Source organism: Streptomyces sp. NPDC006326 (genome assembly GCF_040612915.1).
In the GTDB taxonomy this organism is placed as follows: domain Bacteria; phylum Actinomycetota; class Actinomycetes; order Streptomycetales; family Streptomycetaceae; genus Streptomyces.
The window spans coordinates 56,918-111,480 of record NZ_JBEXRC010000010.1 but is presented as its reverse complement, the minus strand read 5'-3'; the positions used below and the strand labels follow the sequence as shown (position 1 = coordinate 111,480).

Annotated in this window: 54 protein-coding genes and 7 pseudogenes (2 of these 61 running past the window's edge); 31 read left to right on the top strand and 30 right to left on the bottom strand. The window is 69.8% G+C overall.

Going from position 1 to position 54,563, the window contains the following annotated elements; genetic code table 11:
- The 5 genes from ABZ128_RS11090 to ABZ128_RS11070 form a co-directional block, all read right to left on the bottom strand.
- Positions 1–926, bottom strand: partial view of a sulfite exporter TauE/SafE family protein gene (locus ABZ128_RS11090; RefSeq protein WP_356847585.1) — the 5' portion only. It extends 115 nt beyond the left edge of the window; 926 of the gene's 1,041 nt are visible here — the first part of the coding sequence; its start codon is at positions 924–926; its stop codon lies off the left edge, out of view.
- Positions 927–1,013: 87 nt separating this feature from the next.
- On the bottom strand, positions 1,014–1,397 hold the full coding sequence (locus ABZ128_RS11085; RefSeq protein ID WP_356847583.1) for a hypothetical protein: 384 nt from the start codon (positions 1,395–1,397) through the stop codon (positions 1,014–1,016).
- Between the two features lie 97 nt (positions 1,398–1,494).
- Complete coding sequence (locus ABZ128_RS11080; protein ID WP_356847581.1) at positions 1,495–2,550, bottom strand: ArsO family NAD(P)H-dependent flavin-containing monooxygenase; 1,056 nt, start codon at positions 2,548–2,550, stop codon at positions 1,495–1,497.
- Positions 2,547–3,329: an aquaporin gene (locus ABZ128_RS11075; protein WP_356847580.1), complete on the bottom strand. Its 783-nt coding sequence runs from the start codon at positions 3,327–3,329 to the stop codon at positions 2,547–2,549. Before ABZ128_RS11075 ends, ABZ128_RS11080 begins: the two co-directional genes overlap by 4 nt.
- A gap of 35 nt (positions 3,330–3,364) precedes the next feature.
- The gene (locus tag ABZ128_RS11070) at positions 3,365–3,679 is read right to left on the bottom strand and encodes a metalloregulator ArsR/SmtB family transcription factor (RefSeq protein WP_356847578.1); all 315 of its coding nucleotides are present in this window, start codon (positions 3,677–3,679) and stop codon (positions 3,365–3,367) included.
- A gap of 104 nt (positions 3,680–3,783) precedes the next feature.
- Here ABZ128_RS11070 and ABZ128_RS11065 point away from each other — a divergent pair, with 104 nt between their 5' ends.
- From ABZ128_RS11065 to ABZ128_RS11050, 4 genes and pseudogenes are all read left to right on the top strand, one after another.
- Positions 3,784–4,203 carry an arsenate reductase ArsC gene (locus ABZ128_RS11065; RefSeq protein ID WP_356847577.1) on the top strand — a complete coding sequence of 140 codons (420 nt, stop codon included), beginning with the start codon at positions 3,784–3,786 and terminating at the stop codon, positions 4,201–4,203.
- A gap of 17 nt (positions 4,204–4,220) precedes the next feature.
- Positions 4,221–4,506, top strand: a pseudogene (locus ABZ128_RS11060) (NAD(P)/FAD-dependent oxidoreductase); the annotation flags it as partial.
- 11 nt (positions 4,507–4,517) lie between these two features.
- Positions 4,518–4,953 (top strand): annotated as a pseudogene (locus ABZ128_RS11055) (Tn3 family transposase).
- Positions 4,954–4,955: 2 nt separating this feature from the next.
- Positions 4,956–5,870 (top strand): ASCH domain-containing protein, encoded by a 915-nt coding sequence (locus tag ABZ128_RS11050; protein ID WP_356847576.1) that lies wholly within the window; start codon positions 4,956–4,958, stop codon positions 5,868–5,870.
- A 348-nt stretch (positions 5,871–6,218) separates the two neighbouring features.
- On the opposite strand, the gene ABZ128_RS11045 is transcribed toward ABZ128_RS11050, so the two are convergent.
- Together ABZ128_RS11045 and ABZ128_RS11040 are read right to left on the bottom strand one after the other, a co-directional pair.
- Positions 6,219–6,860 (bottom strand): hypothetical protein, encoded by a 642-nt coding sequence (locus ABZ128_RS11045; protein WP_356847575.1) that lies wholly within the window; start codon positions 6,858–6,860, stop codon positions 6,219–6,221.
- Between the two features lie 290 nt (positions 6,861–7,150).
- Entirely contained in the window at positions 7,151–7,417 is a 267-nt protein-coding gene (locus ABZ128_RS11040; RefSeq protein WP_356847573.1) for a hypothetical protein, read from the bottom strand.
- Between the two features lie 477 nt (positions 7,418–7,894).
- Here ABZ128_RS11040 and ABZ128_RS11035 point away from each other — a divergent pair, with 477 nt between their 5' ends.
- Positions 7,895–8,686, top strand: a complete 792-nt coding sequence (locus tag ABZ128_RS11035; protein ID WP_356847571.1) for a dienelactone hydrolase family protein — start codon at positions 7,895–7,897, stop codon at positions 8,684–8,686.
- Positions 8,687–8,732: 46 nt separating this feature from the next.
- Here ABZ128_RS11035 and ABZ128_RS11030 read toward each other — a convergent pair whose 3' ends face one another.
- On the bottom strand, positions 8,733–9,029 hold the full coding sequence (locus ABZ128_RS11030; RefSeq protein WP_356847569.1) for a hypothetical protein: 297 nt from the start codon (positions 9,027–9,029) through the stop codon (positions 8,733–8,735).
- A 331-nt stretch (positions 9,030–9,360) separates the two neighbouring features.
- Positions 9,361–9,762 carry a hypothetical protein gene (locus ABZ128_RS11025; RefSeq protein WP_356847567.1) on the bottom strand — a complete coding sequence of 134 codons (402 nt, stop codon included), beginning with the start codon at positions 9,760–9,762 and terminating at the stop codon, positions 9,361–9,363.
- A 297-nt stretch (positions 9,763–10,059) separates the two neighbouring features.
- Here ABZ128_RS11025 and ABZ128_RS11020 point away from each other — a divergent pair, with 297 nt between their 5' ends.
- On the top strand, positions 10,060–10,212 hold the full coding sequence (locus ABZ128_RS11020; protein ID WP_356847566.1) for a hypothetical protein: 153 nt from the start codon (positions 10,060–10,062) through the stop codon (positions 10,210–10,212).
- 39 nt (positions 10,213–10,251) lie between these two features.
- On the opposite strand, the gene ABZ128_RS11015 is transcribed toward ABZ128_RS11020, so the two are convergent.
- The 4 genes from ABZ128_RS11015 to ABZ128_RS11000 all read right to left on the bottom strand — a co-directional run bounded on the left by ABZ128_RS11015 (position 10,252) and on the right by ABZ128_RS11000 (position 13,232).
- Complete coding sequence (locus ABZ128_RS11015) at positions 10,252–10,545, bottom strand: DUF1330 domain-containing protein (protein ID WP_356847564.1); 294 nt, start codon at positions 10,543–10,545, stop codon at positions 10,252–10,254.
- Positions 10,546–10,577: 32 nt separating this feature from the next.
- On the bottom strand, positions 10,578–11,966 hold the full coding sequence (locus tag ABZ128_RS11010) for an MFS transporter (RefSeq protein WP_356847562.1): 1,389 nt from the start codon (positions 11,964–11,966) through the stop codon (positions 10,578–10,580).
- A gap of 40 nt (positions 11,967–12,006) precedes the next feature.
- A complete protein-coding gene (locus ABZ128_RS11005; protein ID WP_356847664.1) occupies positions 12,007–12,369 on the bottom strand; it encodes a MarR family transcriptional regulator in 363 nt (120 codons plus the stop codon).
- Between the two features lie 578 nt (positions 12,370–12,947).
- On the bottom strand, positions 12,948–13,232 hold the full coding sequence (locus tag ABZ128_RS11000) for a hypothetical protein (RefSeq protein ID WP_356847560.1): 285 nt from the start codon (positions 13,230–13,232) through the stop codon (positions 12,948–12,950).
- A gap of 390 nt (positions 13,233–13,622) precedes the next feature.
- Here ABZ128_RS11000 and ABZ128_RS10995 point away from each other — a divergent pair, with 390 nt between their 5' ends.
- The 3 genes from ABZ128_RS10995 to fabV all read left to right on the top strand — a co-directional run bounded on the left by ABZ128_RS10995 (position 13,623) and on the right by fabV (position 16,053).
- On the top strand, positions 13,623–14,351 hold the full coding sequence (locus tag ABZ128_RS10995) for a winged helix-turn-helix domain-containing protein (protein ID WP_356847559.1): 729 nt from the start codon (positions 13,623–13,625) through the stop codon (positions 14,349–14,351).
- Positions 14,352–14,358: 7 nt separating this feature from the next.
- Positions 14,359–14,640, top strand: a complete 282-nt coding sequence (locus ABZ128_RS10990; RefSeq protein ID WP_356847557.1) for a transposase — start codon at positions 14,359–14,361, stop codon at positions 14,638–14,640.
- A 189-nt stretch (positions 14,641–14,829) separates the two neighbouring features.
- Positions 14,830–16,053 carry an enoyl-[acyl-carrier-protein] reductase FabV gene (fabV, locus tag ABZ128_RS10985; protein WP_356847555.1) on the top strand — a complete coding sequence of 408 codons (1,224 nt, stop codon included), beginning with the start codon at positions 14,830–14,832 and terminating at the stop codon, positions 16,051–16,053.
- A 76-nt stretch (positions 16,054–16,129) separates the two neighbouring features.
- Here fabV and ABZ128_RS10980 read toward each other — a convergent pair.
- The 3 genes and pseudogenes from ABZ128_RS10980 to ABZ128_RS10970 all read right to left on the bottom strand — a co-directional run.
- A pseudogene (locus ABZ128_RS10980) lies at positions 16,130–16,568 on the bottom strand (IS5 family transposase); the annotation flags it as partial.
- Positions 16,569–16,682: 114 nt separating this feature from the next.
- Positions 16,683–17,594, bottom strand: coding sequence for a hypothetical protein (locus tag ABZ128_RS10975; protein WP_356847553.1), 912 nt, complete (start codon positions 17,592–17,594; stop codon positions 16,683–16,685).
- A gap of 817 nt (positions 17,595–18,411) precedes the next feature.
- Positions 18,412–19,164 carry an SDR family oxidoreductase gene (locus tag ABZ128_RS10970; protein WP_356847551.1) on the bottom strand — a complete coding sequence of 251 codons (753 nt, stop codon included), beginning with the start codon at positions 19,162–19,164 and terminating at the stop codon, positions 18,412–18,414.
- A 70-nt stretch (positions 19,165–19,234) separates the two neighbouring features.
- On the opposite strand from ABZ128_RS10970, the gene ABZ128_RS10965 reads away from it, so the two are divergent.
- Entirely contained in the window at positions 19,235–20,149 is a 915-nt protein-coding gene (locus tag ABZ128_RS10965) for a LysR substrate-binding domain-containing protein (RefSeq protein WP_356847550.1), read from the top strand.
- A gap of 56 nt (positions 20,150–20,205) precedes the next feature.
- A pseudogene (locus ABZ128_RS10960) lies at positions 20,206–20,370 on the top strand (IS5/IS1182 family transposase); the annotation flags it as partial.
- Positions 20,371–20,455: 85 nt separating this feature from the next.
- Here the strand turns inward: ABZ128_RS10960 and ABZ128_RS10955 are convergent.
- From ABZ128_RS10955 to ABZ128_RS10945, 3 genes and pseudogenes are all read right to left on the bottom strand, one after another.
- The gene (locus ABZ128_RS10955; RefSeq protein ID WP_356847549.1) at positions 20,456–20,608 is read right to left on the bottom strand and encodes a hypothetical protein; all 153 of its coding nucleotides are present in this window, start codon (positions 20,606–20,608) and stop codon (positions 20,456–20,458) included.
- A 24-nt stretch (positions 20,609–20,632) separates the two neighbouring features.
- Positions 20,633–20,914, bottom strand: a pseudogene (locus ABZ128_RS10950) (hypothetical protein); the annotation flags it as partial.
- 266 nt (positions 20,915–21,180) lie between these two features.
- Positions 21,181–22,146 (bottom strand): L-histidine N(alpha)-methyltransferase, encoded by a 966-nt coding sequence (locus ABZ128_RS10945; protein ID WP_356847548.1) that lies wholly within the window; start codon positions 22,144–22,146, stop codon positions 21,181–21,183.
- A 61-nt stretch (positions 22,147–22,207) separates the two neighbouring features.
- Between ABZ128_RS10945 and ABZ128_RS10940 the strand changes: the two genes are divergently transcribed.
- Positions 22,208–23,005: a methyltransferase domain-containing protein gene (locus ABZ128_RS10940; RefSeq protein WP_356847546.1), complete on the top strand. Its 798-nt coding sequence runs from the start codon at positions 22,208–22,210 to the stop codon at positions 23,003–23,005.
- Positions 23,006–23,155: 150 nt separating this feature from the next.
- On the opposite strand, the pseudogene ABZ128_RS10935 reads toward ABZ128_RS10940, so the two are convergent.
- A pseudogene (locus ABZ128_RS10935) lies at positions 23,156–23,314 on the bottom strand (site-specific integrase); the annotation flags it as partial.
- A gap of 159 nt (positions 23,315–23,473) precedes the next feature.
- Between ABZ128_RS10935 and ABZ128_RS10930 the strand changes: the two are divergent.
- The 3 genes from ABZ128_RS10930 to ABZ128_RS10920 all read left to right on the top strand — a co-directional run bounded on the left by ABZ128_RS10930 (position 23,474) and on the right by ABZ128_RS10920 (position 25,862).
- Positions 23,474–23,785, top strand: a complete 312-nt coding sequence (locus tag ABZ128_RS10930; RefSeq protein ID WP_356847545.1) for a hypothetical protein — start codon at positions 23,474–23,476, stop codon at positions 23,783–23,785.
- A 254-nt stretch (positions 23,786–24,039) separates the two neighbouring features.
- Positions 24,040–24,579, top strand: a complete 540-nt coding sequence (locus ABZ128_RS10925) for a helix-turn-helix domain-containing protein (protein ID WP_356847544.1) — start codon at positions 24,040–24,042, stop codon at positions 24,577–24,579.
- A complete protein-coding gene (locus ABZ128_RS10920) occupies positions 24,576–25,862 on the top strand; it encodes an MFS transporter (RefSeq protein ID WP_356847543.1) in 1,287 nt (428 codons plus the stop codon). The genes ABZ128_RS10925 and ABZ128_RS10920 overlap by 4 nt, the downstream gene beginning before the upstream one ends.
- Before the next feature lie 367 nt (positions 25,863–26,229).
- Here ABZ128_RS10920 and ABZ128_RS10915 read toward each other — a convergent pair whose 3' ends face one another.
- On the bottom strand, positions 26,230–26,463 hold the full coding sequence (locus tag ABZ128_RS10915) for a hypothetical protein (protein ID WP_356847542.1): 234 nt from the start codon (positions 26,461–26,463) through the stop codon (positions 26,230–26,232).
- 1,275 nt (positions 26,464–27,738) lie between these two features.
- Between ABZ128_RS10915 and ABZ128_RS10910 the strand changes: the two genes are divergently transcribed.
- Genes ABZ128_RS10910 through ABZ128_RS10895 form a run of 4 tightly spaced genes read left to right on the top strand, consistent with a single transcriptional unit; the run spans position 27,739 to position 33,648 of the window.
- Positions 27,739–28,161 carry a hypothetical protein gene (locus ABZ128_RS10910; protein ID WP_356847541.1) on the top strand — a complete coding sequence of 141 codons (423 nt, stop codon included), beginning with the start codon at positions 27,739–27,741 and terminating at the stop codon, positions 28,159–28,161.
- Entirely contained in the window at positions 28,161–28,724 is a 564-nt protein-coding gene (locus ABZ128_RS10905; protein WP_356847540.1) for a hypothetical protein, read from the top strand. The genes ABZ128_RS10910 and ABZ128_RS10905 overlap by 1 nt, the downstream gene beginning before the upstream one ends.
- Positions 28,724–33,382 (top strand): putative T7SS-secreted protein, encoded by a 4,659-nt coding sequence (locus ABZ128_RS10900; RefSeq protein WP_356847539.1) that lies wholly within the window; start codon positions 28,724–28,726, stop codon positions 33,380–33,382. The genes ABZ128_RS10905 and ABZ128_RS10900 overlap by 1 nt, the downstream gene beginning before the upstream one ends.
- Positions 33,383–33,408: 26 nt before the next feature.
- Positions 33,409–33,648, top strand: coding sequence for a hypothetical protein (locus tag ABZ128_RS10895; protein ID WP_356847538.1), 240 nt, complete (start codon positions 33,409–33,411; stop codon positions 33,646–33,648).
- Positions 33,649–35,194: 1,546 nt separating this feature from the next.
- Here the strand turns inward: ABZ128_RS10895 and ABZ128_RS10890 are convergent.
- Positions 35,195–35,464 (bottom strand): zinc-ribbon domain-containing protein, encoded by a 270-nt coding sequence (locus ABZ128_RS10890; protein WP_356847536.1) that lies wholly within the window; start codon positions 35,462–35,464, stop codon positions 35,195–35,197.
- Positions 35,465–36,822: 1,358 nt separating this feature from the next.
- On the opposite strand from ABZ128_RS10890, the gene ABZ128_RS10885 reads away from it, so the two are divergent.
- Positions 36,823–37,581 (top strand): hypothetical protein, encoded by a 759-nt coding sequence (locus ABZ128_RS10885; RefSeq protein WP_356847534.1) that lies wholly within the window; start codon positions 36,823–36,825, stop codon positions 37,579–37,581.
- A gap of 160 nt (positions 37,582–37,741) precedes the next feature.
- Here ABZ128_RS10885 and ABZ128_RS10880 read toward each other — a convergent pair whose 3' ends face one another.
- On the bottom strand, positions 37,742–38,194 hold the full coding sequence (locus ABZ128_RS10880) for an SRPBCC family protein (protein ID WP_356847533.1): 453 nt from the start codon (positions 38,192–38,194) through the stop codon (positions 37,742–37,744).
- Between the two features lie 553 nt (positions 38,195–38,747).
- A complete protein-coding gene (locus ABZ128_RS10875; protein ID WP_356847532.1) occupies positions 38,748–39,227 on the bottom strand; it encodes a hypothetical protein in 480 nt (159 codons plus the stop codon).
- Positions 39,228–39,685: 458 nt separating this feature from the next.
- On the opposite strand from ABZ128_RS10875, the gene ABZ128_RS10870 reads away from it, so the two are divergent.
- On the top strand, positions 39,686–40,147 hold the full coding sequence (locus tag ABZ128_RS10870) for a DinB family protein (RefSeq protein ID WP_356847530.1): 462 nt from the start codon (positions 39,686–39,688) through the stop codon (positions 40,145–40,147).
- A 43-nt stretch (positions 40,148–40,190) separates the two neighbouring features.
- On the opposite strand, the gene ABZ128_RS10865 is transcribed toward ABZ128_RS10870, so the two are convergent.
- The gene (locus ABZ128_RS10865) at positions 40,191–40,562 is read right to left on the bottom strand and encodes a hypothetical protein (protein ID WP_356847528.1); all 372 of its coding nucleotides are present in this window, start codon (positions 40,560–40,562) and stop codon (positions 40,191–40,193) included.
- Between the two features lie 24 nt (positions 40,563–40,586).
- On the opposite strand from ABZ128_RS10865, the gene ABZ128_RS10860 reads away from it, so the two are divergent.
- Positions 40,587–40,973: a transposase gene (locus ABZ128_RS10860; protein ID WP_356847527.1), complete on the top strand. Its 387-nt coding sequence runs from the start codon at positions 40,587–40,589 to the stop codon at positions 40,971–40,973.
- Here ABZ128_RS10860 and ABZ128_RS10855 read toward each other — a convergent pair.
- Positions 40,927–41,487 (bottom strand): TetR family transcriptional regulator, encoded by a 561-nt coding sequence (locus tag ABZ128_RS10855; protein WP_356847525.1) that lies wholly within the window; start codon positions 41,485–41,487, stop codon positions 40,927–40,929. The two genes, ABZ128_RS10860 and ABZ128_RS10855, sit on opposite strands and share 47 nt — an antisense overlap.
- A 112-nt stretch (positions 41,488–41,599) precedes the next feature.
- Here ABZ128_RS10855 and ABZ128_RS10850 point away from each other — a divergent pair, with 112 nt between their 5' ends.
- Together ABZ128_RS10850 and ABZ128_RS10845 are read left to right on the top strand one after the other, a co-directional pair.
- Positions 41,600–42,253, top strand: a complete 654-nt coding sequence (locus tag ABZ128_RS10850) for an NAD(P)H-dependent oxidoreductase (protein WP_356847524.1) — start codon at positions 41,600–41,602, stop codon at positions 42,251–42,253.
- Entirely contained in the window at positions 42,250–42,405 is a 156-nt protein-coding gene (locus tag ABZ128_RS10845) for an SMR family transporter (protein WP_356847522.1), read from the top strand. The genes ABZ128_RS10850 and ABZ128_RS10845 overlap by 4 nt, the downstream gene beginning before the upstream one ends.
- Before the next feature lie 348 nt (positions 42,406–42,753).
- Here ABZ128_RS10845 and ABZ128_RS10840 read toward each other — a convergent pair whose 3' ends face one another.
- Positions 42,754–43,032, bottom strand: a complete 279-nt coding sequence (locus ABZ128_RS10840) for a GlsB/YeaQ/YmgE family stress response membrane protein (RefSeq protein WP_356847521.1) — start codon at positions 43,030–43,032, stop codon at positions 42,754–42,756.
- Positions 43,033–43,426: 394 nt separating this feature from the next.
- The gene (locus ABZ128_RS10835) at positions 43,427–43,816 is read right to left on the bottom strand and encodes a VOC family protein (protein WP_356847519.1); all 390 of its coding nucleotides are present in this window, start codon (positions 43,814–43,816) and stop codon (positions 43,427–43,429) included.
- 87 nt (positions 43,817–43,903) lie between these two features.
- On the opposite strand from ABZ128_RS10835, the gene ABZ128_RS10830 reads away from it, so the two are divergent.
- The gene (locus ABZ128_RS10830; RefSeq protein ID WP_356847518.1) at positions 43,904–44,707 is read left to right on the top strand and encodes a TetR/AcrR family transcriptional regulator; all 804 of its coding nucleotides are present in this window, start codon (positions 43,904–43,906) and stop codon (positions 44,705–44,707) included.
- Between the two features lie 306 nt (positions 44,708–45,013).
- Positions 45,014–45,325: a hypothetical protein gene (locus ABZ128_RS10825; RefSeq protein ID WP_356847516.1), complete on the top strand. Its 312-nt coding sequence runs from the start codon at positions 45,014–45,016 to the stop codon at positions 45,323–45,325.
- A gap of 600 nt (positions 45,326–45,925) precedes the next feature.
- On the opposite strand, the gene ABZ128_RS10820 is transcribed toward ABZ128_RS10825, so the two are convergent.
- Positions 45,926–46,936 (bottom strand): polysaccharide deacetylase family protein, encoded by a 1,011-nt coding sequence (locus tag ABZ128_RS10820; protein ID WP_356847515.1) that lies wholly within the window; start codon positions 46,934–46,936, stop codon positions 45,926–45,928.
- 204 nt (positions 46,937–47,140) lie between these two features.
- Between ABZ128_RS10820 and ABZ128_RS10815 the strand changes: the two genes are divergently transcribed.
- Complete coding sequence (locus tag ABZ128_RS10815) at positions 47,141–48,766, top strand: putative glycoside hydrolase (protein WP_356847513.1); 1,626 nt, start codon at positions 47,141–47,143, stop codon at positions 48,764–48,766.
- Positions 48,767–48,853: 87 nt separating this feature from the next.
- Here ABZ128_RS10815 and ABZ128_RS10810 read toward each other — a convergent pair.
- Positions 48,854–49,078 (bottom strand): annotated as a pseudogene (locus ABZ128_RS10810) (hypothetical protein); the annotation flags it as partial.
- A gap of 315 nt (positions 49,079–49,393) precedes the next feature.
- Between ABZ128_RS10810 and ABZ128_RS10805 the strand changes: the two are divergent.
- From ABZ128_RS10805 to ABZ128_RS10790, 4 genes are all read left to right on the top strand, one after another.
- Positions 49,394–49,726: a hypothetical protein gene (locus ABZ128_RS10805; protein ID WP_356847511.1), complete on the top strand. Its 333-nt coding sequence runs from the start codon at positions 49,394–49,396 to the stop codon at positions 49,724–49,726.
- A 272-nt stretch (positions 49,727–49,998) separates the two neighbouring features.
- Positions 49,999–51,111 (top strand): substrate-binding domain-containing protein, encoded by a 1,113-nt coding sequence (locus ABZ128_RS10800; RefSeq protein WP_356847509.1) that lies wholly within the window; start codon positions 49,999–50,001, stop codon positions 51,109–51,111.
- Between the two features lie 700 nt (positions 51,112–51,811).
- The gene (locus ABZ128_RS10795; protein ID WP_356847508.1) at positions 51,812–53,548 is read left to right on the top strand and encodes a VCBS repeat-containing protein; all 1,737 of its coding nucleotides are present in this window, start codon (positions 51,812–51,814) and stop codon (positions 53,546–53,548) included.
- Between the two features lie 468 nt (positions 53,549–54,016).
- Positions 54,017–54,563, top strand: partial view of an ATP-binding protein gene (locus ABZ128_RS10790; RefSeq protein WP_356847507.1) — the 5' end (the start) only. The gene runs 980 nt beyond the window's last position; the window shows 547 of its 1,527 coding nt (coding positions 1–547); its start codon is at positions 54,017–54,019; its stop codon lies beyond the right edge, outside the window.

Below are 54,563 nucleotides of genomic sequence, written 5' to 3'. Positions count from 1 at the left end.
GTCACGGGCAGGATCTTCTGCACGCCCAGCCGAGGTACGACGAAGGCGCGGACGCATCCGCCGGTCCCCTTCGTGGCCACGACCAGGGTGGTGGGGATGCCGGCCTTCGCGGTGATCGCGGCGGGTGTGTAGGAGTTGGTGCGGGCCTGGAGGGTCACGGTCTGGCTCCCGTCGGGACGGACGACGACCGTCTGCGCCGGGCCCTCGGCTGCCACTGCTGCTGCTGGTGCGGTGGCGGGCCACCAGCCGCCGAGGCGGAGCCCCGAGGAGAGGGTCCAGACGGCTACGAGCAGCACGATGGCGGCGGTGACGAAGGTGAGGCGGCCCTGCCACAGGCGGGCGGTGGAGCGCAGGAAGAACCCCAGGAGGGCGAAGAGCGGTCCCGTGCCCAGGACGAAGCCGGCCATCACGGCCGTCCCCGCGAGCGGATTGCCGCTGGTGACGGCGATCAGCTCCACGCTGAGGGTGACCCCGCAGGGGATCAGTACGGTCAGGAAGCCGAGCACGGCCGGGGTGGTGACGGCGGCCGACTTCGCCGAGCGGCGGACCCTGCGTCCCCAGGACGAGGGAAATCGTGGGACGAAGCGGCGTACCGCGGTGACTCCGAACATGTCCAGGGCGAAGAGAATCATGAGCAGGCCGGCCAGGAGCATGAGGACGGCCTGGGCGCGGGGGCCGGGCTGGATGGCGGCGCCGATCAGGCCGAGGGCTGCGCCGAGGAGGGAGTGGGAGAGGAGTTTGGCGCCGAGGAAGGCGCCGATGGGCGTGAACAGCCCACTGCGTTCCCACCTTTCCTTGGTCCACTCGGTGGACCGGCGGCCCACGGCCCCGGCCAGCAGTCCGCCCTGGACGGCGGCGCAGGAGGCACCGCCGGCGAACAGTCCGGTGGTCACACCGGTGAGGAACAACGTGGTCGATGAAGCCATGAAACGGTTGGCTCTCTGTGCAAATAGCGCGGATCAGGACACGGCGAAGCAGCCCGAGCAGCCGTAGCGGCGCGGGTGCGGGTCCGGTCAGGTCCGGCTGATACAGAGAGAGTCGAGGTCAGGGGCCCGTGGACGGCAGGACAGCAGATGCCGCGCAGACACCGATGAGGGGGTCGTCGCGACGGAGGTGCCCCACCCCGGGCCGGGCGCCAGGTCCGAAACCGGACCGGCCGCCGTCGTCACCTGGGCCGACGCGAGCGGGCACTGCATGGCCGTCGTCGGGCAGTCGCCCTCCATGCCGACGGATGCATGCTCGCCGGGCCGAACCATGCTCGCGGCCGGGCCGGCGTCCATCGCGGTGCCGTGCATCGGCATGGAGTGGGTGAAAAGGACCCCGCACACCAGAAGCGCCACCGCCAGGACCCCGGCGGTGAGAGCCGAGGCGCGCTGGACGAGACGGGTGGAGGGCATGACCGAGATCCTATGAGAACGGCCCGGCGCCTCGAACGCCAGGTTGCCGTCGCGCCGCGGCTGAGGCGCCCGCACACCTGATCGGCGGACGCCAGGGTCAGGTCAGCAGGTCCGCGATCTGCCGGGCGGCCTCGCGGGCGGGCCGACCGGCGCCGATCAGGGTGGCGGAGGCGGGTCCGGTCCAGTCGCCGTAGCCGAGCAGGTGCAGGCGCGGCTCGTCGACGGCTCGGGTGCCGTCGGTGGCAATGTGGCCGCGGGTGCCGCGCAGGCGCAGGCCGGCGAAGTGGGCCAGGGCTGGGCGGAAGCCGGTGCACCAGATGACCGCGTCGGCATCCGCGCTGGTGCCGTCCGCCCATTGCACGCCGGTGGAGGTGAGCCGGCTGAACATCGGTCTGGCCGTCAGGAGTCCGGCGTCGCGGGCGGCGCGGACCGGGGGTACGGCGACGATGTCGCCGAGGGAGGCGACGCCTCCGGTGTCGGTGCGGCCCTCGTCCAGGGCACGGCGGCGGGCGGTGGCGTGGTCGAACAGGGCGCGGCCGTCGATGTCGTCGGCGAGGTAGCGCGGCGGCCGCTGGGTCACCCAGGTGAGGTCGGCCGTTCCGGCGAGGTCAGCCGCGATTTGTGCACCGGAGTTCCCGCCGCCCACCACGATCACGCGCTGTCCCGCGAACTCGGCGGGGCTGCGGTACTGAACCGTGTGCAGCTGGCGACCTGCGAAGTCCCGGCGGCCCGTGGCGGCCGGCAGGAACGGGCGGGTCCACGTCCCGGTGGCGCTGACGACGGCACGGGCCTGCCAGTGGCCGCATTCGGTCTCGACGCGCAGGAACGCGCCGTCGCGGTGGACCGCGTCCACCCACACGCCGTGCTCGACCGGGAGCTCGTACCGCTTCTCGTAGTCTGCGAGGTACGACACCACGTGCCCGGCGTCGGGGTAGAGCTGTCCCTCCTGCACCGGCATCAGCCGGCCCGGCAGCGAGGAGTACGCGGCCGGGGAGAACAGCCGCAGCGAGTCCCAGGCGTGCTGCCAGGCCCCGCCGGGTGCCGTCTGGGCGTCGAGGATGACGTGCTCGATGCCCAGACGTCGCAGGTGGTAGCCGGCGGCGAGTCCTGACTGGCCGCCGCCTACCACCACCACGTCCGTGCGTCGGCTCATGCCGCGGGCGCCCCGGTGTCGGTCTTGCCGTGCATGAAGATGATCGCGACCAGTGCCAGGCCGACGATGACACCCGCCAGCTGCATGGCGATGAAGCCGGCCACCGAGGCGGGGGCGATGCCCGCGAAGGTGTCGGTGAAGGCGCGGCCGATGGTCACGGCCGGGTTGGCGAAGGAGGTGGAGGAGGTGAACCAGTACGCGGCTCCGATGTACGAGGCCACCGCGACCGGGGCGAAGCGGAGGCGGTCGGTGCGGGCCAGGCCGAAGATCAGGAGGATCAGGCCGGCGGTGGCGACGACCTCGCCGAGGAGGAGGTTGCCGGCGGAGCGGTCGTGTGTGGACCACTTCACCAGCGGTTCGCCGAACATCGCGTCCGCCAGGATCGCGCCCGCGATGGCGCCGGCGATCTGCGAGGGCACGTACACCGCCAGCTCACGGGAATTCACGCCTGCGCCGCCGCGACGGGCGGTCCACCACTCGGCCAGGGTGACGGCCGGGTTGAAGTGCGCGCCGGAAACCGGACCGAGCAGCGCGATCAGCACACCGAGGCCGAAGACCGTGGCCGTGGAGTTGGCCAGCAGCTGGAGCGCGACGTCATCGGTGAGCTCGGTGGCCTGGATGCCTGACCCGACCACGACCGCCACCAGGGCGGCGGTCCCGACGAGCTCGGCTGCGGCGCGGGCGATCAGTGGGGTGCGGGGTGGGGCGGCGCCGGGGGCGGGCTGCGGCGACGTATCGGCGGCTATGGCGTCGCTCGCCGCGGGCTCGGTGGCGGTCAAGTCGGGTTCTCCTCGGGCAGGTGAGGCAGAGCGGGCTATGGGCAGGACCGCTTGAGGTTCGCTTCGGCGGTGGCGCGCGCGGTCGCCGCGAGGTAGGCGAATTGACCGGCGAGGGCTTCGATGACTTCCGGGCGCAGGCGGTAGTAGATGTACCTGCCGCATGGCTCCGTCTCCACGACCCCGGCCTCGCGCAGCACCTTCAGGTGGTTGGAGAGGTTGGTCTGCTTGGCACCCGTCTCCTCCACGAGGTGGGTGGTGCAGAGCGTCTCCTTGGCGAGGAGGGTCACGATCTGGAGCCTGAGCGGGTCGGCCAGAACCCGGATCAGATCAGTGTCGACTGACGTCATCATGGGCTGATACTGTCACATCATCGAGGGCTGACACCAGTCCGGGCTGAACCATGCCGCAGGTGCGCGGTATGCGACGGCCGCGCCTGCCATGAAGGAAAAAGCCGATGTCCGCGAACCCGCTCGCGTCCGTTCTGTTCGTCTGCATCCACAACGCCGGCCGCTCCCAGATGGCCGCAGGCTTCCTGCGCCACCTCGCCGGTGACCGCGTCGAGGTCCGCTCCGCCGGTTCCATGCCCGGCGACCAGATCAACCCCTCCGCAGTGGCCGCGATGGCCGAACTGGGCATCGACATCTCCGACCAGACCCCCAAGGTGCTGACCCCCGAGGCCGCCCAGGCGTCGGACTACATCATCACCATGGGCTGCGGCGACGCCTGCCCGTACTTCCCCGGCAAGACCTACCTCGACTGGCAGCTCGAAGACCCCGCCGGCCAGGGCGTCGAGGCCGTCCGCCCCATCCGCGACGAGATCAAGGGCCTCATCGAGGGCCTGATCGCCGAAATCGACACCAAGCAGAAGGCGTGACCCAGGCGACCGACACGATCCCTGCCGAGGGCATACGCGACGTCGTCATCACCGGCTCCGGCCCCGCCGGATACACGCCGCCCTCCACACCGCCCGCGCCCAGCTGAGGCCCCTGCTGTTCGGCAGCTCCATCTTCACGTCGGCGGCTCCCTGACCACCACGACCGAGGCCGAGAACTTCCCTGGCTTCCCCGACGGCGTCGACGGCCCCGACCTGATGGCGATCATGCGGCCCCAGGCCGAGCGGTTCGGCGCCGAGATGGTCGACGACGACATCGTCTCCTTCGACCTCACCGGCGACATAACTAGGTCGGCCTGTCGGTACGGGAAGGCACCGTATCCTCCGTCACCCTCCTGCGGCGCCTGAACAACCACTCCCACAAGAACGAGATCTACAAGGTCTTCCGCGAGGCCGGCGCAGTAAGGACGGCCGTGCTGCTCCGGCACCTCCGGGACCCACAGCTGCGGGAGCAGATCACCAGGGCGACGCGATCCCGAACTCCAGGATAAGGCCGTGAGGTTCCTCGACCTGATGGCCAACAGCATCCTCTTCTCCCCCACCGTCGACCATGACCGCACACTGCGCCGGATGGCCGCCCAGGGCTGGGAGCCGAGCCCCGACGACATCGCCGCGCTCAGCCCGCACCGGAGAGACAACGTGCTGCGCTTCGGCGACTACGACACCGCCACCCTCCACATCCCGCCCGGCCCCTACGACAGCGCGCTTCGCCTTCCAGCGGACGGCCCCTGACGATGCTCTCCTCCAAGGGTCCGGCCAAGGCAAGCCGAAACCCTGTGGAGCCCGCCTGCGGGGCATGGAATGATCTTGGGCGACTGCTGAAGGAAGGGAAGGTCAAAAAGGTGTACGTCCCGTCATCTGTACGAGCTCTCGATGACGACGAGCGTGAGCTCGTGGAGCTGGCACGCCGCACCATAGACGCGCATACCGACGCCGGGCCCGATGAAGATGGCATCCACACGGTGGGCGCCGCGGTCATGGCCGCCGACTACCGGATGTTCGCCGGCGTGAACCTCTACCACTTCACCGGCGGGCCCTGCGCCGAACTCGTGGCTCTGGGAGCTGCGCGGGCCCAGGGCGCCCGCCAGATGCGCTGCATCGTCGCTGTGGGAAACCATGGGCGCGGGGTCATCGGCCCGTGCGGGCGCGATCGGCAGGTCTTCGTGGACTACTACCCCACCATGCGCGTCATCGTGCCCACCCCCGCGGGGCTGAGGTCCGTGCTCGCCGCCGACCTGATGCCGCTGGCCCAGCGATGGACCGCGGAGGCCGGCATGAACGGTCTCGACCCCTTGCTCTACCAAGACCCCGAGACGGCCGGTCCCCCGATCATTCGGTTCAACCCCCGCTACCTCGAAGTCGTCCGCTCCGGCGCCAAGACCAAGACCACCCGCTTCCGGGACCCGGCGCAGCTCGGCCCGGCACGGCTGGTGTTTGAGAGCGACCCGGAAGTCGTCCTGTCGGCAGAGGTGACCGGCATCAGGCACTGCCTGGTCAGTGAGCTCACCGACCGGGACGCCCAAGCTGAAGGGCTGACGACCGCAGCCGAACTCCGGGAAGCGCTCAACGGCCACTACCCAGATCTGGCGGGAACCGACGAAGTCGACGTCATCACCTTCCAGATCGACGACAAGAAGGGCGCCGCGTAAACCGTGGATGCGCCAACGACGGCTGGGCCGCAAGGTGACGACGAGCACTCAGGCGCTGACCACGAATATTGACGGCATCGGCGTCCGTGGCCTCGGGCAGCCCCGCCCGGAGCGACAAGCCCCTGACTGCACAGATTGCAAGAATCAGAATCGGCCGGGGCTGGATCGCTTTGTCATGCAAGCCTCAGGTGCGGCTCCTGAAGAGCAACGGCGGTTTCATTGAGGAGTCCCCCTGCAGCGGAGCTGCCCCCGCAAGAAACCGCCGGGCAGCCGGTCGCTTTCCCACGTTCCGAGATCAAGAAAGCGAGCGCCCGCACGCCCCGCGAGCAGGCCTACTGAGCCGCAGCTTCACGAGGGCGGCATGTGCGCAGGCCTCTGGACGTCCGGCCCCCCACCGTCGGCCTGAGGCAGGCAAGAAAGGGCCTCGGCCAGTTGTCGTACGGATACGGCCCCGGACTCCGGAAGGGCGGCGTCCGACCAGGCGCGTTGGGCGGTGGCCGTGTCGCCCTCGGCGGCCGCCAGGACGTTCTGCTTGGCGCTGTTCTCGTGGATCGGGTCGGTGTCGAGGCCGAAGTCCGCGAGGTGGACGACGATGCGTACCTCCAGCTTCGGATTGGACGCCATCCGCTCGTTGAGGCGGTACACCCGGACCCGGTGGCCGATCAGGGAGCGAGCGCGTTCGATCATCGCGCGGCCGGCCTCGGAGTCGCCGCGGTCGGTGCGGATGGGCTGTTCCAGCTCGCCGGAGGTGTTGCGCAGCACCAGGACGCCGCGGGTGCTGGTTTCCTCCACCCGCACGTCCAGCAGTGTCGCGGTGAACTGCTTGGCGGCGTCCAGCCGGGCGATGTCCTGACCGACCGTGTCCCCGAGGACGTACAGGCTTACGGCGCGTTCGCGGACGCGGTCGGTCCAGTCCGCTTCCTCGCCCGGCGGGCACGGGCCGACGGCATGGGCTGCGGCGATGACGAGGTCGAGGTCACGAGGGTTCACCGCTCCATCATGACCGACCCCGAATCGGCGGGGCCGGCTGCCGCCGTTCGCAGGGCGCAGTTGTGGCTTCGTCGTACTGGTCGGGTTCGGGAGGTCCTCCCGGCACCGCAGCGGTGTCGGGGCGCCTCCCGTTTCGGGGCCGTGGCGCCAGCAGGGTGCGGCCCGCGACATGCAACCGCTCGATCCTCAGCTCGGCCCCCGGAAACAGGACGTCCGACAGCTCGCGCAACCCCATAGAGAAAGTTGTGCCGCGATGAAACGATCCGGCATGCCAGCCCCCGCAGTCGCGATCAGTAGGGGCGCTTGATTCCGTGCGCCTCCAACGCGCTCTCGTAGCGGGCCAGCAGTTCGTCGAAGTGGGCCAGGAGGATGGTGGAAGCCTCGTGGGCGTCATCGATGTCGCCCTGGGCGCAGGCCTCCACGAGTTCAGCAACGTCGCCGCGGATGATCGACAGCGAGTCACCCTGGATCAGCACCCCCGGGAAGTGCCGTGGGGGCAAAGGGACGACCGCGTCGTTGCCCGGATCCGTGAACAGCTCAGCCTCAGTGCGTTCCATCGGGCTCTCCAACAGCAGGCGCCGTACCTCATCCAGCCGTAGTCATCGCGAACGCGCGGTCACAGCCTTGGAAACGGCCGGTGCTGCCTTTTCTCGCCTCACTTCGTTGCTCCTTGAACCATGCGCGGATCGGCGCCGATGCCCGTGTGTGCGTGGACGAGAATGCCGGGCATGGCAGCCATTTCTCCTGCGTCACGACTGGTCGCCGCGGAAGTCGTCACCGAACTGGGCCACGGAGGCCCCAGCGCCGATCGAGGTGCCGTCCGAGCGCGGCGGATTCACGGGCGCGGGCCAGGCGTAGAGGCGGGAGACGACGCTGGTGGGGGTGTGACCGAGATACGCACCAAAGGGTCAACGGGATGATCTCGAAGCCCTGAGCGCCGGGCCCGTCCCGTATGTCAGAGGGACACCTACGGTGTTCTGCCAGCGGCAGAACACCGGCCGGACCGGTCTCGACGATCACTACAGTCCAGTCTCATGACGACGATTACGACGCGTACGGTCGAGTACCCGGCCGACGGTTTGACGATGATCGGGCACCTCGCGCTCCCGGCCGGTGTCGACCGCCGGCCCGCAGTGCTGCTCGGACCAGAGGGCATGGGGCTCAGCGACGTCGAGCGTCGCCGGGCCGATGCTCTCGCCGAGCTGGGATATGTAGCGCTGGCCTTCGACCTTCACGGCGGGCGCTATTTGGGTGACCCCGAGGAGATGCTGGCCCGTTGCATGCCACTGCTCGCTGATCCCGACCGGATGCGGCACATCGGCCACGCGGCGCTCGACGAGTTGCGCACCGAGCCCCGGACCGACCCCGACCGGATCGCCGCCATCGGCTACGGCACCGGGGGCGCCATCGCGCTGGAACTCGGGCGAGCCGGCGTCAACCTGCGCGCGATCGGGACAGTCAACGCAACTACCACGGGCCGACCGGGCGAGGCAGCGCGCATCCGCTGCCCGGTGTGGGCCGGGGTCGGATCGGAAGACCCGATCATGCCGCCCGCGCAACGAAACGCGTTCACCGCTGAGATGCAGGCCGCGGGCGTCGACTGGCGCCTCACGGTCTATGGCGGCGCCTTGCACGCCTTCCACCACCCGCCGGTCGACCACCCCGCGGTCCCCGGCGTCGGCTACCACCCGCAGAACGCGCAGCGAGCCTGGCGCGACGTCGTCGACCTGCTCGCCGAGTGCCTGCCAGTGACTGGCTTTGTTCAGGTTCAGCAGCAGCGTTTGTCCACCTCATCGGGACGCGGTGGGCGATCAGAGTGCCTGTGATTGTTCACGGGAAATGGTTCTGGCACAGCTTCTGTGGGGGCCGCTTTCAGCCAGGGGACTTGCTCGTGGACTCCGCGGTGTCGTGGACCAGCTCGGCGAGCTGGAGCAGAAACCCGTACGTGGCCATACGGCCGTGGATCCGCAGGAAGTAGGACCGACTGGAGCACTTGAAGATCTCTCGTCGGTTCACCTTCCAGAGCTTGTGCTCGTACGTGCTCGCCGCCTCCAGCAGGGCCGATGCGGCTTCCTCCGGACTGCCGTCAAATTCCGCGAGCGTTCGTGCGCTTCGATCCGTCTCGCTGACACCGTCGACGGGTATGGCAAGCACAATCCATCTAGACACGCTGCAATCCGTTCTCACCCGCACCGCCGGTCGGGGGCACACCGAACAAGTGTGGCAGGCGCAACCTCACACCCATCCGGCACCACAGAAGTTGCGCCACAACCCGGAAATTACGTCGGCGATGTAGGCAGCTGTGCCTGAGGGGGTGTCGGCGGTGTGCTGACCGCGGGCAGGTCCTTGATGCCGGAAGCGATGTGGTCTGCGGGCCCGGGTCGCCGCCGCAAGTCCACCTGCGTGAGATCGGCGTCCCTCCGCAGCGCGGCAGGACCTCCGCGATCCGTCAACTAGCCGTCCAAGCCCCGGGCGACCAGCAGTGGTGAAGCGGGACTACTTACGCTGGGGCTGCTGAGGCTCGCTTGTCCTCAACGTGGACGACGTGGAGCTCGGTTCCGTCCCGGTGGCGCTTGGAACGTCCGAACACCCCGACAGCGATCTGCGACTGATCCTGAGTCTCATCGGGGCCGACATAGGTAAGGACGTCGTTGTGATGCCCCGTGACGACCCATCCCTCGACGTCCTTGAGGTCGATCACCCCAAAGTCTCCTGCCGAAGATGCGGCATGCGCCGGGCCGAACTTCTTCAGGATGTCGGTTGCCTGTTCAGCAAGCTCCCCGTCCGGAGCGGTCAGCACGACACAAGCGCCATGCTCGAACAGCACCCACGACTTGCAAGGGTCGGCGAGAAGCCGCCGCCAGACGTCTATCAATATCTCGGTGTTCACACCGATCATCATGCCGCAGACCACCGACACAGGGTGACGATCGGCCGACGGCTACGGCGAATACGCGACTCTGAACATGCGGGCCTACCAGTCCCGAGGCCGGTGTGCACCGCAGATCGCGCCAGCGGGGCCCGCCGTCACTGACGGCGGGCCCCGCTGTTCGGCATGCGTCTGCGCCACCTCGGGTCAGGCGGCGCCTTGCAGTCTCAAGATGAGAAGTGGTGAATCGATGTCAGGCCAGCGCTCCCCGCGACGTGGGAGGGTCAGGAGCCCCCGCAGCCCGCCGAGAGCACCGTGCGGCCCGTGCCCGTGGGCTTCGACGTCCGCGACGAGGACGCGGCCTGTCTCTCGCCATTCGTGCGGCACCGCGTCAACATGCTCGGCCGCTACTCCTTCCAGGTCCCCGACCTGCCCGGAGGCTTGCGACCACTGCGTGGTCAGGATGCCGTAAACGGCGAGTGATCGCCGCTCATTGGGAGAAGCGCGGTCACTGGACCTCGGTCAGTCGATGCCTTCGACGATGCGGAAGTCGCGCTCGACGCCGTCGGAGAGGGCGACCAGCGCCTCCTGGTAGGCCGCGCTCTCGCGTGCCGCGACGGCCTGTTCGAAACTGTCGAACTCGACCAGGATGGTGCGCTCGGCGATTCCGGCGTCATGCGCCGCGACCCGACCGCCGCGGACGATGGTTCGGCCGCCTCCGGCCTTGACGGCCGCAGCGGCCAGCTTGTTGTAAGCAGCCAGCTTCTCAGGGTCTGAAATGGTGCGGTAGACGCTGACCCAGTAGCCCTTGGGCATGGAACCTCCAGTGTGGGATGAGTGCATCTGACTTAGGGGTTGGTGTCGGACGAGCGTCGGCGGGCGAGAGCGAGGCTCGTCAGCGTCGTGATCGCCATGGCGCCGATGCCGACCAGCGCCGCGGTGGTGTAGGCGCTGTCGTCGGGGAAGAGGTGGCCGGGGCCGGTGCCCGCGGCGAGGATCAGGCCGCCGATGGCGCTGCCCAGGGAGTACCCGACGCTGCGGACGACGTAGTTGAAGCTCATGGCGCTCGACGTCTCGCTCTTGGGGGTGACGGCCAGGATGACGCCGGGCATCGCGGCCGAGAAGCCGCCGACGCCGAAGCCGAGCACGCCCATCGCCGCGAACAGTTCGGCCAGGTCCGACCGGGCCGCCGCGAACAGGGCGAACCCGCCGCCGACCACGACGGCGCTGCCGGCCAGGAGCAGGGGGTCGGCGATCCGCGTCCGGACCCGCGGCGTGAGCTTGCCGGCGACGAACCCGAGCACCGAGAACGGGATGAGGACCAGCCCGGCGACGAAGGTCGTCAGCCCGAAGCCGTAGCCGGCGCCGTGCGGCGTCTGCGCGTACCGGGTGATGAGCGTGAGTAGGAGGTACATGCCGATCCCGCCGACGAACATGGCGAGGTTCGCCCCGGCGACCGCCGGGTGCCGCACCGCCCGCACATCGACCAGGGGGGTCGTGCTGCGCAGCTCGATGACGGCCCAGACGCAGAGCAGCACCACCGCGACGACGGTGAGGCCCGCCGTCACGGCGAGGTGCCGGCTCCACAGATTCCGTTCGCCGGCGAGGAACAGCACCAGGAGCAGCGCAGCGGCCAGGACGACCGCGCCTGCCACGTCCACGTGGGCGGAGCGGCCTTCGGGGGCTTCGGGTATGGAGCGCCACGCGGTCAGGAGGGCGGCGGCGGTGACGACCAGGCCGAGGCCGTAGGCGGCCCGTACCCCGCCGAACTCGGCGAGCAGTGCGGCCAGCGGGTAGCCGACTCCAGCCCCGATGATCGAGACCACCGAGATCAGGGCGATCACGGCCGCGCTGCGCTCCTCGGGGAGGTGGTCCCGGGCCACTCCCATCATCAGCGCCGTCAGTCCGAGCCCGACGCCCTGGGCCGCCCTGCCGGCCAGCAGCCACGCGAACGGCAGCGGCAGCACGGTGAGCGCGCTGCCGGCGACGACGACCGCCAGCGTGGCGAGGATCGTGGCCCGCCGGTGCGGGCCGGCTCCGAGCCGGCCGAGGAGCGGCGTGGCGACGGCGCCGCTGAGCAGCGCGACGGTCAGCGTCCACTGCGCGCTGCCGAGCGAGACGTGGAACGAGGTCGCCACGCTGGTGATGAGCGGCGTCCCGAGGCTGGCGACCGCCGCCACGACCAGAGCGATGAACATCAGGGCGGGGACCAGCAGCCGCGCCTCGGAACGCGCCACCGGGAACGCCTTCACCGTGACCCGCCGGCCGGCTGCCCGGTCACTGCTTCGGCCCTTCGCGGTCCTGGCTTTCGAGCTCTGCCAGATGCTTCAGCGCCGGAAGGGCCGCCACCAGTGCCTCGATCTCGTCGCCGGTGAGCTCGCCGATCAACCGCTCGAACGCGTGGACGCCCGCCTGGCGCCGCGTCTGCACATAGGTGGCGCCGGCCTCGGTCAGGCACACCAGCGTGACCCGCTTGTCGGACGCGTCGCCCCGCCGCTCGACCAGGCCGGACTCCTCCATTACCCGGACCAGGGCGGTCATCGCGGGCTGGGTGACGCCCTCGACCGCGGCGAGATCGGTGATGCGCCGCGGGCCGGTCCGGTCCAGGGTGGCCAGGGTGGCGGCGGACGTCAGGCTCATGTCCCGGGGCAGGCGTCTCGCGGCCCTGGTGGCCAGGCCGTAGAGGGCTGCCCCGATGGCGGCGGACGCGCCAGGAGGGGTGTCTTGACGACTCATGCTCGAAGCATAGCACTTTTATATTCATAGTTTATGAAAATGGGACGACTGGCGCGCGGGCACCCTCGATCCGCACCCGCGACGGCGGCCGGCAGCCGTACTTGGCGACGAGCCGACGTGGCCCGCCTCGTGGACGGCCGGGGACGCATCGAATCCGCCTCAACGCGGTCGTCATGGACGGCGGTGTCTGCCGGCCGCCAACCACCTCACCATCGTCGACCGCCGCCGGCGACCAGGCCCGCCTCGTCCACGCTGGACTCGTCCACCTCCGGGCCGTCGCCTCCGTCGTCGGCCGGACACTGCCGACAGCCTGACCGGACCGGACCACCTGAGAGGACGCCTCCCTGTGGGGAGGCGCCCTTCGTCGTCAGGGGGCGAGTGTGGCGAATTCCACGGCCACCGCCGCATCGGAGTCCCGGACGCCGGCCTGGTGGCCGAGCCGGTGGCGCTCCAGCCGCAACGCGCCGAGGTGGCGCACTGCGTTAGTTGTACCAGGCGCTGCCGACCTGCTTGCTCCCGTTGGAGATGGAGATGGCGACCTGGTGGGTGCTGTCGTGGTAGTACGGCGAGCCCGCGGAGCCGCTCGAATACGGAGCGACGCTGAAGCCTTGAGAGGCCGGAGGGTTGCCAGTCGCGGTGTTGCGCGACCAGAACGCCATCCAGCACGTGTTGGGGCCGGTGGACTGGAGCGTCGCCGTGGCCCAGTTGGAAGAGCCGCCGCCGTCCAGGTGCAGCTTGCCTATACACCCGGGGACAGTGATCGTCACCGTACCGGTGGATCCCGCGTAGGCCGTGCCCCCCGTTCCCATCACAGCCAACAGGCCGGCACCGATGGACATCGCCGCAGCTCGTCGCAGTGAACGCATCATGAATTGCCCCTCCAGAATGGGATTTCCGGTTCTTCTTCGCCCTCGGCAGCGTCGTGCCGTGGTGCATGGGCATCGTTTCGGTTGCGCACGGCCGCGGGTAGCTTTCGCCATGTACGCGCAAAAGCCCTGGTGGGGAAGTCAAGTGCGAGGAGGCAGGCCTTGATACGGATTCATCTCGGGTCCGAGGGCTTGGGCCGGGTCCGGATCTGCACCCTCCCGGACTTCGACGCCGAACTCACGGCAGCCGGGAGGGCTTACGCTCGCAGCGGCCGGCCTCAGGACCTGCTGATGCAGCTCTATGCGCGCAGCGTTTCGCCGGATCTGGCTGCCGGTGTGAGCCGCCTCTACCTCTCCCACTTGTTCGCCTGCCGCATTCCCACGCCCTTCACCAAGGCGCTCGCCGAGGGCGATGAGCGGGCCGGCGGCGTCCTGGCGAACGCCATCGACCACCTGCGCAGCACCGCCGTCGAGCCGCAGCGTTCGGGCATCCGGGCTGCGGTCGCAACCAGGACCGTCAGCCTGTCCCACCGATACGTCACCGGCGGTGCCTCGGCGATGCTCCGGCAACTCGGACACGGTATCCGGCTCCGTCGCGGAGTTCTGGAACTGCCGACGTCCTTCGAAGCGGACCTTGAACTCGACCAGCGCTTGCTGCAGATCCAGCCAGTCGCCCTCAGCCCACGAGTCACCCTGGCCGAGCCGGCCGGCGATCACCTGACCATCCGGATCCCCGCGGGATCCGCTCCACGAACCGAGCCAGGCCAGGAAGCGGCGCTCCGGTCCTTACTGGGCGCCGGGAGAGCGGCAGCGCTGGAGTGCATCGTCGCGTCCGGCGGAGTCACCGGGCGCCAACTGGCATCACGGCTCGGCGTGTCGAACACGGCAGCAAGCCGGCACGCTGCGGTGCTACGGCGTGCCGGCCTGATCCGGACCCTGCGTAGGGGGCAGGCAGTCGAGCACATCGCAACCGCCCTGGGATATCACCTGGCACAACCGGAAACGCCGATGGCGCCGTAACCTGTGCGTGTCATTGACGCCGAGACCAGCATCCGATCCGCCCGGGCACCCGCACCGGCCACTACCGGCTGCTGACCACCCTCCCCGACACCGTCGTTCACCCGGCGCGGAACTCGTCCGGCTCTACCACGAGCGCTGGGAGATCGAGACCGTCTACGCGGAGCTGAAGTCCACGATTCTGGGCGGACACGTTCTGCGGGCCCGCACCCCGGGGTGGGATCGAGCGGGAGAGGTGGGCCCTGCTGACCGCCTACCAAGCGCTGCGGACCGTGAGTCGGGGTATCCCTGAAGGGCGATGCCCAGCAGGACAGGGCTGCCTCTTGCTCGGCTGGAAGTGGTGGAACACTCCAAGACCGGCTCATGATCGTTGTTCCTGGTGGGGCCACCGCGTATGGGGAAGCCGGCGCAGACTGCAAGGGCGTGGCCGGCCTGGCTGGTCGCCGCGTCCGTGTCCCGGCCAACTCCAAGGACTGTCATCGTGAGCGAGCGTGTTCTCACCCCCCGCAACCGGGGCTTCCTGTTCCTCGACTCCCACCCGGCGGGCTGCCGGCAGCTGGTGGCCGACATGTGGCAGGCATGCCCCGCTCCCGACGGCGTGCCGGAGGGCGACGGGCCGGTCGCGCTGGTCATCGGCTCCTCCGCCGGATACGGCCTGGCGGCCACGCTTGCCGGACTCAAGCGCGCTGGTATCCGCGGCATCGGGGTGTCCTTCGAGAAAGCCCCCACCGCGCGGCGTACGGCGACGGCCGGCTGGTACCGCACCGCGGCCACCGCCGACATCGCCCACCGTGCCGGGCGGGACCTGATCTTCCTCAACGGCGACGCGTTCTCCGACTCGATGAAGGATCAGGTCGCCGACCTCGTCGAGCAGCGTTTCGACGGTCGGCTGGACTACCTGATCTACTCGGTGGCCGCGCCCCGGCGGACCGATCCCGATACCGGTACCGCCTACGCCTCGGTCCTCAAGCCGATCGGCCAGGCGAACCGCACCAAGACCCTCGTTTTCGACGATGAGGGTGTTCCTGAGGTCCGCGAGGTGGAGACCGGACCGGCCGAGGGCGACGACGTGGAGCAGACCGTGGCCGTGATGGGCGGAGCGGACTGGGAACGCTGGATCGACCACCTTGCCGCGCGGGGGCTGCTTGCCGACAAGTTCGCCACCGCCGCGCTGTCCTACATCGGCTCGCCGCTGACGGCGGCGATCTACCGGAAGGGCACCATCGGTGCGGCCAAGGCCCATCTGGAGGCCACCGCACGGACCCTGAACGAGCGGCTCGACAAGACAGTGGGCGGGCGGGCCGTCACCTCCGTCAACGGCGCCGCCGTCACCCAGTCATCCACGGCGATTCCTGGCATCGCCCTGTACACCGGCCTGTTGCGCGGCGTCCTCGGCGAGGACCTCGTACCGCCGATCCGCCAGCTCGCCACCTTGTGGGACCAGCTCACCGGCGCCGCCCCGCTCGCTCTGGACGACGAGGGCCGCATCCGCCTGGACACCTTCGAGCTGGCCGACGATGTCCAGGCGGCCGTTGCGGAACGCTGGGAGACCGCCACCACGGCGACCATCGCCGACCTGGCCGACCTCGACTGGTTCCGCGCGGAGGTCCGACGCCTCTACGGATTCTCCGTGCCCGGCATCGACTACACAGCGCCGGTCGCCACCGACGTTCCCTGGCCCGACCACACCCGCTGGCTCTCCTAGCGGAGTTGTGGTCAAACTGTCAGGCCCACATCAGGATCGATGCGAGGGTGACGCTGCTTTGTAGGACCGGGCGGTCTTACAAGACGGCACTGCCATCCTCACAGTCGTAGCGGGCGGCTATGCCCCGCCACTGCTTGAGGCGGTTGAAGCACCGTTCCACGACGTTGCGGTGCTTGTAGACCTGCTTGTCGAAGGCCGGGGGCGGCCGCCGAGGCTGCCCTCCGGGCACGGTTGCGCACCTGGTCGGCCCGCTCGGGGATGGTGTGCCTGATGCCGCGACGCCGCAGCCAGGTGCGGATCGCCTCCGAGCCGTAGCCCTTGTCGCCGATGACGTGATCGGGCCTGGTCCGGGGCCGACCCGGTCCGAGACGCACCCGGATGGCGTCCATCACTGCGGTGAACTGGGTGCAGTCGTTGGTGTTCCCGCCGGTCAGGACGAATGCGAGCGGGCGGCCGATCGCGTCGCAGGCGAGGTGGGCCTTGCTGGTCCTTCCGCCCCGAGACGGGCCGAGGGCCGGGCTTTGGCGCCCCCTTTTCGGGCCCCGCGGTGTGCTCCGCTCGGTCAGCAGCGGCAGCGGTCGCCTGCGGTGGCGTAACCGCACGCTCCCGCGAATCGAGCCTCCGCTCCCTCAGCTGAACAGCCACATTCTGGTCATTTTGGCTGCGATTTGGGACCACGCCGCCCCAGCACCGACCCCCGTCGACCGATCAGTGACGACCCAGATTCCAGCGTTGACTGAGTAACCATGGCCCGGGCGCAGATTGAACTCAACGTCGGGCGCAGTTATTGTGAGCGGCCCGTCTCTTCCCTCTGCCTCTTCGAACCCGCTGATTCTGCTGCGCCACAGCCTGCGACTCGCGCCGGTCAGGAAACGCCCGTCCTCGAACACGGCCAGGTCGAATCCACCCTCGGACGTGGCATTGCTACCGACCCCGACGGTTTGCACATGAAAGGCGAATGACCCGGGCTTGAGGACCGCGTGCGGAAACTTTTTTCCCGGGTTCTCGAATACCATGAACACCCCGAATCCGGCATGGGCTATGACGCGTCCGGGGGCGCCGTCGGTAATCGCCCCTGATCGGGCGTCCAGACTGAGCATCCCGGTGAATCGGTCGTGGGACTTCCTGAACGGCGGGTGGTCGATGTGGAAGGACCAATCGAAGTCGTACGGCGGGGCGAATCCCGACTCTGCGCGGGGTGAGACGTCGTAGGCGGTGGGTGGTGCGTCCTGCTGCAGCGCCTCTGTCGTGTCGGGCTGCAGTAGTTCGTAGTCTCGCAGCTTCTCCAGAGCCTTGACGGCGTGGGGGTCTTCTTCGACGAGCTTCTTGAACGGTGCGTTCAGCGGGTCCGTCAGCTCCACCAGGCCGGCTTCTGCGGCACGGTCCCGTGCGGCTGCCTCCTTGGCACGCGCCACCAGCGCGGCGACCGAGCGCTCCGCATTCTGACGGTCGGACTGAGTTACATTATCTTCATCTCGGAACGAGATGTCGAATTCTCTCGACGATGTGTCCGGCTCCGAGTAACGTGTCGTACCGGTCATGGTTTCTGGCCTTCCTTGTTATGCCCGGCCTTCCCTGTTCTGTAATGCGGGGCTTTTTAACGCCCTTTCCGGGATTGCATGAAGTCCAACTACTCGCCATTATGTGATGGGGTAACCCGAATGGGCCTGTTCGATTGCTCCATACGGGTGATTGATTGAGGCCTGAACGGGTGGCAGCCCGGCGGCCGCCCCGGCGTCCCCAATGCCTGCAAGCACAAAGGCAGACCCCTTCCGCCGAGTCCACCGGCACCTGCGGGCACCGACCACGGCAAGCCTGGCTCGGCCGAGACAGAAGGCGATAATCCCGAGGGCGGAAGGACGAGACTATGACGTCGAATCGCACGTATCGCGGCACTGCGGTTTGCTCGGCGAGTGCTGCTTCAACCGGCTCAAGGCCTTCCGCGGCATCGACCAGATGCGACCTGCTGTGGACCAGATCATGTTGAAGTCGGACCCTAGCCTGCGTCCGGAGAAACGCCAGAGGGAAGGCGCTGCGTCGGGCGGGCGTCGCCGGACGAGGGCGGGTTCCTTGCTGGTCTTGCCGCGGGTAGCCCGGCGGGCGGAGCGGTCGCGGACCAGGCCGGCTGTCGCGGCCTGGCCCCCGGGGAGGTCCTCACGGTCCCCGGTGGAGCGGCGCAGCGGTGCCCACTGCTTGTACTCGGCGTCGGCATGCTCCACGCAGATCCGGTCGGAGGAGTGTTGGCGGCGTTCGTTGCGCCAGGCGTGGTGGTCGCCGAGCGGGGCGTTGTCCTTCCGTTTGCGCGGCGGGGCGATGACCTGGCCGGGGAACGCGTTGGGTTGAGAATCTCCGGTCAGCTCACCAGGGCGCCGGGCCCTGCTCGTCGGTGAAGGTGCCGGTCGGTCCGTCGGCGTCGATGGTGGCCATCCGGACGGCTGCCGCCGCGCCTTCGGCCGGCGTGCGGTGGCCGCGGTGGCCGTTCAGGTCGGTGGCGACGTAGCCGGGGCAGACGGCGTTGACCTTGATGCCGTCGGCCAGCAGGTCCCAAGCGTATTGCAGGGTGAGCGCCGTCAGCGCGGTCTTTGACGTGGCGTACCCGGCGGAGACCGGCATCAGCGGCGGTCCGTTGGTGCCTTTCGGGTCTGCGTTGATGTTGAGCGAGCCCACCGAACTGGAGACGTTGACGATCCGCGGCGAGGCTGATCGGCGCAGCAGTGGCAGCATCGCGTTGGTGACGGCGATTACCCCGAAGTAGTTGGTCTCGAAGACGGCGCGCAGGACGTCCATGTCCGCCGTGCTCGGGCGCTGGTCGCCCAGGTCGCTGCCCGGAGGGCCGCTGATACCGGCGTTGTTGACCAGGGCGTCGAGCCTGCCGTAGCGGGCTTCGATCTCGGCGGCGGCTGCGGTGGCCGAGTCCGGGTCCGTCACGTCGAGCACGACTGAAGCCGCATCTGCGCCGCTCTCGCGCAGCTCGGTGGCGGCCTTCTGGCCGAGTTCGGCATTGCGGGCGCCGATCACGACGCTGTGGCCCAGGGCTCCGAGCTGGGATGCGATCTGGCGGCCGATGCCCTTGTTCGCGCCGGTCACCAGGGTGATCATGGTTTCGTTCATGGGTCCAGCACACCACCGCACCGAGCGCGCCGGCCAACACCTGTAGCGTCTCGAACGATACCCTGCGGGTATGGATGTGCCGGAGACGCGTGAGCTCACCTACTTCGTCGCCGTCGCCGAGGAACTGCACTTCGGCCGCGCCGCACAGCGCCTGGGCATGGCACAGCCGCCGCTGTCCCGCGCCATCGCCCGGCTGGAGCGACGCATGGGCGTGCAGCTGCTGGAACGCACCAGCCGATCGGTGAACCTCACCGGCGCCGGCCAGGTCTTCCTGACCGAAAGCCGCAAGGCACTGGACGCGGTCACGGCATCGGTCCGGCGGACGCAACGGGCGGCACGGACCGATCCGAAGCTCGCGCTGGCGATGAAGCCCAACGGGGATGCGGGACTGCTGGAGTCGATCCTGCAGCACTACCGCCGCGATCCGGACGCCGTCGACATCGAGGTGATCGTCTGCGGCATCGGGGAGCAGGCTCCGATGCTGCGGGACGGCAGGGCCGACGTCGCGTTCCTGACCGCGCCGTACGACGCCCTCGCGGGCTTCGACACCGAACCGCTGCTGACCCAGGACCAGATGGCCGTGCTCCCCCGGGCCCACCGTCTCGCCGGCCGCGCCGCCTTGACGCTCGCCGACCTGACCGGGGAACCGCTGCCCCGATGGCCTGGTGACAGGCCTGGTGACGATGCGGACGCCACCGACGGCCGTCAGCCCGAGGTGCGGGACATCTCGCAGGTGATGCAGCTGGTCGCTCTGGGCCAGCTCGTCGCGGTCCTGCCCGAGTCGGTGCGCCGGCACGCCTGGCCCGACGTGGTGTGCGTGCCGCTGCTCGACGCGCCGCCCACCACGGTCGTCGTCGCCTGGCCGGAGCGGACGACATCACGGGCGGTGGCCGCGCTGATCCGCGCCAGCGCGGAGGCGGCAGAGGTGGCAGGAGCGGGCGCGGTGCGTCGAGGTGAGATCAGGTATCAGGACACGCTGTCGTGAACTGGGCACGCTGCTGACGAGTCGGGGAGCAACAGTGCGCGCGGCGCACCGTTTTCGCGGTGCCCGACCGGCCCAGGGTGCGGCTGCGCATCGTGGCCGACGTGTTTGCCTACGCCGAGGCCGAAGGGGTCGAGCTGCACATCGACGGCACCGACGTGCAGGTGCGCCCCAAGGCGGGGCGGCCGGGCCGCAAGGCGTTCGTCTCCGGCAAACGCAACAGAGCACCATCATTTTCTGAACTGACCCGCAGCCTGCATGCGACAGCCGCCCGGCACCCCCACCAGGGTGCCGGGCGGCTGTCGTTGGCTACGGGTGCCCGAGCAGCCAGCTGCCGGGGGCGTCGGGGTCTTCGCTGGCCAGGTACTCGCGCCAGGTGGCGTAGTACTCGTCGCGGCTGATGCGGCCGTCTCCGTCGCGGTCCATCTGCTCCATTGCGGTCTTCGCGTCCTCGGCGGACATCCCCCACACCTTCCAGATGCGGTCGATCTCCTCACCCTGGAGGACGCCGTCGCCGTTGATGTCGGCGGTGTCGAACTCGGCGTCGAGCGCGGGGCGGAACGTCTTGTCGAGGAGGCTGAGGTCGGCGACGTGGCGGTGAAGACCGGCGTGGAACTCCTTCCTGCTGACCCGTCCGTCGCATCGGTGTCCATGTCCGCGACGATGTCGTGGTGGACCTGCTGGTACGCCTGGTGGAGTGCCTTGGCCTGCGCGGACCCCTCGGCGTGGCCGAAGCCGGCAGAGAACTTCTGGGCGGTCCTTGCCCAGTCTTCGGGCTCGATGTAGCCGTTGCTGTCGGTGTCCAGCAGGTCGAAGAAGCGGTTGAACTTACGGGTCCGCAGATCGGTCGCCGTCGTCATCAGTACCTCAGCAAGTGCGTGGAGATCGGGTCGAAGCGGATCTTTCCGGGTCGCCGCCGGGCAAGGCCAGCCGATCCGGCTTCGACCACGCAAACGGCCGATTCCTCCCATCAACACGTACCTGGCGTGTGCTCAAATGCTGCGGCCGGCGGCGCGAGACTTCGTGGGCGTGGTTCACTCCCCCAGGCGGGCGAGGAGGAGCATGTAGCGGCCGCTGATGTCCGGCAGGTGGCGTACGGTCTCGAAGCCGTGTGCCGACAGCTCGCCGTCGAGCTGTCGGGCGGTGAACCGCACCGCGACGGCCGCGCGCAGGACCTCGCCGCAGGGGAAGGCCACCTGGTGCGCGGCTGGGTGGCCGGGGACCCGGACGCTCTGGTCGGCGAGCGCACGCAGGCCGATCTCCACGCGCTGCTCGGGCGCGGCCCAGGCGACGTGGTGGGCGTAGGCGTCGAGGTCGAAGTCGGTGCCCAGATCGCGGTTGAGGATGCGCAGGCAGTGGAGGTAGAACGCCTCCATGAGGCCTGCGGCGTCCCGGTAGGCGGAGACCATCCCCTCCGCGTCGTGTAGCAGGGGCACGCCCAGCAGCAGGCCGTCTCCCGGTCGCAGGCTGCCCGCGAGGAGCTCCAGCAGGTCGCGGCGCTCGTCGGGAAGCAGGTTGCCCAGGGTGCTGTCGAGGAAGGTGACCAGGACGGGGCGCCGGCCGGGCTCGCGCAGCGCCGCGGGCCACAGGCGGGTGAAGTCGGTGGCCACGGCGCGCACCGTGGTGCTGGGTGAGGCGTGCCGGAGCCGGTCGGCCAGACGGCTGAGCGCGCTGGTGCTGACGTCCACCGGCAGGTAGGTGGCCGGGGCGGTCATGTGCCGCAGGAGCGGCAGTGCCTTCTCCCCGGTGCCCGAGCCGAGCTCGATCAGGGTTCGGGCACCGCTGGCGGTAATCACCTCGGGTGTGTGGGCATGGAGCAGCTGCATTTCCAGCCGGTTGAGGTAGTACTCGGGCTGTTCGCGGATCCGGTCGTAGAGCGCGGTGTTGTGCTCGTCCCACAGCAGCCGGTAGGGCAGGCGGGGCGGTGTCTGGCGCAGGCCCGTTGCCAGCTCGGCGCGGGCCTGCAGCAGGGCGTCCTGCTGGACGGCGGAAGCGGACACCGACACCATCGACCTCGGAGGGTAGTTTTTCGAACTCGGAGAGTCACTATAGGGTTTGGATGTGCAGCCAGAGGAGTACGGAAGCCGCCTGTACGGCTTCGACCAGCCGCTCGAACGCGAACGCATCGGCCTGATCGGTGAGGTCTTCGACGCCTACAGTCGCCGCCGGATCACCGACCTGGGCGCCTTGGCCGGCCGCCGCTGCCTGGACGTCGGCGCGGGCCCGGGAACCGTCGCTGCCTGGCTGGCCAGCCAGGCCGGCCCCGAGGGCGAGGTGATCGCTCTCGACCGCGACACCAGCCTGCTGCACGAAGCCGGCCACCCCGGAGTGCAGATCTGGGGCGCCGACGTCCACACGGCCACGGACGACGAACTGCCCAAGCCCGGCTTCGACCTCATCCACGCCCGCCTGACGCTCTGCCACCTCCCCAAGCGAGAGGAAGTCCTCCCGCGCCTGGTGTCCTGGCTCGCACCCGGCGGCCACCTCATCGTCAGCGACGTCATCAACACCATGGCCGCCGCCTCACCCCACCCCGCCGTACGCGCCCTCACCCAGGCCTACGACCGCGCGCTGCTCACCACCCTCGACAGCGACCTCAACTACGCCCGCGCCTACCCCACACCCCTCATCGACGCGGGCCTGTCCGACGTCGACATGGCAGCCGACGTCCCCCTCGTACGCGCCGACAGCCCCACCGCCCGCTTCTGGGAACTCACCTTCACCGCCATGCGCACCGAGATCATCGCCACCGGCCTCATCGGCGCCACCGACTTCGACGCGGCCATCGCCCACCTCACCGCCCCAGGAACCCACGAGCTCGGCTACACCCTCGTCTCCGCCTGGGGCCGCGCCGCCTAAGGCGCCACGGAAACGCCACCGCAGGGCCGCCCCTGCTGCCCGCCCCGTCACCGCATTCGGCACTCCCGCCGACGCCCCGGCCGTCGGCCGTGCGTTGGTCTCGCCCCGCCGACGCCAATGCACCCGCACGGGCTTTGGCGCGTTCGCCATCCAGCGCGCGAAGTCCCGAGCCTCCGCCCGGGTGGCCCGCCGCCAGTCCACCCCAAAGGCGTCCAGGAACCGCCACCACCGCAGCAGATCCATCCCGTACGAACGGATCGTCGACGGCGGACGCGAACACGCCTGCAGCTCGGCGAAGAACGCCGACACCCGAGAGGCACCACCCGTCTCAAGCGTGACCGGAAGCTAGCAGAAACCGACTCTGAACTGCGGTTATCCAGGAACTGGTGCGGTCAACACCACAGACCACCACGTTCACCGACGAGCATGGGCGCACCCTGTTCTCCGAGGTGGCCCGGCCGGGCCGGAATGCACGACCAGACCGCGCTGCGCACCGAGGGCATCGCCGAGCAGCTGCGCTGCCACCCGAGGGTCAAGGCCCACGTCGACGAGGGCTACCGCGGCCTGGCCAACCCGTTCCCCCGCCAGGTCATCGCCCCGCCGAGCAAACCGAAGGACAACGCCCCACTCGGCGACCACCACGCCTGGCGCAACGACCGCCGCCAACAGTCCTACCACCGGATCTGCGTGTATTACGCCAACGCCGAATACAAGCAGTGGGCACCGCTGCGCCGCTCCACCGGGGACCGTGAGGACTTCCCCGGGGTCCGGGCCCGATAGCCGGCCTGGTCTGCGACCGCTCCGCCCGCCGGGCTACCCGTGGCAAGCCCGGCAAGGAACTCGTCTCCTCGTCCGCGACGCCCGCCCGACAGCCTGCCGATCACCACCAGTCGGAACCCTCAGGCCGGCCTGCCCCCAGCACCATCGCTCCTCGACTCGTTAGCCGGGCTCTCCGGACGGCAGTGGATGGGCAGCCTCAACGGGCACGAACTATCCTCTTGCGCAATGGTCAAGGATCGTTGACCATTGCTCGCATGCCTACCGATGATCTTCCCGAGACGTTTCACGTCACCACGGACGAGCAGCTGCGCGCCGTCTCCAATCTCACCCGCCACCGAATCATGGCCGTGCTCCGCTTCGAGCCGGCGACGATCACGCAGATCGCCGAACGGGTGGGCCTTGCGAAGGGGAGTTCCAGCTACCACGTGCGGCTGCTGGAGCGGGCCGGCCTGGTGAAGGTGGTACGGACGCGGAAGGTGCGGGGTGTCACCGAGCGGTACTACGCGATGGCCGCGAGGGGGATCGTGCTGCCGGATCGGGGCGAGGGAGAACCGGATGTGCTGATGCGGCACGCTGTGGCGGACCTGGAGGCCGCGCCGGTGGACGGCGAGCGGCACGTGCGGATGGCGCATCTCCGGCTCACCGAGGAGCAGTTCGCGGAGCTGGGGGCGCGGCTGCAGGCACTGGCGGACGAGTACCGGGAGCTGTCCGATCCGTCGCTGCCGGACGCCTCACTCGTGTTCGCACTGTTCCACCCGGCACCGCGCCAGCAGGCCGAAGGGGACGCCAAGTGACCTCAGACGTTCGAAAGCTGCCGACCGGGTTCGGGCGGCTGTGGACCGCGCAGACGGTTTCCTCGCTCGGTGACGGGGTGTCGCATGCCGCGCTGCCGCTGCTCGCGTTGACGTTGACGCGGGATCCGATGGCGCTCGCCGTCGTCGCGGCCGCCGGAACGCTGCCGTGGCTGCTCTTCGGGGTGCTCGGCGGTGCGCTGGTGGACCGCTGGGACCGTCGGCGCACGATGTGGGTCACGGACGCAGCGCGTGCGGTGCTGCTCGCGATCCCTGCGGCGGCGGCCGCGCTCGACCTCCTGAGCATTCCGCTGCTCGCGGCCGTCGCCTTCCTGCTCGGCCTCGGCGGACTCTTCTTCGACACGGCCGCCACGGCCTACCTGCCGGATCTGCTCGGCCGGGACCCCTCGCTCCTGGAGCGGGCCAACTCCCGCCTGCGCGGCACTCAGACCGCGATGTCCGGCTTCGCGGGGCCGCCTGCGGGCAGCGCCCTGCTCGCGCTCGGGCGGGCTGTTCCGCTGCTCGCCGACGCGGTGTCGTTCATGGTCTCCGCACTGCTCGTACGGTCGCTGCCCGCCGCACCCCGGCCCGTACCGCAGGCCCGTGAGTCGCTGCTGCGGCAGGCGCGGGCCGGCGCCTCGTACGTGTTCCGGGACCGGTTGCTGCTCGGGCTCGCGCTCCGCCCGGCGGTCGGGAACATCGCCTTCCTCGCCGTGGAGACCGTACTCGCCCTCTTCGCGCACGAGCGTCTCGGCATCGACACGTACGGCTTCGGCCTCCTCCTCACGGCGGAAGCCACCGGCGGCCTGCTCGGTGCGGGCATCGCCTCCTTCCTCCGCCGACGCCTCGGCACCGGCACCGCCCTGACCTGCACGGCCGCAGTCGAGGGACTCGCCATCCTGGGCCTGGCCACCGCCCCGAACCCGTACGTCGCCGGCCTCGCGCTCGCCGTCTGCGGAGCCGGCATGGGCGCCACGATGGTGCTCGGACCCTCCCTCCGACAGGCGATCGTTCCGGCCCACCTGATGGGCCGGGTCGCCTCCACCTCCCGCATGCTGGCCATGTGCGCCGCCCCCCTCGGCGCCTTCCTGGGCGGCTGGCTGGCCACCACCTACGACATCCGCACCCCGCTCTACGCCGCCGCCGCCCTCCTCCTGACGATGACCGCCGTCACGGCAACCATGACCAGCAACCGCCGAGTCGAAGCAGCGCTGCACGCCACTGCCCCGGCCGGCAGTCCGGATCACCCGGCATCCGAGGAACCCGCCCAGGAGAGGTCAGCATGAACGGCTCCGCTGTGACCGGGGCGACACTGACACAGGCGGCAGAACGGCCGAAAACGCAGCCGCCCGCCTCGCGCGAGGCGTTCAGCCGGCCGGCCGGGCATTCGACTCGGCACCGCATCGGGCGCGGGCGTTCCTGATCGCGTCGTCCCGCCGGCGCGCTCGTGAACCGGTTGCCGGCCACCGCTGCGTACGACGCCGCCCACGGCAGCCCTGTCCAAGGAGCCCTGCTGCGAGTCAGGGGCCTGAGCGCCCGGGCGGCTCAGGCCCCTGACAGCGAGGGCTCGGTTCGGTGCGGTGCGCCGGACGAGGACGCCTGGTCAGTGGCGTCAGTGGCGTGCAGGTCCGGTGCCGGTGTCGGATGCGCCGGTCAGGACGTGTCCTCGCGGGACCGGGACTTGGCGACCCAGTAGGCGCCCTGGACGATCAGGGCGATGCCGGCCAGCTGCGGCCCGTGCCGCAGGAGCGTGTTGTCGCCCGCGACGGGGAGCAGGCCCCACGTGGTGATGACCACGAGGACGATTCCGAGGAGACCGGCTGCGATGCCCGCCGAGAGGTAGAACGCGGGCGACCGGTGGGAGTGGTCAGGTTCTGGTGCATTCATGATCATATTCTTACCTCCGCAACTCACCCACCTCGCGACCTTTCGGCCATCCCGGCGTGCGGGCCGGGTCATGGGGTGCCGTCGGGCACGTCCTCCGGGTCGAGATGTCCGGACGCCTGCAGAGTGACGGCAGGCAGCCGGCACCGGTCGGCATTTCTCGGTGCGAACGGTCCGCCGACGTCAGCAAGGCTTCGTCAATGTCGGCCTGAACCAGCAACGCAGCCGCTGGGCGGCACTGGTGACGCCTCGACTCGAACGCAACGCGAAGCCGGAGTCGAAACGCAGCACAGACTGACGAAAGCGGCCTTCTCCCTTGCGGCCACTCCCGGTGGCGGTCTGCGGGAGTGCACCAACGCTCACACGCCCCGCCCAGGGGCGGCCTGCTTCCCTGCGGCCAGGAGAGCAGAGCTGCACGATAGCGGCTGCGCCTCCGAAGGCCATCCCCGCCGGCGAGGGGGAGCAGTCCCGCGTGCCTTGAAGTACGGCTCGGGGTCGGGTCCCTCCCCGCCCGCGGGGAGCAATTGGCGTCCAGTAGCTCGTCCCCGCGGGCGGGGAGCAGTTCGGCTCGGTTCGAACGAGTCCGCGGTCCTCCGGTCCATCCCCGCGGGCGCGGGGAGCAGTCGTCCTCGCCGTAGATGCCGACGAGGTAGTCGGGTCCATCCCCGCGGGCGCGGGGAGCAGACGCTCGTTGGCGGTGAGGTCGTCGCGGTCGAGGGTCCATCCCCGCGGGCGCGGGGAGCAGACGGCCCCCGGACCGACGAACGCTCCGTCCTCGGGTCCATCCCCGCGGGCGCGGGGAGCAGGCTTACTGACCTGCGACTCTATCTGGGGACGTGTTTCGCGACAAATCTTTGCGTCCGAGGCAGGACAGGCCGGTGGCGGGCCGACGACGGCGAAGCTGAGGCCCAGGGCAGCCGGCCTGCCAGGAGCATCCGATGATGGCCAACAGACGCTGAGCGTGTGGAGTCGCCTTCGGCGAGCCAGCCCGCATGGAGGCTTCGAAGGGCTCCACCGCCTCCGCGCGCAGCCGGTCCGGGGCGACAGCGTCGGTGCGCATGGGCTCCACGTCGGCCTGCAGGCCGAGAGCTGGATGCTCCGTCGAAGAACGCGCAGATCACCGAACCGCTGTCGAGGGTTCGTGTGCCGCTTACTGCGAAGCCCTCGGCACCCGGCGGGCTTCGACACGCAGGCGGCCATGACCCCCAATCAGGTGATTTGGCGATCAAGGTAATGTTCCCTGTGGGGTGTCAATCACCCTGAAGGGGGACGCAGAGTATGGAACTGGCCGCAGAGATAGCCGCGTACCGAGCGGGTTCCGGGGATCCCAGACGCCTGGTGGGCGAGTTCCGGCGGGCCGTGCTGCTTGCTCCCCTGGCCGGTGATGGAGCGGACGCTGAGGGCGGGTTGATGTCTGCCCTCTCGGGTGGGATCCGCTGGTTCTACGCGTTCACGGACGAGGAAGCGCTGGCCCGGTTCGCCGAGGCCCGCGGGGAAGCCGGCCGCGAATGGCCCTACCTCGCGATCCTCGGCGCCCGTCTGGTCGATGCGGTCGTTCCGGAGGTGGACGGCCCGGTCGGGGTGGCTGTGAACGTGGCCGATGTGGACGGGTCGATGCTGTTCCCGCCCGTCGCCGGGATCGTCCCCGACGCATACGCGGTGGACATCGAAACCGAGAACGAGTCCGGGGAGGTGGCCTGATGGCCGGCGATGGTGACCTTGAGGTATCCCCGCAGGCGGTTGCCGCGATCCAGAAGGGTCTGCGGGCAGCGATATCGGAGCTGCGGGAGTCGGGGGATGCGGCCGGGGCCTCGCAGGGGGCCGGGTTCGAGAACCTGTCGATGACCGCGATGGAGACCGGGCACGGGGCGCTGTCGAAGGACTTCGAGGACTTCTGCGAGCGCTGGGAGTGGGGCGTGCGCAGCCTGATCCAGAACGCCTCCGCCCTCGCCGGCAATCTCGGCATCGCCGCGGGGACGGTGTGGGAGGAGGAGCAGTACATCCATGGCACGTTCAAGGTGGCGGTGAACGCGGCGTACGGGAATCCGCACGCCAGCGAGGACGAGATCGAGAAGAAGTCCTGGGGGGACATCTTCAGCGCGGACGTCTACAAGCCGGACTACAGCGCCGAGTCCTTCGAGAAGAGCGGTCAGGACATCAAGCAGACCTGGTCCGACACCAAGGACACGGTGACCTCGACGGGGAAGATCGGGTCGCTGAAGGACCTGCTGGAGCAGACGAAGGGCGACGGGGGCGGTAACTGATGGGCTGGCGGGACTTCGTACCGGACTCGATCGAGGACAAGGTCGAGGACGGGGTCGAGAAGGTCGGCGACTTCGTCGAGTGGTCCGGTGACAAGATTGCCGACGCCGCCGACGAGGTCGGGCTGGAGGACGCCGGCGACTGGATCCGCGACAAATCCCGTTCGGCCGCCAACCAACTCGGCGCCGACGTCTCCGAGCTCGAACTCGGTCAGACCGAGGACCCCAAGAAGCTCGTCTACGGCAGCGTTTCCAAGATCCGCGCCCAGGTGTCGCACCTGAACGACTTCAAGGCGGCCTTCGAGTCCGTCGGCAACGGTCTGAAGACCATGACCCAGCCCGACGGCCTGAAGGGCAAGACCGCGGACACCTTCCGCGAGAAGGTCGCCAAGGAGCCGCCGCGCTGGTTCAAGGCCGCCGACGCCTTCGGCAAGGCCGCCGATGCCATGAATCGGTTCGCCGAGACCGTCGAGTGGGCGCAGGGCAAGGCCAAGGAGGCCCTGGAGGACTACAACAAGGCGAAGAAGGCCTCCGAGGACGCCCGCACTGCGCACAACAAGCTCGTCAAGGAGTACAAGGAAGCCTACGAGGCGAAGAAGGACACCCTGCCCCCCAGGCCGGGCGACTTCCACGACCCCGGCACCTCCATGGCCCACGCCGCGCAGGAGAAGCTCGACAACGCCCGCAAGCAGCGCAACGAGGTCGCCGAGACCACCGCCGCGGCCGTCCGGGCCGCCCGCGACGCCGCCCCGCCCAAGCCCTCGTACACCGAGCAGCTCGGCGACGGCATGGACTACCTCGACCTCGCCACCACCCACCTGGTCGGCGGCGTCGTCAAGGGAACCGCCGGCATCGTCAACTTCGCCCGCGCTCTCAACCCGCTGGACCCCTACAACATCACGCACCCCGCCGAGTACCTGACCAACCTCAACTCCACCGCCGCGGGCCTCGTCACCATGGCCAACGACCCCATGGGCGCGGGCAAGCAGATGCTCGACGAGTTCATGAAGGACCCCTCCGAAGGCATCGGCAAGCTCATCCCCGAGCTCGTCGGCTCCAAGGGCCTGGGCTCCCTCAAGAAGCTCGGCACCGCAGCCAAACACCTGGACGACGTCAAGGGCCCGGCCCGCGCCAGGCACACGGCGGACGGTCCGCACATGAGCGAGACGCCCGACGTCGCCAAGCGGTACGACAACACCGACCCGATCGACCTGGCCACCGGCCGTATGTTCCTGCCGCAGACCGACATCGTGCTGCCGGGCACCCTGCCGCTGGCCTTCGTCCGCCGCGCCGAGTCGGGATACACCGCAGGCCGCTGGTTCGGCCCCACGTGGACATCGACGATCGACCAGCACCTGGAAGTCGATGCCGAGGGCGTCATGCTCGTCACCGAGGACGGGCTGGTCGTCGCCTACCCGCATCCGGCTCCCGGCGTCGCCGTCGTACCGCTGTCGGCCTCCGCGCCCCGCCACCCCCTGGAGCGCACCCCCGATGGGGACTGGACCCTCACCGATCCGGACACCGGGCACGTCCGCCGCTTCACCCCGCCTGCCGGCGACCCGGACAGGGACGGCATCGCCCCGATCGCCCAGCTGGAGGACCGCAACGGCAATCTCGTCACCTTCGAGTACGACGAGCACGGCACCCCTCTGGGCATCACCCACTCCGCCGGCCACCGCCTCCGCTTCGACACCGCCGACGGCCGCATCACCGCCCTCCACCTCGACGGCGGCCCGCGCATCCTCGCGTACGGCTACGCCGACGGGAACCTCACGGAGGTCGTCAACTCCTCCGGCCTGCCGCTGCGCTTCACCTACGACGACCGCGCCCGCATCACCTCCTGGACCGACACCAACGACCGGTCCTACACGTACGCCTACGACGAGCAGGACCGCTGCATCGCGGAGGGCGGCGGCGACGGGCACATGGTGCTGCGCCTGGCCTACGACGCCGTCGACGAGGCGACGGGGCACCGCGTGACCGAGACCGTCACGGGCGAAGGCCACACCCGCCGGTACCTCGTCGACGACCGGTACAGGATCGTGGCCGACATCGATCCGCTCGGCCACACCACCCACTACGTCCGCGACCGCCACAACCGTCTGCTCGCCCAGACCGATGCGCTCGGCCGCACCACCGCCTACGGCTATGACGACGGCGGCAACCTGGTCAGCGTGCTGCGCCCCGACGGGCGCGGCACCACGGCCCGGCACAACGAGCTCGGCCTGCCCGTCCACATCAAGCGGGCCGACGGCCAGGTGGTCCGGTACGCCTACGACGAGCGCGGCAACCGCGTCTCGACCACCGACTCGATGGGCAGGACCACCCGCCTCGGCTACAACGAAGCGGGCGGCCTCACCTCCGTCACCGACCCCCTGGGCCATACCACCACCATCCGCTGCGACCGCGCCGGACTTCCCGTCGAGGTCACGGACCCGCTCGGCGCCGCCACACGCTTCGTGCGGGACGGCTTCGGCCGCCCGATCACCATCACCGACCCGGCAGGCGCCACCACGCACCTGCAGTGGACGGTCGAAGGGCGGCTCGCCCACCGCGTCCACGCGGACGGCGCCGCGGAAAGCTGGACGTGGGACGGCGAGGGGAACTGCACCAGCCACACCGACCGGCTCGGCGGGGTCACCCGGTTCGAGTACACCGAGTTCGACGTCCTCACGGCCCGCACGGGCCCCGACGGCGTACGCCACACCTTCCAGCACGACGCCGAACTGCGTCTCACCCAGGTCACCAACCCGCAGGGCCTGACCTGGAACTACACCTACGACCCCGCGGGGCGCCTCACCTCCGAGACGGATTTCGACGACCGTACGGTCACCTACGCGTACGAGCCCACCGGGGCCCTCGCCTCCCGCACGAACGCACTGGGCCAGACGACCACGTTCGAACGCAACGCACTCGACCAGATCATCCGCAAGGACGCGGACGGCAGCGTCACCACCTACGCCTACGACCTCACGGACCAGCTCGCCGAGGCCCAGGGCCCCGACGGCACGACGGTCACCCTGCTGCGCGACCGCGAAGGCAGGCTGCTGTCGGAGACCGTGGACGGGCGCACGCTGACCTACGCCTACGACGACCTGGGGCGCCGCACCAGCCGCACCACCCCGACCGGCGCGACGACGACGTGGACCTACGACTCTGCCGGGCGCCGCACGGCGATGACGGCCTCCGGCCGCTCCTTCGACTTCACGTATGACGCCGCTGGCCGCGAGGTGACGCGGCGGATCAGCGACTCCCTCGTCCTGAGCCACGCCTTCGACCCCGCCGGACGCCTCACGGCCCAGACGGTCACGGGCCCGGCCGGCGCCCGCGTGCGGCACCGCGACTACAGCTATCGCGCGGACGGCCACCTCACCGCGGTCGACGACACCGCCGGCGGACGGCGGGAGTACGAGCTCGACGCCGCCGGGCGGGTCACCGCGGTCCATGCAGTCGGCTGGACCGAGACCTACGCCTACGACCAGGCCGGGAACCAGACCTTCGCCTCCTGGCCGGCAGAGCACCCCGGCAGCGAGGCGAACGGCGAGCGCACCTACGCCGGCAACCGCCTCACCCGCGCCGGGGCCGTGCGCTACGAGCACGACCGGCTCGGCCGCGTCACCGTGCGCCGCAAGGCCCGTCCCTCCCGGAAGCCGGCCGTATGGCGTTACGTGTGGGACGCGGAGGACCGCCTCGTCTCGGCAACCACCCCTGACGGCACCCAGTGGCGCTACCTCTACGACCCCCTGGGTCGCCGCATGGCCAAGCTCCGCCTGGCGGAGGACGGCGAAAGCGTCGCCGAGCGGGTCGATTTCACCTGGGACGGGAACACGCTGTGCGAGCAGACCAGCAGCTCGGATGAGCAGCCCCACGTCGTGGCCATCACCTGGGACCACGAGGACATCCGGCCCATCGCCCAGACGGAACGCATCCTCGGCGCGTCACAGGAAGAGGTCGATTCCCGCTTCTTCGCGATCGTCACCGACCTGGTCGGGGCTCCCACCGAGCTGGTCGACGAGTCCGGGGACGTGGCCTGGCACACCCGTTCCACGCTGTGGGGTCTCACCACGTGGGCGGCGAACAGCACCGCTTATACGCCGCTGCGCTTCCCGGGCCAGTACGCCGACCCAGAGACGGGCCTGCACTACAACCACTTCCGCCACTACGACCCCGAGAACGCCCGCTACCTCACCTCGGACCCCCTCGGCCTCACGCCGGCGCCGAACCCCTTCACCTATGTGGCCAACCCGCATGCGTGGACGGACTACCTGGGCCTGGCCCCGGACTACGTCCCGATCTACCGCACGCCGAAGGGTGCCCACGCCCAGTACGAACTGGACCACGGGCCGAACCCTGCCAACCACCAGCCGGGGGTGGACATCGGCGGCGGCATCATCTCGGACGGCAAGATCTACTTCGGTGAACGGGCGGTGGCCGCCGAGTACGCTGGGCCGACCGGAGCGAACTTCGCCAAGGGCATGGTCAAGTACGAAATGCACCCGAAATTCCTCGAAGAATTCGTGGACCACGTAAAGGTCCACGACCGGAACGGGCCGGGTGGCGCCGTCCGGCTGGAGTTCGAGATACCGGTGGAAAAGCTCGACCGGTTCAACGAGCTGACGCAGCGGCGCAGCTGGGTCGACGTCTATGGAGGACCGAGTTGAGATTCCACGATCACCAGGAACTCGATGTGACAGTCGTTGCGGTCGCGCCCGTGGGAGCGAAGGTCGAGGTGGACGGGCAGGAGGACGTATTCGGCTTCATCGACCAGGTGAAGCACCCGTCCTGGTGGGACGCGAGCGTGGCGCCGCCCCGCGCGGGCGACAAGCTCCACGTCTGCGTCCTCGACCCCACCCGCGAGCCGTACCCCCGACTCAGCGCACTGCAGGACGACATCGACATCGCCCGACGCCTCCGCGGGGAGGCATAGCCGGAGCGCCTGCAGAGGCTCCCGGGCTTTCCATCCGTCGGAGGCTCCCGCCCAGCCGGCTTCGCGCGGGCCCCGTCCGGGACCGCCTACGGTCGGCAATGACGGTCGGGGGTCATCCCCGCGGGGCGGGAAGCAGCTACAGCTAGGGCCTGTCCGGCGGATCATCTCGGGCTGGGGTGGGTACGCCCGGTACGGCTGCGTTGTCGAGGGCTATAGCAGTCACGCGAACGACGGCCACCGGCCGACGGCCCACTCCCGCCAGCCGACCCAGCCAGGCGGCGGGCCGCGGGCGCGCGCCCGCTGCGCGAGCTGAGGCTCTGCTGGCCTCCCGCAGATCCCGGGCGTGCATCCCCTCTCCTGGTCGGACCGTTGTCCTGGGCATGGGGCGGGATGGACTCGGTGATCTATCGGATGCGGAGTGGGAACAGCTGCGGCTGTTGCTCCCGGTCAGCAATGGCCGGTGCGGGCGGTGCGGGACCACCTCAGGTGACCAACGGGATACTGCAACGAGTGCGCACCGGGGTACCGTGGCGGGACCCAACAGACGATCAGCCCACCGCCCACCCCATGCCCGCCGCCACGGACGAGGACTGGCCGTCCGGGACGCGTGCAGCCCCTGCAGTACGCCTCGCACTGGGCGCCTGTGCACCCAGCCCTCCTGGGCGGCCTCCGCCGGCTGGCGGGCCGGCGGCGTCGAGCTGCGCCGCGCCGCCTCCTCCCACGCCCCGGGGGAACGGGGGCAGCAGCATGAGCGAGCAGACCACCACCGCGCCCCGCCCGCAGGTCGTACCGGTCACCTGGGCACCCGGCCAGACCTTTGTGCCCGCTGCCCCGCTTCAACATGCCGTTACGGCCACGGCGAAGCTCTTGTGTAAGCCGTGTCAGCAGGCCCGGCAGGAGCAGCTCACCCGCCCCTGCCCTGACCGACCCCGCACCACCGCTCGTACCGATCACGCTTCTCCTGCCCGAGGGGCAGGAGAACGCGCGCGTACGGCTCCGTGAACGCCAACAGCTCGATTCGAGTCGGGGCTGTACCGCATCGAGGTGCGCCCGAGTCCCCCGGCCAGCCACTGCGGCAGCGCCCGGCGGCTGGTGGGCATGGGTTCTGGAGGCCGTGCCCGCACCCTGGCCGCCACCCCACGCGCACGCGCTGGCCACCACGGCGGCCCTTGACGCCCTGGCCGGGCCCGGTGCGGCGGTCTCCTCCGGGTGCGATGCCGCCGAGACAGTCCTGCCGATCCTGCGCCCCTGTGCCAGTCCAGGAACAGAACCGAGTCGGCCAGGGCACGGCCGCCGACCCGGCGGGGACCGGCTCGGCGGTCGAAGGCGGAGCGGTCGGAGGGGCGACCTCTGCGGCCATGGTCAGTGGCTGCGCCGCATGGCACGGAGGTCCTGTCCCGAAGAAGATCTTCGGGACAGTCCTCAGGGCGGCCCAGGGGCGACCCGGAAGCGATCACCTGGCAGGCACTTCTCCCTTCGGGCCACCGCAGAGGGACCGGCGGATGGCGTCGGTGGCCGATCAGGCTCCAGGGTGCTGGTAGGGCTGCTACGCCTGCCCGTACGCCTCACCGTCGGGAGCGTCGGCGGTTTGTGCCTGCGACTGCTCGGCCCACTCCTGGGGCACCTCCTGCTCGATGCCACAGAACGTGCACTGAGTCACGAACCTCGTCGAGATGGGGAACAGCGGCACGAAGAACAGCGTGAACTTTGTGACGTACTTCCTGACCGCATGTGCTGCAGGGTTGCCGCAGTGACGACACGTCAGCATGAGTACCGCGAGCTGGTAGAGGTATCCCGCGGTGCCGAAGATGATCATGAGGGAGTCCTTGAAAAAGTGGGGTGGGGGAGGCTGGGGCGAGACGGCGGGCGTCCGCGCTCTGCGCCGTGTGGTGATTCCATTACGCGCTGGGCCGAGGTCTGGGTCACGACCCGGAATCCCGTGGCTTGACAAAGCCGTGACGAAGACCGGCGCAGGCCGTTCGGGGCCGACCGGAGCGGTTGCCGTGTGGGGCAGCGACCCCGGGAGCGCCCCGTGACCTCCCCATTCCCCCTGTCGGTCGACCGCAGCCCGTCACCTGGGCGCCGAGCCAGACCAGCCCTTGGGCGAAGTGCCACCGGCCCTACGCGCGGACGGTGCTCCGGCCAATCCGCTGTGCGAGACGTGCAGGGCCGCCCGGCAGGCGCGGAACGGAGGCACTGCTTGCTGAGGGCGCAACCGCCTGCATCCACTGCCGCCCCGACACCGCCCTCGGAGTGCGCGTCGACGGCGAGATCCTCGGCCGCTCCTTCCGCCCAAGCGATCTCCTGGAGTCCTCCGCCATGCCGGCCTCCACCCCGACGACCTCGCCCCCGACGGCGACGGCCTCATCGAATGGCGCGGCGGGAGCCCCGCCACCTGGCGCCCGGACACCGCCGCCGTGGCGAGTAGCGGCCGGCGCAGCCGTGCGGCAACAGCAGGGGACGGTGGGCGGGCATAGGTGGTGACGGAGAGCGCCGACGAAGCCCGGCCCGTGATCGTGCTCCCCGGGCTGATCGACGACACCGAGCAGCCCGCGGACGTATGCCGGTCTGCAGGCGAGATCGCTTCGCCTAGGTGGTGGCTCTTCGCTCAAATGGCTGGGTGCGCGGGAACGCGCATGCTGATGTCTTGACTCAAGATCAGCCACTACCTCGATGAGGCAATCCTCCAGCTGCTTCAAGATCGTGACGGGCTGCCTTCCGAGGTCATCCTGGGTGATGGCGTCACGCTGACCGTCTTCAACATCGCCTGGGGCTACGACCTCGGGGACGAGTACGCGCATGTCACGACCAACATCAGTCCTGATGTCGAAGGCGCAACCATCGACTTCTTCTGCACGCATTCGGTCGTTGCCACATCGACCCCACAAGCGGTGCGGTTCTGCTTGAGAACTGTCCCTTCACGTCCGCAGCACACACCGCACAAGCGCTACGGACCGGGCTACGCTCTGCCGGTCCGATCGAGCTGAGCCGCTCCCGATCATTCCCCGATGTGCGGAAGCCTCCGATCGACGAGCCGTCCGCAAAGCGAGGGGCGAATCGCCACCCCGATTCATGGGGGTATCCCGCCGATCTCCCGGTGCGGCCCGGGATGCAGCCGGGCAACACGTCTCGTACGATGCTCCCCAGAATTGAACGCGCTCAACTGGGGGGCTCGTGGGGGAAGGCTCGAAGAGCCGGCCAGGCATCGTGCTGTGGTCGGCGCTCGCGGTGGAGGTCGCTGCGCTGGCCGGGGCGTTCGCGCTGGCCGACACCACCGCGCTGGCTCCGACGTGGGGGATCCTCGACAACCCTCTGGTGGCTCTTGTCGGGGTGCTCCTGGCGGTTGCGGCGCTTGTGACCGCACTGGAGCGCCGTAACGTCGCGGCCGCGTGGCGGGCCGCGGCCTCGGGGATCCTCGCCCTGGCGTTCGGGATCTTGCTGGTCACAGCGGGCAGGGGTACCTGGTTCGTGTGCTGCGTCGTCGCGCTGCCGGCCTCCTGGGTGGCCACGCTCGTCGCCTTCCGCGGCCCGGGCCGGCCGTCGCCCCGCCCCGCCCGCGCGGCGACCGCCGTGGCCGTCGCCGCGCTTGCAGGGGCGATCTGGTCGGGGGCGGGCTCCGTGGAGGACGCGGACTACGCCGGCACCTGGTCGGCGTCGGGGGACACCGCGCTCCTGACGATGTCCGACCTGGAGCGTCCGCACGGCGATGGGCAGTACACCTTGCGGGTCGGGACGTGCACGGAGAATGGCACGTGGGCCTTCGACTACCCGCAGATGTCGTTCTCGACCCAGGTCTGGCTCCGCCGTGGGGGCGCCATGTGTCTCCAGGGCCGTCAGGAGATCCTCGTCCGCATCGTGGGCGGCACCGAGGCCGCCCCGGTCATCGGCCTCCCTGGGCCGAACGACACCGAACTGCGCTTCACCAAGCGGTGAAGCGCGGCAGACGCCCCCGCACCCGCGGCTGCACCGCTGGGCGTGGGCGCCGCCACGACGAGCCCTGGCGGCGAGCAACCGGAACCCAACATCGTGAGTGCTCGCCAGTTCCTCCCGGAACTGGCGAGCACCCAAGGTGCGCGGTGATTGAGGGCGGAGGTCAAAGGGTGCCGCGGTAGCCGCCGGTCTCGGCGCCGCGCTCTTCGATGAAGTGCTTGAACCGCTTGAGGTCGCCCTTCACCTGGCGGTCGAGCATGCCCATCATGTCGGCGGCCTTTTCGGCCATGCCTTCGGGCTCGTATTCCATCGCCATCATGACGCGCGTGTGGGTGGCGTCGAGCGGCTGGAAGGAGACCGTGCCGGTCTGCTTCACGTCGCCGCTGGTCGTGCGCCAGGTGATGTGATCGTCCGGGACCTGGTCCACGATTTCGGTGTTGAACTCGCGCCTCACCCCGGAGATCTTCGTCTCCCAGTGGTTATGGCGGTCGTCGATCTGGGTCACTTGCTCGACCCCCTCCATGAACTGCGGGAACTCCTCGAACTGCGTCCACTGGTTGTAAGCGGTACGGACCGGCACGTCCACGTTGATCGTTTCCTGCACCTGCTTGCTCATGACGCCACTCACTTCCGGATAGCTTCGGTGAGACCACTGATCGCCTGCCCCCGATGAGCGCAGGCATACCGGCCTCACTGATCCGGCCACGTGGACGCCTCCGCGGCAACCCGCCCGACCGGCACCACCGCCGACCGTGACCCTAAGCAGGGCACCCGATGATCAAGCAAATCCTGGACCAGTGGACCGCCACCATAAGCAGAAGCGCCGGTGGCGTGAGGAAGACCGCGCCGACCGCGAGGCCACCCGAGCATGCCGCCGGCGAGGAAGCAGCCGCCAAGGCCGACCGGAAGGGCCTCACAGACGCCATGCGCCTACCGTCCGGGGCAGCCGTGTGCGGCTTCGCAACCGCGCCCCTGGTTCGGGGCAGGGCGGGCGTTGGCACCCGGCCCGGTTCCATACAAGCGATCACACCATCACCGTCGCAGACAACGGGAACCACTACGGACAGGGAAAGAACGGCAACAACGGCAAGCGCTGAGTGTTGTCCCGTAACTGCCGGTCGCTGGTGACACGACTCCCTCCGGGGCTGGTGTGATCGTGTGGGTGACGATCACTCGATCCCGAGGGGCCCGATGCCGAGGTCTTCACGCATGAGGCGACGCATCTGCGCCATGGCCGTGCGCCGCCGCGCTATCAGGGGCCCTTCCTCGGCGGAGCCGACAGCCACCCCCCGGGCGTAGGCGTCGCGTATCGCACGCAGGCTGTGAAACGCCTCGTTCCCGGCCGCCACGACCTGCGGAGGGCCCACGAGCCAGAGGCGTTCACTCGCTATAGGGAGGCCGGTGTTACGGACGGCTTCCCGTACGGCGGCGTCCCGTGCCGACTCGGACATGCGATCGCCCAAGGCGATGGCCCGTATCTCTTCACCTGCGGCTTTGAGGGCGGAAGCGAACTCGGTGTACACCTCGCGCCGTACCTCCAGCGCATGCTTGGCCTCCTCCCGCTGCCACCGGTTGCGATCGGCAATCAGGGTGGCTGTGATGCCGATGACGGCACCGGTGAGTGTGGAGAGCAGCGGTATCCAGTCCATGTGCCGCAGTTTGTCCGAGCGAAAGCGCCGGCACCAGTGACGGGGCAGGCGCAGTACGGGGGCTGAGCGTGTTCGTCCTGCCGCCCGGCGGCAACCAGCGCCAGAGCCCCGGGTGGCCGGTCGCTTGTACGGGGTGCGGCCCCGGCCACCAGGACCGGCGAAGGCGAGGGTCAACCGATTGAGGATGTGCGGCCGCAGGGCTGGACAGGTCAGCCCTCATTGGGCGGCCGACTCGTAGGACCGTGGTGGTGGGGCCCTCCTTGGCCGGCCAAGCAGGGCCTGGTGCTCGGCCTGCTGGGTGCCAGGTCCCAGCGAAGCTTCAGGAGTTGTGGGAGACCGAGTGGGGAGCCGGCAGGGCAAGGGCTTGCTAACGTCGATGTGTGATGGCCTGCACGGAATGCGATTTCGTTTACGACCTTGCCCAGGGTCCTGCGGTCCCGGCGCTCGCCAGGAGCCACGTGGACGCGTACGCCGAACTCCTGAAGGCTGAGCCGACGGCGCTGCGGCGGCGCCCGGCGCCGCAGGTGTGGTCACCCCTCGAATACGCCTGCCACATGCGCGACGTGCTGCTCGTGCAACGGGAACGCCTGCTGACCGCGCGGCGATGCGACACGCCGGTCGCCGAGCCCATGGGCCGTGACGAACGGGTTGAGCTCGACGGATACGCAGACCAGGAGCCCACCGACGTCGCCCGCCAACTGCGAGAAGCTGCCGTGCTGTTCGCCCATTCCTTGAATCGCCTGTCGGCCGTCGACTGGGAGCGCACGCTGATCTACACCTACCCCGAGCGGACGGAACGCTCCCTGCGCTGGCTCGCCGTGCACACCCTGCACGAGCTGCGCCACCACCTGCTCGACATGCGCCGCCAGCTGGAGCACCACGGGGCCGCCGCCCCGCGCCCGGGCCGGCGGGAGGCGTAGGGCGGCTCCTTCCCGTGGGGGGGGAGGTGCTCGGTCCGGCAGGTCAGGGGATCAGAGGGGCGAAGAGGTCCTCTTCCGCGTCGTCGACAACGAAGCCGTTGTCGAGACGGACGCGCACGGTCACCCGGCTATGACGCTGTTCGTACGCGCGCCACTCCGGCTCCAACGTCCTTATCTGCTCCTCCAGTTGCCTCTTGCTGGCGGGCGGCATCTGGGGGCCGTAGGCGTCGAGGAGGGAAGCGAGGCGGAGGTATTCGCGTGCCTCGGGGGTCTCCACGCGGGGGTGTGCGGTGACGCGCTCGACGGTGCCCTCGTTGCCTGCCGCAAGGAAAAGGGAAGGGCCGTCGAAGTCGCCCGCCAGGGGGAGCCTCAGCTCGCTCGCCAGCCGCACGCGCCGGCCCTCGTCCAGTGTCATGCGCCCATTAGGCCACATTGGCGTGTGGACGCCCCACGTCAGGGTGGGGCCGCTGGTGCCTCGCGAGACCGGCAAGCGCTGGTGTGCCTCGCGTTTGCGCCAGAACACCGCCGGGGTCACGGGGCCCTGTACGGCGGGCTCAACCAGGGGCGGATAGACATCGGCCGGCTCCGCCGGGCCCTGGTAGGTTCGCCCTTGCCGAGAGCGGCGGACGGCCGGCTGGTCCTGGCCCTCGACGTATCGCCCCTGGCCGAGGCCGGGCGCCGCGCCTGCCGGCCAGCCGCACGGCGGAACGAGCATACAAGCGACAGAACCCACCCCAGCGGCCAGAGCGAGGGAGCCTGTGGGGCGGTCCGCCGAACGCTCAGTCGGCCGGCAGTGTGCTCGCCAGCCGCCCCAGCGCCGCCTTGACCCGGTCCGGCGTCACTCCCTGCGCGCGCTGCTGGAGGAAGACCTCCGGTGCCAGCGGCGCGAGCAGGCTGTCCACCAAGGCCTCCGGGTCCGGGGCGCCGGACTCGCGCAGCAGAGTCAGGACATGGGCACGCCAAAAACCGTACGCCCCCACGGTAAAGCGCTTCTCGCCGGTCTCGGCGCCCAGCACCAGGTGGCCGTGGGTGTCCAGCAGGTCGACCATGGCGGCGTAGAAGGCGGTGAGCCGGTCGCGCGGCGGCGCGCCGGGGCCCAGTGGGGGCGCGCCACGCAACAGCTCCTCCTGCAGGCGGCGTTCATGCTCGTCGAGGAGAGCCGCCGCGATGGATGTGACGTCCGGGTAGCGGCGGTAGAGCGTGCCGCGGCCGATGTCGGCCGCCCGGGCGATGTCCTCCATCGTGACCGACCGCGGATCACCGGCGGCGAACAGCTCGGCGGCGGCGGCGAGCACCTTGGCCCGGTTGCGGGCGGCGTCCGCGCGTTCCCTCGTATCCATGGCACCTCAGCGTACCGGAATAACTGGACACCACGTCCGGTTGCGCCTCTCGTCCGGTATAACTGGACAGCGTGTCCGGTTACCGTTCCGGCCGATACGAGGGGTCCCCGTCATGACCACACTGCTGCACCTCGACGCCAGCGCCCGCCGCCGGTCCTTCAGCCGGGAGGCCGGTGACGCCGTCGCCGCAGCCTGGCGCGCGTCCCACCCGGGTGGCATCTACGTTCACCGCGACCTGGCCAGGACCCCGGTTCCGCAGATCGGCGAGGCGTGGACCGAGCTGTGCGACCACGTCCTGGAGCACGGGATCACCGACCCCGCGCGCTACCGGGAAGCCGTGCGTACTCCCGCGCAGGAGGCGGCCTGGGCCGTCGTCGAGCCGCTGCTGTCCGAACTCGTCGCCGCCGACGTCGTGTTGATCGCCACGCCGATGTACAACTACTCCGTCCCGGCGTCCCTGAAGGCCTGGATCGACCAGGTCACCTTCCCGCGCATGTCCCTGGCCGGACGGCGGTTCGTCGTTGCGTACGCCCGCGGCGGGGCGTACGGTCCGGGCACCCCGCGGCACCCGTACGACCACCAGGAGCGCTACCTGCGCGACTTCTTCGCCGGACACTTCGCCGTGCCGGAGGAGGCCATGACTTTCCTCGGCACCGAACTGGTCAACGCCCTCACCGATCCCGCCCTCGCCGGTCGGCGCGGTGCGCACGACGTGTCCCGCGCGGCCGCACTGGAGGCCGCCCGCAGGACAGGAGGGTCGCTGTGAGCCGGCTCCTCCTCGTCGCCGTCGGCCTGGTGGAGGTCGGCTGGTCGCAGAGCATCAAACCGACGGCCGGGTTCACCCGGCCGCTGCCCACGCTGCTCTGCTTCACGCTCGCCGCCGTCGCCGTCTTTCTGCTGTCCCTGGCGATGAAGTAAACGGGTGGTGAGCAGCGGGCGGGGTCCCGCGATGACAAAGACGGCAATGCCTGTCCCCTCCCGGACTTCGCACGCGGCGGCTTCCCAAGGGCTCTCGCCTCCGTCCATGACCCACCGGGGAGCCGCCGCACCTCACCCGGGTGGGGAGAGCGGAGGCGGACAGGCCGGTCCAGCCGCAGGCACGCACCCCGCCCCAGCCGCAGGCACGCACCCGGCCCAGCCGTCGACGCCCCGACCCGACCACGGGTCCCGCCGCGGGCGCCTTGCGGCGCGCCCGCGGCGGCGGGGTGACGAAACGGCTCCGCCCTGGAAGGGGGAGCCGTTTCCGTCGCAGGCCGGATGCGCCGTTCAGGCGTGGCTGTGGTGGCGCCTGTTGCCGGTGACCAGACGGTAGACGGCGAGAAGAATGACGGAGCCGATGATGGCGGCGATCCACGTGGAGAGGTCGAAGAAGCCGTCGATGGAATCGACGCCGAAGATGACCTTGCCGAGCCAGCCGCCGAGCAGGCCGCCCGCGATGCCGATGAGCATGGTGATGATGATGCCGCCGGGGTCCTTGCCCGGCATCAGCGCCTTGGCGATGAGGCCTGCAAACAGCCCTATGAGGATCCAAGCCAGAATACCCATGATGCGTCTCCTACCTCGATGTGTAAGGCCGTTGTCAACGACCGTCTGCACCGGGAGGACGATTTCAAACGACCCCTCTTCTGATCATTCTGTTCGCGATGCTCGCCGTGTGCCCTGTCCCCGCCCCGCGGTGCACCGTCACACCGCACACCTCACACCCCGTCCGCCTGCGGCATCCCAGCGGGGGACGTGGTGCCCGGCCCGGCCGGCTCTGCGGAGACAGCGCTCAGCCGTTGGCGCGTTCCCGCGCCGCGCGGACACCTGCCGCAGTGCACCGGGAGCACCTGACCGCGGCGGCCCGGGCAGCCCTGGATCGCGAGTGCAGGACGGCCCTCGCGGTGCCCCTACAATCCTGGCCGGACGTCATGGCTTCGAGGCGGCGCCGCCGGTTGTCTCAGCGGCTGGTGGGTGCGTTCCAGTCGACGAGTTGGATGATGACGCCATTGGGGTCGTGGACCTGAAAGGCGCGCTCGCCCCACTCCTCGTCGGTCAGTGGCATGGTGATCGCGACGCCTTCGGAGCGCAGGCGCGCCAGCTCGCCTTCGAGGTCCTCGACGACGAAGGCGATGATCAGGCCTGTCGCGTGCTCGTCGCGCTGGTCTGCCGGGAGGGTGTCCAGCCCCCGCCGCAGGAAGATGACGTTCATGCCGGAGTCGTCGCGCGTCAGGGACGCGAAGCCGTCAGCGGCCATCTCCTCGCGGAACCCGAAGTGTTCGACGAGGAAGGTGCTGGAGGCGGGAACATCGTCGACGTTGAGCGACACGGCACTAGAGGTGATCTTCACGGAAGCTCCTCCGGGATCCACTGGGCCACTTCTCTGTACGCCGTACAATGTACATTGTACGGAGCTGGGCTGCGAGAGGATGACCCTGTGCCGACGGAACGAACCAGCGCGGGCGACCCCGCCCGTACCCTCCAACTGCTGTGGCGCGGCTCCTCCTCCGATCGTGGCCGAGGACCGCGACGGGGGCTGAGCATCGACGCGGTGGTCGAAGCCGCCACTGCCATCGCCGACGCTGAAGGCCTGGACGCGGTGACCATGCGCCGGGTGGCCAAGGAACTCGGCGTGGTGCCGATGACGCTGTACACCTATGTCCCCGGCAAGGCGGAGCTCCTCGACCTCATGCTCGACGCCGCATACGCGCGCATGCACCGCACCGACACCACCGGACAGCCCTGGCGCGAGCGCGTCACCGCCATCGCCGAGGAGAACAAGGCCCTTGCCGACCGCCACCCATGGGCCGCGACCGTCTCCACCGCCAGGCCTCCGCTGGGGCCGGGCCAGATGGCGAAGTACGAGCACGAGTTGTCCGCGCTCGACGGCCTCGGCCTCAGCGACGTCGAGATGGACGACTGCCTGACCCACCTGCTCACCTTCGTGCAGGCATGCGCCCGCGCCGCCGCCGACACCCGCGCCGCCCAGCACGACAGTGCCATGAACGACCAACAGTGGTGGGAGCTGAACGCCCCGCTCCTCTCCCGGGTACTCGACGAGAACGCCTACCCCACTGCCGTCCGCGTCGGCGCAGCAGCCGGCGCCGCACACGGCAGTGCCTACGACCCCGGCCATGCCTATGCCTTCGGCTTGCAACGCGTCCTCGACGCCTTCGCCGCCCTGATCGACCGAGGCCCGAAGGACAGGGCGGGCTGTCCGACAGCGTCAGGGCGTACGTGATCGCTGCCATCCGTGCGGCCGTCGTGTCCAGGGGGGCGGCCGGGCTGACCCGCGAGCCGTGCCCGCACCGAGCGCCTCTACCCCGCGCAGAAGAGGTGCGGGCCAGCGGCGATGGCTGCCCTCATCAGTGCGGAGAAAACCTCCCTGCGGGGCGCAACGGACCTCTTCGTGCAGAACCACCAGCCCACGGGTCAACGGACTACGCACGCTGGGCTCGAATCCCAGCTGGAGGGACTACGACACGATGGACCAAAGGGAACGAGCTCAACGCAGCGGAGAGAGCTTCCCCCAGGTCAGGAACCGGAAGTGAGGCGCGGATCGTGGGGCTGTGTGGCCGCCCCTCTGGGCGGTCTGGCTACCGGTGTGCTCGGGTCGGCGCTCCTGGCAGCGGCCTGGCGGGCGTGCAACGTCGGAGTGAACGGCGCGGCCAACAGCCTTGGACTGATCGTCTACGGAACTCTGCTCACCATCGCGGCGGCGGTGTGGTGGGGGGTACTCATCGGGTACGCAGGACGCTGGAACCTGGCAGTCGCCGTTCTCGGTGGCGCGACCGGCGCCGCAGCCCTGGTCTGGATCTTCGTGGCCCTTCTTCAGGTTCCCCACGGCTACCGCTGCTGACTCCCGGGCGCCCTTGTTGAGGCGCTTGGTGACGTCGGCGCCCTGTGCGGGGCTGATCGAGCCGTTGGAGAGTGTCAGGGAGAAAGCCGGCTGACCGGTGTCGACGGCGGACCTGACGCGGTCGGCGGCGGCCGTAATCGCGGGCCTGGACGCGGAACGGCGGGCACGGATCGCCGCGCTCGGCTCGGCCGACCCGGGGCAGCGGCCGCTCAGCCTGGCCGCGTGGGGGCGGGACGTCCGCCACGGGGTGGTTTCCGTAGAGCGGAACGTCCAGGACACGCCGCGCAGACCGGCAATGCCGCAGGCCCCGCCACTGCCGCCGCCCCGCCCCCGCGCAAGCGACGGACCGGCCCGGCGCTGAGCGCGGTGGCGGGGGTGCTGGTCCTGGTGTAGGCGTACCGCTGCTCAGTGACAAGGACGGGGACAAGGACGCGGACGGCCGGAACCGGGCGGGCGGCTGGCAGCCGGGTGACGGCGGGGCCGGTGCCTTCTTCTGGCCCACGACTCAGCCGGCAGCGGCCGGGCAGACATCGAGGCGCAGCCCGGCCGTTTCGGCTGGCCCTCCCCGGCCACCGCCTGGTACTGGTCTGCCTTCACGGCTCAGTAAGGCCGAGCCCGCTTCGCGAGGGCCGGTGACAGTTCGTTCCGCGAGGCACTCGGGAAGGCGACGGTGTTCGGGTCACCATCCGAGACGTACCGGGTCTTCCCAGCGGCGAGCTTGTCCAGCCAGCGCGACGAACCGAACTCGGCGTCCTCATCCTCGGGCCCCGCCGAGCGGATCCGAGGGATGGCGCCGGGCGTGAACGCCTTCGCGAACGGCGAGACCGAGGGGTTGGCCCCGACGAGGTACACGCCGTCGTAGCGGTAGCCCGTACCCCGGGTGGCGACCCCGGCCGGGGAAGGCATGGCACCGAAGGGCAGGGCGAGCGACGTGACCTGCGTTCCGGGCGCTGCCTTCTCGATCGCCTGCTGTCCGGCGGAGATCGCCCGCATGGCGCCCTCCTGGTCCAGGGAGCTCAGGTTCTCGTGGCCTCCGGTGTGGTTGGCGACCTCGTGCCCGTGCTCCTTCAGCCACGTCAGGGCCTTGGCGGAACCCGTCGCCGAGAACGCCTCCGCGTTGACGAAGAAGGTCGCCACCGGCTTGAACTGCGGGTATTTCTTCGCCGTCTCCGTCAAGATGGCGACGGCGGTGTCCGGCGCCGGGGTGCCGTCCGGGTTGAGGCGCACCTGGCTGTTGGTCGAGTCGTCGAAGGTGAGGACCACCGGGTGCGTGCCGGCGGGGATGTCGATGCGGCCCGTCTGGAAGTCCCGGGCGGTCACCGGTACGTAGTTCTCCCGCGCGAGGCGCTCCAGTTCCGCCCGGAAATCAGCCGGGGTGCGGTCGTAGACGCTGGCCGGTTTCTCGGTGAGCTGGTGGTACATCAGCACCGGTACCTGGCCGAGTTCATTGGCGCCGACCTCTGCCGGCGCTTTCGCGGGGACAGCGCTGACCGCGGCGGGTGAAGCGGCCGCATGGCGTTCCCCGGCGGCCGGTGAGGGCCCGGTGGAACAGCCGGAGGCGAGCACGGCAGCGCCGGCCAGGGCGCCGAGCGGGACGAACGGGTAGCGCATGAGAAGCCCCTCCAAGGCGGACGTGTCGCGCCATACCTACCTCCGACGGGAGCCCGGATACCGCGCTGCCCCCTGCATGGCTCAGCCGCCACGCCGGGTACCGAACGCGGCGTTCGTGTGAAATACGGCCAGAACGCGGCGACTGGGACACCGTGCGGCAATGAATGGAGGCAGCATCCAGCCCACGGCACGAAGGACGTCATGATGTCGCCCAAGCGCATATCTCACTCGGCCCCCTCCTTCCGTCACCGCCGACCGGCCCGCCGGGCCGCCCTGATAGCGACGAGCGGGGCGCTCGCACTGGCCGGAGCGGGCGTCGGAGCCTGGACCATCCTCGCGCCGGGTCCGGACGTCCAGGGGCTGAGCAACGGCGCCGTCCTCAACGGGCGCAAGGCCGCACGGGTCAGCGCCTACCTCATCACCGAGGAGGCCGGCGGCAAGAACAAGCTGCGCGCCACCCTGGACGGCACGGCGGTCCCCGTCACCGCTGCGGGCGCTCGCCTGAAGCTCGCGCTCCCGCGCCTCACCGAGGGGCGGCACACCTTGGTGGTGGCGGGCGACAGCAGCTTCCCCTTCGCCTCGTACCGCAAGGTCGTGGGCTTCAGGGTGGACACCACCGCTCCCGAGCTGAAGGTGGCCGACCCCGAAATCAAGAACGCCGCCGCCCCCGTGACCATCACCGGCAGCGCCTCCACCGACGCCGTGGTGGCGGTCAACGGCAAGAAGGTCGCTGTCGACAAGGGCGGGGCCTTCAAGATCACGGTACCCAAGGGCACGCCCGTCGCGACGATCACAGCGGTGGACCGCGCCGGAAACACCACCACCCAGGACGTGTCCACCCGAGGGCGTCGCCCCATGATCCGTGCCGCGCACATCACCGCCATCGGGTGGGGCGACGACACCCTGCGCGGCGACATCCTCGCCCTCGTGCGCAGCGGCAAGCTCAACGCCGTCGAGCTGGACGTCAAGGACGAGGACGGCGAGGTCGGGTACGCATCCCAGGTGCCGCTGGCCCGCCAGATCGGCGCGGCCAAGGGCTACTACGACGCCCGCAAGGCGATCGCCGAGATCCACGCCGCCGGGGCCCAGGTCATCGGCCGTATCGTGGCCTTCCGCGACCCCAAGCTCGCCTCGGCCGCCTGGAAGTCCGGCAAGCGTGACCAGCTCGTCCTGACCCCGGCCGGTGAACCCTACGACGGCGGCCAGTACGGATCCCTCTCGTTCACCAACTTCGCCAACCCCACGGTCCGCACGTACAACCGGGACCTCGCCGTGGAGGCGGCTCGGCTCGGCTTCGACGACATCCTCTACGACTACGTGCGCCGCCCGGACGGTCCGCTGTCGCACATGCGCTTCCCGGGCATCGGTACCGCCACGCCCGAGCAGTCGATCACCTCGTTCGTCGCCGACACCCGGACCGCGCTGCGTCCGCACGCCAAGTACCTCGGCGTCTCGGTCTTCGGTATCGCCGCCACCCGGCCGACGGAGATCGCGCAGGACATCGGGGCTCTGGCCAAGGTCACCGACTACATCGCACCGATGGTCTACCCGTCCCACTGGGCGCCGGGAGAGTACGGCGTCGAGGAGCCCGACACCGACCCGTATGCGATCGTGCAGCGTTCGCTGGCCGACTTCGCCCGCCAGGCGAAGGGCACCCGGAGCGAAATCGTCCCGTGGCTCCAGGACTTCTCGATGGGCAGCACCTACGGGCCGGATGAGGTGGCCGATCAGATCAAGGCCGCGGCGGCCAACAAGATGAATTCCTTCATCCTGTGGAACGCCGGTGCCCGCTACCAGGGCGCGGCGCTCCAGCAGATCGCCAAGCGCTGAAGGGGCCGGCGGTCCCAGCTGGGCCAATCGAACTGCTGAACCTGATGGGGGACAGCGCGGACTACGGGCTCCTGGGGGATGCGTCCCTCAGCCTTGGTCCGCGCTGGGCAGGGCTTTGGCGATCAGACGGGTGGGGTAGGCGCGGTCGCCGGTGAGCCGGTTGATGTGCTCCGCGAGCAGCAGGGCGGTGGCTTCCAGGGAAGTCATCTCCTCCTGGGTCCAGTCTCCGTACTGCTTGGGCCAGAGGTTCGCGCTCAGGCCGGTGCCTGCCGCGATGATCATGCCGGACAACGTCGGGGTGGCCTCGGGGCGACGCTCCGGCGGGCTCCCTGCCGGTACGGGCTCAAGCCCGCCCAGCCGGGCTGCACCCGGGCGCAGCGGCACCGTACGGCGAACCTGGTCGACCACCGCAACGGAACCGACCGACCTCACCCCGGTCCGTTCCACCCTCGCCGGATACCTGTCTCTACGCCTGGAACGCTGGGGTGATGTCCGGGCGAAGAAGGGACACGCCGGGCGGGAGCCTCGGGGTTCGAATGACCGCATGCGTGCCTGAGTACGGAGCCCAGCTTGCGCTGAGTACCTGCGCGCAGGCGGATCTACTGACGGAGCTGCTTGGCTGTGCCCATGCACGAGACAACCTCCGCTCCGCCCGCCGACCGCTGCGCCGAGACCTCTGCCGGCGGCGAGGTGTCGATATGGACCACGGTCGCAACGGTGGCCATGATCCCGGTCGCCTTCGTCTTCGGGGCCCTGGCCGGGATGGCCGAAGAGGTTCACCCCCAGACCGTGGCCGTCCTCATCATCTGCTGGTGGGCCTCCTGGACGGTCACCCCTCTGCTCGTCGTGGCCTCCCGACTGCCCCTGCGACACCGCGCCCTGGCCAGGGCACGCCGATGGGCCGGATGGATCGCGCCGCTCCCACCCACGATCACGATCCTGTTGAGCCTCAGCCTATAGACGATGGCCAGCGGCGCCGGTCGAGCCGTTCTCGGCCGTTTGGGAGTTCGGCGGGGCACTACTCGTTTTCACCGCCTCTTCATAAGTTGAAATGGCGTCAGGGAGTTAATCCTCCCTATAGGTGCAGCTATTCACCGAATTGCGCGGATGCGTAGAGTGATGGCAACGTTGCCATCACGTTAACAATTCACTTCTTGACGACGGTCTGATCGCCGAGTTGACTGCGCTTACCTCGGCCGGAAGGGCACGGCCTGTTCAGGGAGGTTTACGTCGTGAACACACATCTCGGTCGGGCCGTCGTTATTGCCGCTGCTTCCGCGATCGCGGTCTCCCTCGCTGCCTGCGGCAGCTCGGAAGACGTGGACGGAAGACCGGACGGCTTCGCCAAGGAGGCGATCAAGGTCGGGCTCCTGCTTCCGGAGAACCAGACCGCGCGCTACGAGAAGTTCGACAAGCCGCTGATCGAGAAGGAGGTCGCCAAATTCACGCGCGGCAAGGGCGAAGTGGTCTACGCCAACGCCAAGCAGGATGCGGCCGCCCAGAACGCCCAGGTCGAAGCGATGATCGCCCGCAAGGTGGATGTCCTGATCATCGACGCGGTCGACGCCAAGGCCATTGCCGGCTCGGTCAAGAAGGCCAAGGACGCCGGCATTCCCGTCATCGCCTACGACCGACTGGCGGAAGGCCCGATCGACGCGTACACCTCCTTCGACAACGAAGACGTCGGCAAGGTCCAGGGCAAGGCACTGCTGGACGCGCTGGACGCGCTGGGCGACAAGGCCAAGGACGGCAAGATCGTCATGATGAACGGCTCGATCACCGACCCCAACGCCAAACAGTTCAAGTCCGGTGCACACTCCGTCCTCGACGGTAAGGCGACCATCGGCAAGGAGTACGACACCGTCGACTGGAAGCCGGAGAACGCCAACGCGAACATGGCGGCCGCCCTCGCGGCGCTCGGCAAGGGAAGGATCGTCGGCGTCTACTCCGCCAATGACGGCATGGCCGGCGGCATCATCTCCGCTCTCAAGGCCGCCGGGGTCTCCGCCTTGCCCCCGGTGACGGGCCAGGACGCCGAACTCGCCGCTGTCCAGCGCATCGTCGCGGGCGAGCAGTACATGAGCGTCTACAAGCAGTACGCCCCCGAGGCCGCGGCCGCCGCGGAGATGGCCGTCGCCCTGGCCCAGGGCCAGAAGATCGACGGACTCATCAACCAGATCGTGGACAGCCCGACCACCCAGGGCGTGCGCTCGGTACTCGTCCCGGGAATCGCGCTGACCAGGAACAACATCAAATCCACCGTGGTGGCGGACGGCGTCTACACCGTCGACGAGATCTGCACCGACAAGTACAGGGCCGCATGCGAAGAGATCGGCCTGAAGTAGCGGCTGCCGGGCCTCGGCCAGGAACTTGACCGCGTGCAGCGCGGTCAGGCAGCGCAGGGCGTGCCGCTCGGCATCGGTGAGCGCAGTCTGGGCCGGTATCGCTCTCCACCGCTGCACGCCTCGTCGTGGCCGAGCGTCCGACGAGTCGGCAGCCGGTTGTCGACCGGGGCTCGGTCAGGAACCGGGGCGCAGCTCGCGCACCCGGTCGGCGACGTCGTCGGTGGCGAGCGCCGGGTGGTTACGCGATGGCGGGCGACCGAGGTGACCACATCCGAGAGGCGGCGGCGACCGCGGCGAAGCGGTTCCGAGTCCGGGAGGACGCGAGGCGCCCGACTACGCCCGCTTTGCGCGGCCCCTGGCCGGCGCCGGCAGCTACTCCCCCACCTTCCAGCACCGCAAAGTCCTGCAACCGGTTGTGCGGCACCTCCGCGTATCGGACTGCACCGGACCACCGAGCGCCATCCGCTGCCGTGGGCGCAGCCACACGTGGTGTCCTCGGCGCCCAACTGCCCCCGCCGCAAAGGGGATCGGGCAGGGCCGCCGCCTCCGGTGTGGTCAGAGGGGCGGCATATGGCGCGCGGGCGGGAGGGGGGAACCGTTCATGCATGGGTGTGTGTCTCCGAGCACACACCTAGACGTGTCCGGGCGGGTCCCGGCTCGATCCTCAGGGGGGATCTTGACTTCTTCGCATCGTGGACGATTGCGTGTACTGGCCGCCGGCGGCGTACTCGCCCTCGCCGTCGGCGCTCTGGCCGCCGCCCCGAGCAGTGCAGCCCCGCAGCACTCCATACCCGGCTCCGTCACCCCCGACCGGCCCGCGGCCGGCCCGGTGGCGGATTCGGCGTCCGCCGCCGCGTCGCCCAGCGACCGCCAGTACCCGAGCGTGGTCCTGCCCGGCCGCGCCACCCAGCCGGCGCCGGCGGCCGCCGCCAAGCCGCGGCACGACGTCGACGGCGACGGCATCAGCGACATGATCGTCATGGAGTTCGACCAGACCACGGCCGTCTACCTGTCGTCGATCTCGTCCTGGAGCGAATACGCGATCTACAAGACCGACCCCGACCCCGACTCCTCGTTCAAGGACCTGCTGCCGGTGGGGGACGTGGGCGGAACCAGCAAGGCCGAGCTGCTCTCGCTCTCCTTCGACGGCGTGCTCACGCTCTACGAGGCCGGCCTGACGAGCACGTCGGCGCCCCTCTGGTCGGGCCGCGGCTGGCAGATCTACAACCGCGTCATGGCCACCGGCGACCTGACCGGCGACCGCCACCCCGACCTGCTGGCCCGCGACTACGCCGGCGACCTGTGGCTGTACACCGGAACCGGCAGCGTCAGCAAGCCCTTCAACGGCCGCGTCAAGGTCGGCTCCGGCTGGGGGATCTACGACCAACTGGTCGGGGCCGGCGACGTCGACGGCGACGGCCTGGGCGATGTCCTCACCCGTACGCTGAGCGGTGAGCTGTGGTTCCACAAGGGGGCCGGCAGCGCCACCGCCCCGCTCAAGGCCCGGGTCAAGGTCGGCACCGGCTGGAACGCGTACAACGTGATCACCGGCTCGGATGACGGCGACGGCGACGGCCTGAGCGACCTGCTCGCCCGCGACCGCGACGGCGTGGAGTACTGGTTCAAGTCGCTCGGTGGCGGCCGGTTCGCCGCACCCGCGTACTTCGGCAGTGGCTATGAGTTCAACAAGTTCATCGTCGGCGCCGGCACCACGTCGCTCTACGGCAAGGGACAGAACCTCGGCACCGAGGCGGACAACGACCTCGCCAAGTACAGCGCCCTGGCCAACGGTGACTACCGGATGCCGCCGGTCTGGGCCGGCAAGGAGACGCCCGGCTCCCGCAACGCGTACGCCACCGGGCTCAACAGCCGCAACCACGCGACCTACGTGCAGAACATCGGCAGCGACCTGTACATCCAGGGCGAGCGGGTGAGTACGGCGTGGAACTACACCGTGACGGTCGGCCCGGGTGACCTCACCGGCGACGGCAAGGGCGACCTGCTCAGCCGCGACTCCGCCGGCGTCCTGTGGCTCCACCCGGGTGACGGTGCGCTGGTCACCAAGTTCGGCGCGCGCATCAAGGTCGGCACCGGCTGGAACGGCTACGACGCGCTCGTCGGTGCGGGTGACTACTCCGGCGACGGGCGTCCCGACCTGCTGGCCCGGGACACCTCCGGCCGCCTGTTCCTGTTCAAGGGCACGGGGACGGCCACCGCGCCGTTCGCCGCCCGCGAGCAGGTCGGCAGCGGCTTCGACCAGTACGACAAGCTGTTCGTCCCGGGTGACATCGACGGCGACAGCAAGGGCGATCTGCTCTGCCGTCTCCCGAACGGCGACGTGTACCGGTACTCCTCGACGGGCAAGGCCGGCACCGCCACCTTCGCCGCCCGCGTGAAGTTCGGCACCGGCTGGAACCTGTACAAGAACCTCGTCTGAGCCCCGCGGCCGCCCGGTCGCGAAGCCAGGAGGGCGCGGGTCCGTCCGTCGGCACCAGCCGGCCGGGCGGGCCCGTCTCCGCACCCGGACGGCTTCCGTGAAAGGTGTTCTTAGCGTACTTCCGGCCCGGCCGCCACTTGCGCACAAGGGGACGCGGCCGAAATTGATCGGGAAACGCGTTCGAATCCGTGAGCCTGTGAGTGCTCCGGCAAGCCGCCGACCTCCCCCGACGCCGCCCCTCCCCGCCGAGCCCCCTCCATCGACGCCCGGATTCGGTCCTGCCGGTGGCGCGTAATCGGTCCTCCGGTCCGATGAACCTCAACGAAAGCAGCCGTACGGCCAGTTGGGCGTAGTTATGCTCCCGCCCACCGGTCAGGAGATCCCACTTTCGATGGTTCGAGGAAGCTGATGGCGCCAGAAAACGCTCCACCCGAAGCCGCACACACGGAGGCGGCAACAAGCCGGATGATGCCCGGGATCGCAGCCCTGGCCGCCGTGTGCGTGGTGGGGGCGCTCGCTTCCTCCTCGGAACCGGTGCGCACCGTATGGATCGCCGCGGGGGCCGCGTGCACCGTCGCGGCGTTCGTCGAAGCGTTCCGGCGCGGCCGCGCGCTCACGGCCCGGCGCGCCCACGTCGCGGCGCTTGAGCACGTGCTGTCCCGGCAGGAAGCCGAGGTGGTACGCCTGTGCGAGGTGGTGCTGACCGAGGCGATCGAGCGGCTGCGCAAAGGTGAGCTGCCCGAGGAGATCCTGACCTCCCTGGGCGGGCGGGGGGGACACGGAAACCGCTGGGGCGACGACGCCGCCCTGACCCCGCGGTTCAGAGCCGCCCTGCAGACCGTGCTGGCCCGGGTCATCGACGCGGTCGACAACGAGGAGAACCTCCGCGACTCCGCACAGCGGGCCTTCGTGAACATCGCCCGCCGGGTGCAGGCGATCGTTCACCAGCAGGCGCACGAGATGCGCGAGATGGAGGACCGGCACGGCCGCAACCCGGACGTGTTCGGCGACCTCC

Excerpts from the sequence above, each read along its gene's own strand:
- ABZ128_RS10905 (WP_356847540.1), top strand. The coding sequence starts at position 28,161 with ATGGCCGGCGATGGTGACCTTGAGGTATCCCCGCAGGCGGTTGCCGCG.
- ABZ128_RS10965 (WP_356847550.1), top strand. The coding sequence starts at position 19,235 with ATGGATGTGCCGGAGACGCGTGAGCTCACCTACTTCGTCGCCGTCGCC.
- ABZ128_RS11040 (WP_356847573.1), bottom strand. The coding sequence starts at position 7,417 with ATGGAACGCACTGAGGCTGAGCTGTTCACGGATCCGGGCAACGACGCG.
- ABZ128_RS10925 (WP_356847544.1), top strand. The coding sequence starts at position 24,040 with ATGCCTACCGATGATCTTCCCGAGACGTTTCACGTCACCACGGACGAG.
- ABZ128_RS11050 (WP_356847576.1), top strand. The coding sequence starts at position 4,956 with ATGCTCTCCTCCAAGGGTCCGGCCAAGGCAAGCCGAAACCCTGTGGAG.
- ABZ128_RS10970 (WP_356847551.1), bottom strand. The coding sequence starts at position 19,164 with ATGAACGAAACCATGATCACCCTGGTGACCGGCGCGAACAAGGGCATC.
- ABZ128_RS11085 (WP_356847583.1), bottom strand. The coding sequence starts at position 1,397 with ATGCCCTCCACCCGTCTCGTCCAGCGCGCCTCGGCTCTCACCGCCGGG.
- ABZ128_RS11065 (WP_356847577.1), top strand. The coding sequence starts at position 3,784 with ATGTCCGCGAACCCGCTCGCGTCCGTTCTGTTCGTCTGCATCCACAAC.
- ABZ128_RS11005 (WP_356847664.1), bottom strand. The coding sequence starts at position 12,369 with ATGAGCCTGACGTCCGCCGCCACCCTGGCCACCCTGGACCGGACCGGC.
- ABZ128_RS11035 (WP_356847571.1), top strand. The coding sequence starts at position 7,895 with ATGACGACGATTACGACGCGTACGGTCGAGTACCCGGCCGACGGTTTG.
- ABZ128_RS10930 (WP_356847545.1), top strand. The coding sequence starts at position 23,474 with ATGCACGACCAGACCGCGCTGCGCACCGAGGGCATCGCCGAGCAGCTG.
- ABZ128_RS10855 (WP_356847525.1), bottom strand. The coding sequence starts at position 41,487 with ATGGATACGAGGGAACGCGCGGACGCCGCCCGCAACCGGGCCAAGGTG.
- ABZ128_RS11025 (WP_356847567.1), bottom strand. The coding sequence starts at position 9,762 with ATGATGATCGGTGTGAACACCGAGATATTGATAGACGTCTGGCGGCGG.
- ABZ128_RS10815 (WP_356847513.1), top strand. The coding sequence starts at position 47,141 with ATGTCGCCCAAGCGCATATCTCACTCGGCCCCCTCCTTCCGTCACCGC.
- ABZ128_RS10805 (WP_356847511.1), top strand. The coding sequence starts at position 49,394 with ATGCACGAGACAACCTCCGCTCCGCCCGCCGACCGCTGCGCCGAGACC.
- ABZ128_RS10995 (WP_356847559.1), top strand. The coding sequence starts at position 13,623 with ATGCAGCTCTATGCGCGCAGCGTTTCGCCGGATCTGGCTGCCGGTGTG.
- ABZ128_RS10875 (WP_356847532.1), bottom strand. The coding sequence starts at position 39,227 with ATGGACTGGATACCGCTGCTCTCCACACTCACCGGTGCCGTCATCGGC.
- ABZ128_RS10975 (WP_356847553.1), bottom strand. The coding sequence starts at position 17,594 with ATGACCGGTACGACACGTTACTCGGAGCCGGACACATCGTCGAGAGAA.
- ABZ128_RS10865 (WP_356847528.1), bottom strand. The coding sequence starts at position 40,562 with ATGACACTGGACGAGGGCCGGCGCGTGCGGCTGGCGAGCGAGCTGAGG.
- ABZ128_RS11015 (WP_356847564.1), bottom strand. The coding sequence starts at position 10,545 with ATGCCCAAGGGCTACTGGGTCAGCGTCTACCGCACCATTTCAGACCCT.
- ABZ128_RS10820 (WP_356847515.1), bottom strand. The coding sequence starts at position 46,936 with ATGCGCTACCCGTTCGTCCCGCTCGGCGCCCTGGCCGGCGCTGCCGTG.
- ABZ128_RS10910 (WP_356847541.1), top strand. The coding sequence starts at position 27,739 with ATGGAACTGGCCGCAGAGATAGCCGCGTACCGAGCGGGTTCCGGGGAT.
- ABZ128_RS10900 (WP_356847539.1), top strand. The coding sequence starts at position 28,724 with ATGGGCTGGCGGGACTTCGTACCGGACTCGATCGAGGACAAGGTCGAG.
- ABZ128_RS11080 (WP_356847581.1), bottom strand. The coding sequence starts at position 2,550 with ATGAGCCGACGCACGGACGTGGTGGTGGTAGGCGGCGGCCAGTCAGGA.
- ABZ128_RS10880 (WP_356847533.1), bottom strand. The coding sequence starts at position 38,194 with ATGAGCAAGCAGGTGCAGGAAACGATCAACGTGGACGTGCCGGTCCGT.
- ABZ128_RS10890 (WP_356847536.1), bottom strand. The coding sequence starts at position 35,464 with ATGATCATCTTCGGCACCGCGGGATACCTCTACCAGCTCGCGGTACTC.
- ABZ128_RS10840 (WP_356847521.1), bottom strand. The coding sequence starts at position 43,032 with ATGGGTATTCTGGCTTGGATCCTCATAGGGCTGTTTGCAGGCCTCATC.
- ABZ128_RS10850 (WP_356847524.1), top strand. The coding sequence starts at position 41,600 with ATGACCACACTGCTGCACCTCGACGCCAGCGCCCGCCGCCGGTCCTTC.
- ABZ128_RS10915 (WP_356847542.1), bottom strand. The coding sequence starts at position 26,463 with ATGAATGCACCAGAACCTGACCACTCCCACCGGTCGCCCGCGTTCTAC.
- ABZ128_RS11070 (WP_356847578.1), bottom strand. The coding sequence starts at position 3,679 with ATGATGACGTCAGTCGACACTGATCTGATCCGGGTTCTGGCCGACCCG.
- ABZ128_RS10955 (WP_356847549.1), bottom strand. The coding sequence starts at position 20,608 with ATGTCCGCCGAGGACGCGAAGACCGCAATGGAGCAGATGGACCGCGAC.